The following is a 49,663-nucleotide window of genomic DNA, read 5'->3' on the forward strand; positions in this document are numbered from 1 at the left end:
TGAGTTCGAAGAACACCTTGACCATGCCCTTCTCGTCTATCTCGCCCTGGGTCTGGTTGAGAATGACCAGCGTCTTGCCTTTTTCAAGGTCGGCGAACAGCTCCTCGCCCGGCGCCATGCCGTAGAAATAGGCCGGCGTCGGCAGCACGCTGACGGGACCATAAGTCTCCGCCGCCAGCGCATAGTCGGTGAAGACCTTGGGATACATCAGATAGGACGCGAACTCGTAGTCGTTGACCTCGCGTTCCAGCTTCTCTTCGATCGTCTTGCGCTCGGCATCGAGATCGGCAGCTTCGAGCAGCGAGCCCGGGCGAACCACATAGGCCTTTTCGCCCTTCAGCGCCTTCTTCTGCAGGCCTTCCGGCCAGCCGCCCGGAGGCTGGCCGAGGTCGCCCTTCAGCATCGACACAACCGATTCCGGGAAGGCGATGTCCTTGGCCGGGTTCTCGACGTCGGCAACGGTCAGGTCCTGGCTGACCATCATCAGCGCCATGTCGCCGACGACCTTCGAGGACGGCGTCACCTTGACGATGTCGCCGAACATCTGGTTGGCGTCGGCATAGGCCTGCGCCACTTCGTGCCAGCGGGTTTCCAGACCGAGCGAGCGGGCCTGCTCCTTGAGGTTGGTGAACTGGCCGCCCGGCATTTCGTGCAGATAGACTTCCGATGCCGGTCCCTTGAGATCGCTTTCGAAGGCGGCGTACTGATGGCGCACCGCTTCCCAGTAGAACGAGATGCGGCGGATCCATTCCGGATCAAGGCCCGGGTCCCGTTCGGAGCCGCGCAAGGCTTCGACGATCGAGCCGAGGCAGGGCTGCGAGGTGTTGCCGGAGAGCGAATCCATCGCCGCATCGACGACATCGACGCCGGCATCGACGGCAGCCAGAACGGTCGCGGCGGCAATGCCCGACGTGTCGTGGGTGTGGAAGTGGATCGGCAGATCGGTCGCCTCACGCAGCGCCTTGAACAGCACGCGGGCTGCAGCCGGCTTCAACAGGCCAGCCATATCCTTGACCGCGATGATATGTGCACCGGCCTTTTCCAGTTCGGCGGCAAGCGCGGTGTAGTACTTGAGATCGTATTTCGGCCGGGCGGCATTGAGAATATCGCCGGTATAGCAGATCGCCGCTTCGCAGATCTTGTTCTCTTCGGCGATCGCCTCCATCGAGACGCGCATGTTGTCGACCCAGTTGAGGCAGTCGAACACGCGGAAGACGTCGATGCCGCCCCTTGCCGCCTGGCGGACGAAGTATTTGACGACGTTGTCAGGATAATTCTTGTAGCCGACGCCGTTGGCGCCGCGCAGAAGCATCTGCAGCAAGAGGTTCGGCGCATCCTCGCGGATGCGCGCCAGCCGGTCCCATGGATCTTCGGTGAGGAAGCGCATCGAGACGTCGAAGGTCGCCCCACCCCAGCATTCGAGCGAAAACAGATTCGGCAGAGCCCGCGCATAGGTGCCGGCGACACGGGCGATGTCGTAGGTGCGCATGCGAGTGGCGAGCAGCGACTGATGGCCGTCGCGCATGGTCGTGTCGGTGACGAGCACCTGCGGCTGCGCCCTGACCCATTCGGCAAATTTCTTCGGGCCGAGTTGGTCGAGCATCTGCTTGGTGCCCGGCTTGATCTCGCCGCCGATGAACGGCACGACGGGGGCGGCGATCTCATCCGACGGACGCGGACGGCCCTTGGCTTCCGGATGGCCGTTGACGGTAACGTCGGCGAGATAGGTCAGGAGCTTGGTCGCGCGGTCCTGGCGGCGCACCTGCTGGAAAAGCTCCGGCGTCGTGTCGATGAAGCGCGTGGTGTAGGTGTTGTCGTGGAATTTCGAGTGGCTAATGATCGCTTCGAGGAAGGTCAGGTTCGTGGCCACTCCGCGGATGCGGAATTCGCGCAGCGCGCGGATCATGCGCTGGATCGCCTCGTCGGGGTTCGGCGCCCAGGCCGTCACCTTTTCCAGCAGCGGATCGTAGTAGCGGGTGATGACCGCGCCCGAATAGGCGGTGCCGCCATCGAGCCGGATGCCGAAGCCGGTTGCGCCGCGATAGGCAGTGATGCGGCCATAGTCCGGAATGAAGTTCTGCTCGGGATCTTCCGTGGTGATGCGGCACTGCAGCGCGTGGCCGTTGAGGCGGATATTTTCCTGCGACGGCACGCCGGATTCCGGCGTGCCGATGGCATAACCGTCGAGGATGTGGATCTGCGCCTTGACGATATCGATGCCGGTGACCACCTCGGTCACCGTGTGCTCGACCTGGATGCGCGGATTGACTTCGATGAAGTAGAATTTGCCGCTGTCGGCATCCATCAGATACTCGACAGTACCGGCGCCGATGTAGTTAGTCGCCTCGGCAATGCGCTTGGAATAGGCGGCAAGCTCTTCGCGCTGGCTGGCGTTGAGGTAAGGCGCCGGCGCGCGCTCGACGACCTTCTGGTTGCGCCGCTGGATGGAGCAGTCGCGCTCGAACAGATGCACGACGTTGCCGTGGGTATCGCCGAGAACCTGGCTTTCGACGTGGCGGGCACGCTCGACCAGCTTTTCGAGGTAGACCTCGTCCTTGCCGAAGGCGGCCTTGGCCTCGCGCTTGGCTTCCGTCACCTCGCGGGCGAGATCCTTCGGGTCGCGGATCGCGCGCATGCCGCGCCCGCCGCCGCCCCAGGAAGCCTTCAGCATCACCGGATAGCCGATCGCCTCGGCCATCTTCGCCACTTCAGCCATGTCTTCGGGAAGCGGTTCCGTCGCCGGCACGACCGGTACACCGATCGAGATCGCCAGGTTGCGGGCGGCAACCTTGTTGCCGAGCTGGCGCATGGTTTCCGGCTTCGGGCCGATGAAGGTGATGCCGGCCTCGGCGCAGGCCTCGGCGAATTCGGGGCTTTCCGACAACAGGCCGTAGCCCGGATGAATGGCATCGGCGCCGGAAAGCTTGGCGACGCGGATCACTTCCTCGATCGACAGGTAACTCTCGATCGGCCCGAGGTCCCGCGACAGATGCGGGCCGCGGCCGACCTGATAACTTTCGTCCGCCTTGAAGCGGTGCAGCGCCAGTTTGTCCTCTTCAGCCCATATCGCGACCGTTTTCAGACCTAGTTCATTGGCCGCGCGAAACACGCGGATTGCAATTTCGGAACGGTTGGCAACAAGGATCTTCGAAATGGGCAAGTCGGACTCCTCAAGACTTGAAACGCGGGAAATGCTGCACCCGCGAAGTAAAGTATTAGCGGGTCGCGGAATGAAGCGCAATTTCAGAGTCGAGCGGAAATCCGAGAGAAATGGATCAGGAAATGAGCCCCAGCCGGAAGGCGATCGCCACGACGTGGTGACGGTTCTTGCCCTTCAGTTTCTCCTGGATGCCGTTCATGTACCAATCGACTGTGTGACTGGAAATATCGAGCACCTTGCTGATATCGTTCGAGGTCATGCCGTCGGCGAGATAGTTGAGCGCTTCCATTTCGCGCCGCGTCATCTGCACTTCGACACGCGATGCGAGTTCGGCTGAAATCTCCGGATCGGTCAGTTCCAGCAGTTTCCAGAACAGACGCTTGGCAATCTGGTCGAACAGGCTGATTTCAATAGGGCTCAAATCGACGACGCGGCCGCCGACCGTGAGATTGCCCAACAGGCCGCGGCGGCCGTGCACCGGAAAGATGTAACCGTCATAGAGGCCGTGGTTGCGGGCCTCGATCATCATGCTTTCCATGCGCTTGCGATGCGGGTCGGAACGGAAGGCAAACAGTGTGTCGCGCCAGCGGAAGCCGCGCTGGGCGTGACCGAGGTAGCGGATGGTCGGATCGATCACGACAAACTTCTTGCGGATGTAGATCTGCGGCCAGCCTTCCGGCCAGCGACCGGCGAGCAGCAGCCTCAACGGGTTTTCGTGAGGCTTCGGCTGCCTGACGACCCCGTAGAAGTCGAAGCCGCAGCGGTCGAGCAACCGTTCGAACTCCGGTACGATTTCTTCGCGCGTCTTCATCTCTTCGATCAGCGCAAGAAATTGCACAAGCAGCGTGATATTCATGGATCACCTTCCAGGTAGAACACGTGTGCGAGGGCCGGAAACCGGACATGAATGAACCGTTCAGGGGCCATTCATGTTGCACCCGCGATAATTCGACATACCACGCCCGGTCTTGTGCGAAAATCGCGAGAAATCGGAATTGGACGGAAAAGATAGCAGACTATGAATACTCTCGCCAAGCCCAACGACGGGCGAACGGAGTTTCGCTATCAAAACCGCCTCAAGCTCCTGTTTTTCCTAAAATATCGCAAATGACCGTCCCAGAGCGGCCTTGGCGGCCGGCAAATCGCGGCCTCGTGCCCGACGGCCGGAGGTGTTGAGGCGTGACGCATTTGCCGCACGAATGTTTGGTGCGGCGCAAAATCCGGTACCCGGAAGGGGTGAGACAGTGTCATTGTTCCAAGTGTATGCAAGAGCGCTTCAGTATCTTGCGGTTCACAAGTTCCGTGTCTCGGCGATCGTGCTCGCCAACGTCGTGCTCGCCGTCATCACGATTGCGGAGCCGATCCTGTTTGGTCGCATCATCGACGCCATTTCCTCCAAAGGCGCAGTAACGCCGATGCTGCTGATGTGGGCAGGCCTGGGTGTGTTCAACACCGTCGCCTTCGTCCTCGTCGCCCGCGAAGCGGATCGGCTGGCCCATGGCCGTCGCGCCACGCTGCTGACGGAAGCCTTCGGCCGCATCGTCTCGATGCCGCTCTCCTGGCACAGCCAGCGCGGTACGTCGAACGCGCTGCATACGCTGCTTCGCGCCTGTGAAACGCTGTTCGGTCTCTGGCTCGAATTCATGCGCCAGCATCTGGCAACGGCGGTAGCGCTCGTCCTGCTCATCCCGACCGCGTTTGCGATGGATGTACGCCTGTCGCTGGTGCTCGTCGTCCTCGGTGTCTCCTATGTGCTGGTCAGCAAGGCTGTCATGAACCGCACCAAGGAAGGCCAGGCCTCGGTCGAGAACCACTATCACACGGTTTTCTCCCACGTTTCCGACGCCATCAGCAACGTTTCGGTCGTTCACAGCTACAACCGCATCGAAGCCGAAACGCGCGAACTCAAGAAGTTCACCGAACGCCTGATCTCCGCCCAGTTCCCCGTGCTTGACTGGTGGGCGCTGGCAAGCGCGCTCAACCGCGTCGCTTCGACCATCTCGATGATGACGATCCTCGTCATCGGCACCGTGCTCGTCCAGCGCGGCGAACTCGGCGTCGGCGAAGTCATCGCCTTCATCGGCTTTGCCAACCTGCTGATCGGCCGTCTCGACCAGATGAAGGCTTTCGTTACGCAGATCTTCGAAGCCCGCGCCAAGCTTGAAGACTTCTTCCAGCTCGAAGATTCGGTGCGCGAACGCGAAGAGCCGGCCGGTGCGATGGACCTGGGCGCGGTCAAGGGCGAAGTGGAATTCCGCGACGTGTCCTTCGACTTCGCCAACACCACGCAGGGCGTGCGCAACGTGTCCTTCACGGCCAAGGCCGGCCAGACGATCGCGATCGTCGGCCCGACCGGCGCCGGTAAGACCACGCTCGTCAACCTGCTGCAGCGCGTTCACGAACCGCGTGACGGCCAGATCCTGATCGACGGCGTCCATATCGCCAAGGTCACGCGCAAGTCGCTGCGCCGCTCGATCGCCACCGTCTTCCAGGACGCCGGCCTGATGAACCGCTCGATCTGCGAAAACATCCGGCTTGGCCGCGACGACGCGTCGCTCGACGAAGTGATGGCTGCCGCCGAAGCGGCTGCCGCCAGCGACTTCATCGAAAGCCGCAACAATGGCTACGACACCGTCGTCGGCGAACGCGGCAACCGCCTGTCTGGCGGCGAGCGCCAGCGCGTTGCGATTGCCCGCGCCATCCTCAAGAACGCACCGATCCTGGTGCTCGACGAGGCGACCAGCGCGCTCGACGTCGAGACCGAGGCTCGGGTGAAGGATGCGATCGATGCGCTTCGCAAGGACCGCACCACCTTCATCATCGCCCACCGCCTGTCGACGGTGCGCGAGGCCGATCTGGTGATCTTCATGGATCAAGGTCGGATCGTCGAGATGGGCGGCTTCAACGAGCTCAGCCAGAGCAACGGCCGCTTCGCCGCCCTGCTTCGCGCCAGCGGCATCCTGACGGACGAAGACGTCCGCATGAGCCACACGGCGGCCTGAGCCGACGCCTTATAGATCACGCAATGCAAAAGGCCCCGGACCCTCCGGGGCTTTTTTCGTTCATGCCGCTCGCATTGACTTGGCTCTTGCAATCCCGTTCAAGTACTGCGCCGTCGTTTGCTGGACGGCACTGCATGCAGCCGCCATTGGCGTCATGGGTTCTCGGTCAGAACGGCCAGCGAATTCGGCGTTAGCGAAGGCCAGCGAACATCCTTCGGAAGGTAGGTCACGATTGACCGTTTTATTCGATGGTCGGGTCATGGCTGATTATCATCAGTTCTAGCTCGCAGACGCTTCCAACAACCTACATCTCCCATCGAACTGGACAGACGAAGACTTCAAGATCCGAATGCTTGCAGGCAACGATGCGCTGGTCGTCGTGACTGCTCGGAACAGGGATGTTGCGGTTATCGTGGAACTGCACGAACAGATGCCGAAGATCGACATCGAAAATGCGGATCATGTCGTCATCGGACGGCTCCACACGTCAGGCCAAATCGTCATAGCCGGGCTAACTGACTATCTTCAAGAGGTTCATGTTCGCGTTCCTGCGGGGCATCTGGACGCCATGGTCGTGTCGACCGGACTTCGCACCCTGAGTGACGTCGGCCTACGCCGGGCGTCTTTATTAGACGCGCAAAGGTCGCTGTAGCCCTTTGAATGGCTGCAGTTTTTGTCCTTCAATCGAATAAGATTAAAGGAAACATGCAGTAGATGGCGATGATCGGTACCGCGTGTATCTCTGGGCCCTGCGAAGCAGGCGGAATTACTGTCCTGCGCGCCAATGGCAAGACGATCGAACTCGAGGGTAGGGGCCCCCAAGTTCCGCGGCCGGCTGCCTACACATTTGAACCGGCGGCCGAGCCTTGATGCAAACCCTTGGTCGTCCTTATCGTTTCATCATGTCGCTCGCATCGGTTTCGCGCTGACGACGCCCCGCAACCATTCCAGATAGTAGCCGTAAACGAAGTGCAGGCCGATGCCGACGATCACGAAGAGCGTGCCGGCGATCGGGTTCCGGCCGGTCACGAACAACAGCACCTGACCGACCATCGCCAGGATAGTGCCGAAAATGAAGATCGGCAGGGAATGGCGGCCGACCATCGCCAGCGGGTGGTCGGCATCGAGCCGGGCGAGGCGATTGACGGCGGGAATGACGGCGACGAGATAGGCGATCGCGAGAACATGGCTTAGCCGCGTCAGTGACAGGAAGGTCTTGTCGAAACCGGTCAGCACCGCCGGAAGACCGAAGGACAGGTCGATGTTCCACCAGGAGAAGAGAACCCACAGCGCCGAAACGACGAGATAGATCGCGGCGATCGCGATCAGCAGCGGCCTGCGCGGCAGGACTGCGCCCTGGCGGATCGCGGTCATCGAGACGATGCCGATGACGAAGAGGAACTGCCAGGACCACGGATTGAGAAACCAGTAGCCCTCGTCGAGGAAGTTGGAGGGCACCAGCTTGAACACCCCGGCCACAAGCCAGAGCAGCGCGGAAAACACGAGGAGCAGCCGGCTGCTGATGCCGTTCAGCCAGAGGATGCCGGGCAGCATCAGGAACAGCACCGCATACATCGACAGGATGTTGTTATAGCCGAGTTGGTGCCCGAGCAGGACCATCGCGACGATGCCTTGCTCGGTCTGCTCGACGAAGGGTCGGATGTTTATCTCGCTGATCAGGTCCTGCCGGCCGAAATAGAGGGCGCCGCCGGCAAAGATCGCCAGTGTGACGATACTGGTCATGATATGGGCGACGTAGAGCGCCAGCGCCCGCCGCCAGATCTTGAGCGTCAGCGCCAGGCATGCGCCGGACACGAACTTGCCGCCATAGGCAAGCCCGACGGAGAGGCCAGAGATGAGCACGAAGGCCTCGGCCGAATCCGAGAAGCCGAAGTTCTTGTGGGTCAGATATTCGAGATATTGCCCGGGCACGTGGTTGACGAAGATCGTCAGAAGGCAGAGCGCCCTCAACACGTCGAGGCGCGTGTCGCGCTCCTTGGGAACCATGCGGGCGGATATCGTCGGGTTCGAGCCGCCCCCAAATGTGTTTTGCAGCATGCGGTCTAGTATCCGGGATCTGGCGCCCCTGCCCCACCCCTGTTGAAACGGGCACCGGACATGCGCTTAGCCCCAGGGGCAAGCGCATGTTCGATGCCGTCGATCGATGCACGAGCCCGTCAGGGTTCGTGCCGCCGGCAAATCAGCAAGAAAAAACCGGCCTTGCCCGTTCGGGTGCAAAGCCGGTTCCAACGTTCATTCAATACCGGCAGTTACAGCAAAATGCCTTCATGCGCGTTTTTTGTGACACTATTATTGATGCTGACGATCGGCTCGCGACTTTTTGCATCGCGCTTGACCGAAATCTTGTGCTTCGTGCCGTTCAGCGTCACTTCCGCCGAGTAGCCGTCCCAGGCCTCCGGCAACACCGGTCGGATGACCAGCTTGTCGCCATGTCGGCGGATGCCGAGAATACCCTCGACGCCGGCGCGGTAGAGCCAGCCGGCCGACCCGGTATACCAGGTCCAGCCGCCGCGTCCGGCGAGCGCGCCTTCGCCATAGATATCGGCGGCGACCACATAGGGCTCGACCCGATAGTGGTCCGCGTCTTCGCGGCTGAGGGCATGCGAGACAGGGTTCAGCATCTGGAAGACACGCCAGGCTTCCTCGGCCCTTCCCTGCTCGGCAAAGGCCAGCGCCACCCAGGTCGCCGCATGGGTATATTGGCCGCCGTTCTCCCGTACGCCAGGCGGATAGGCCTTGATATAGCCCGGGTCCTGCCTGGTTCTTTCAAGCGGCGGCGTGAACAGCCGGACAATGCGGCGATCCGGATCGACGAGTTCGGCCATGACCGCATCCATCGCATTCTGCGATCGCTGCTCGTCACCCTCGCCTGAAAGCACGCTCCAAGACTGGCCGATCGAATCGATCCGGCATTCGTCGCTTTCGCTCGATCCGAGCGGCGCGCCATCGTCGTAGTAGCCGCGACGATAGTAGTCACCATCCCAGCCGGCTTCGTCGAGCACCTTTTTCAAGGTGGCGAGATGCGCTTCCCAATGGCTGACGCGCGCCTTGTCCTTGCGCTCGCGGGCAAAGGGCAGGAAGCCGCGCAGCGTGCCCGCCAGGAACCAGCCGAGCCAGACGCTGGTGCCGCGGCCGGCAATGCCGACGCGGTTCATGCCGTCGTTCCAGTCGCCGCCGAGAATGAGCGGCAGGCCATTTTCGCCGCTGCGCTTGATCGCGAGATCGAGTGCGCGGGCGCAATGCTCGTAGACGTCGGCGATCTCGTCCGAGATCTCCGGCTTGTAGAAGCTGTCGTGCTGCCCTTCCTCGAGCGCCGGTCCGGTGATGAAGGCGATCTTCTCACCGAGAATGTCGGCGTTCCCCGTCACTTCGCAGTAGTGCGTGACGGCATGGGCAAGCCAGACGACATCGTCCGAGATCATTGTTCGCACGCCGGCGCCGGTGCCCGGCAGCCACCAATGCTGCACGTCACCCTCGACGAACTGCCGCGCGGCCGCGTTGAGGATCTGTGCCCGTGCCAGTTCCGGCCGATGGATCAGGAACGCCAGCGTATCCTGCAGCTGGTCGCGGAAGCCGAAGGCGCCGCTCGCCTGGTAGAAGGCCGAGCGTGCCATGATCCGGCAACCAAGGCTCTGATAGGGCAGCCAGTTGTTGATCATGGTGTTGAAGGCCGCATCCGGCGTTTCCACCTTCACGATGTCGGTGAACTCGGTCCAGAAGGACTTGGCGGCGTCCATGACGGTGTCGAACGCAGTCTGGCGCAACTCGCCGAGAACCGAGCGCATCTGCTCGTCGTTGTCGGCGTCGCCGAGGATGAAGGTGAGCTGCTTTTCGGCACCGGGCTCGATCACCAGATCGGTCGCCAACGCCGCACAGGCGTCGCCATCCACATCGATCGAGCCGGAAAGCTCGGCGCCAGCGAAAACGGCCTGCGGCACCAGAATGCCGCCGACCCGCCCGAGGAACTCGCGACGGCTTGCCGTATGGCTCACACCTTCACCGCCATCGACAGCAAAGAAGGCCGAACGACCGGCATAGTCGATGCTGTAGGGGTTGGTTGCAACCAGCGCATCGGAGGCTTCGTCCCAGGTCGACAGAACGAAGGGCGCCATGCGGGCCCGGTTGTTGCCGAGCACCCATTCGGCAAAGCCGTAGACCTTCAGCTGGCGGGCAGCCGTGGAGCGGTTGCGGATCGAGATGCGGACCAGCTTGGCCGGCAAGGTCCGGTGCACCGTGTGGGCTGCCTCGATATCGAGATCGTCCTGTGTGCTGCGGAATGTCGAATAGCCAAGTCCGTGGCGCGTCTCGAAGACGACCGACCGGCTGCGCGACAGGGCAGCGTATGGCGTCAGCACTGCGCCGCTCGCCATGTCGCGGATGAAGACCGCTTCGCCCGGCCGGTTGACGACCACATCGTTGGCCCACGGCGTCAGCTGGTAGTCGCGCGAGTTGCGGCTCCAGGTGAAGGCGGCCCCTTCGGCCGAAACGTGGAAGCCGAACTGCTCGTTGGAGATGACGTTGATCCACGGCTGCGGTGTCGCCTCGCCGCCGCGCAGGCGCACGACATATTCGCGCCCACCTTCGGCAAAGCCGCCGTAGCCGTTCCAGAAATCGAGACCGTCACCGACAATCTCCGCATCGACGGCGTCGGCCGGCTGCTGCGGGGCGGCGAGCAGAGCGAAGTTGCTTTCGCTGCCCTTCACCGGTGGCGTCGAATAGAGCGAATTGGCGCGGGCGATCTGGTCGGAGATCGTGCCGTTGCGGGCATGGAAGACGGCGCGGGAAGCCGACAAGAGCGTCGACCAGGTCTCCGCCTCCATCAGGTCGCGGCGCACCGAGAAGATGTGCTGGCGCGGACCGTCGGAGAGGCCGCGAAGCCTCAGGTTCTCGCACATCGAATCGAGCGCGTGCTGCATGTCCTGGGCATAGGACGAGGCCCGCTCGTTGATGATCACCAGATCGGCGGTAATGCCGCGCGCGCGCAGATATTCCTGTGCCCTGAGGGCCTCACGAGCGATGCCGAGGTCACCGTCATCGTTGATGCGCAGGCAGAAGATCGGGAAGTCGCCCGAGATTGCCAGCGGCCAGAGCGTTGACTGCGACGCGAGCCCCGCCTGAACCGTTGCGGTATCGGCGCGCAGGTGCATGTCGGGGTAGACGAGGTAGCGTCCGAGCATCTGGAAGCTTGCGGCCTCCTGCGAGGTGACGCCGACATGGCGCATCTGCACCTGACTGCGCGTCCAGGCATGGATCAGCTCGTGATTGAAGGTTTCCGTGTGCCTGTAGCGATCGATGGCGCGGTCGACGGCCTCGCGGTTCGGGGCCGCGATCGTCCAGAAGACGACGCTGACCTTCTTGCCGGCCGGAACCCGAACGACACGTCGAAGCGACATGATCGGGTCGAGCGTAAAGCCATCGGTTCCCGAAAGCACCGCGTCGGTGTCGAAGGCGGCGGCCTCGGCAAGGGTGCGCCCCTGGCCGATGAAGCGGCGACGGTCGGTCTCCGCCTCGGTCGGACGGTCGCTGCCGGCATTATCGGTGACGAGATGCGCCACTTCCATATCCGGATCGCCTGAGCTGCGCTTGTTGCGGCTGACATGGATGACGTCGCCGCGCCGGCTGATCTCCGTGCGCAGGAACATCTTGGAGAAGGCGGGATGCGCGCTGTCGGCCTCGTCGGTCGACAGCACCGGTTCGGCATAGGACGTCACCTCGATGAAGCGGTCCTGCGTTCCGGTGTTGAGCAGGATGACGCGGCGGCCTTCGGCATCGTGCTCGGTGGCAACGATGCACTCGACTTCGCTGGTGAGGTCGCCGACGGTCTTGACGAATTCGGCCTTGTCGTCACCGAACCGCGTCAGGAGCTTTTCGCCGACGGCGCGCCGGGGCTCGGCGGTGGCCGACCACCAGTCGCCCGTCGTCGTGTCGCGCAGGAAAATGAAGGTGCCCGTGCGGTCCTCGACCGGGTCCGGCTTCCAGCGGGTGACCGACTGGCCGTTCCAGCGGGCATAACCGGCACCGGTTGCCGTCAGCATGACGGCGTAGTGGCCGTTGGACAGGAACACGGTTTCGCGGTCCTGGGCGAGCGGGTTTTCGATGACCCGAACCTCCGGACGCAACAGATCGTCCTGGCCCTTGCCGAGCGATTCCGGCTCGCGCTTGGCGTTCATGATCGGAATATCGCGCGGCGCCTTTTCCTGCAGCAGCAGTTCGGCCGCCTCGATTACCGGATCGGCGTGGAACCATTCGCGCAGCCTGCCGGTGAATACGACGTTGGCGACAGCGGCGATCGACATGCCATGGTGGTGGGCATAGTAGTTGCGCACGACGGCGCATTTCTGCCCCTCGGGCACGCGCGTCGGCGTGAAGTCGACGGCATCGTGGAAGCCGTAAACGCCGAGCGCCCCGACTTCGCGCAGTCGACCGAGATTGGCGAGCGCCGCCTTCGGATCGTACATGCAGGCGAGAATGGAGGCGTAGGGCGCGATGACGGCGTTCTGCCCGAGGCCACGCTTGAGGCCAAGCGTCGGCACACCGAAGTTGGTGTACTGGTAGGTCAGCTCGTGGTCGCGCGCATTGAAGGCCGCTTCGGAGATGCCCCACGGCGTGCCGAGACGGCGGCCGTGATTGATCTGCTCCTTGACCACCAGATTGTTGGTCTGGTTGAGGATACCGCCCTGCCGCTCCTGCATCACCAGCGGCGGCATCAGATATTCGAACATCGAACCGGACCAGGAGATCAGCGCGCCACGCGCGCCGATCGGCACGATCGGACGGCCGAGCTTGTACCAGTGCTCGGTCGGCAGGTCGCCCTTGGCGATCGCGAACAGGCTGGTCAGACGGGCCTCGGACGCCAGAAGATCGTAGCAGGCCTCGTCGAGCTCATTGGCGTTGACGCGGAAGCCGATTGACAGCAGGCGACGCTCGGGCCGGAACAGGAAGCCGAAATCCATCGAGAAGGCGATGTCGCGAGCACGATCCTTTAGAACCGCCAAGCGCTGGCGCAGCGCTTCGATGGCGCCAAGATCGAACACGCCGTCGGCAATATGCGCTTCGCAGGTGGTGACCAGCGCGTTCGCCCACTTCGTCACTTCGCTGCTCTGGGCCGTGCGAACCTCATGGTCGAGGTTGACGGTCAGCTTGTGCATGTCGCGCGCCAGAACGGCGAGATTGATCACGCGGATCGATGCGAATTCATGCTCGCGCTTGACGGCAGCCAGAGCATTCTGGAAGCCGACGATGCGCTCCTCGATCAGGCGGCGCAGCGGGCGAACGGTCTTGCGGTCGTCAGGCAGGTCGTTCAGCACCTCGGCAAGAATGGCGACGACGTCGCCAATGCCGTCAAGGCTGCCCTGGACATGCGCCGACGGCGCTTCCGCCCATTCCCGACACATGGACGACACGGCGATCAGGTGGCCGGCAAGATTGCCGCTGTCGACCGACGAGATGTAGCGCGGCTCCATCGTTTCGAGCGTGTTGGTGCGGTACCAGTTGAACAGGTGGCCGCGATATTTCGGCATCCGGTCGATGGTCGCAATCGTCTGCTCCAGGCGGTTGATCGTTTCTTCGAAGCCGATCCAGCCGAAGTCGCGTGCCGACATGACCGAGAGTAGGTAGACGCCGATATTGGTCGGCGAGGTGCGCTCGGCCAGCACCGGCTGCGGCGTTTCCTGGAAGTTGTCCGGCGGCAGAAAATTCTGCTCGGCGGTCACGAAGGTCTCGAAATAGCGCCAGGTGCGCCGCGCGATCAGGCGCATTTCCTCGATCGCCTCGTCGGAAACGACCAGCTGGTCCTCGGTTTCGGCCGATTGGCTGACGAACCACGCGACAGCGGGAGAAAGCGCCCAGAGCAGGGCAAAGGGAATGCCGATGAAGGGCAGGCCGGTATCGGAAATCGCCGCAAGCGCCAGCGACAGAACCGACAGCGCCGGTGCGATCCACATCGCCTTGTAATAATCACCGATGCTTCCATGCCCGGCACTTTGCACCTGGGCAGCGGTGCGCCATTCCAGCATCAGCTTGCGGCTGACGAAGGTGCGGTAGAGCGAACGCACGATCGCGTCGCCCATCATCGCCGCGCCATGGGCGATGAAGACGATGCGAAGGGCGACCTGGGCATTGGCGGCACGAACTTCGGTCAGCACAGCATGGAGGTGGGCACGGGCGACGATGTCGTTGCGGCGCGGCAGGAGGCCATTGATCAGCGACAGCGTCGGGGCGACGAACAAGCTGAAGATCAGCACGATCTGCCAGATCAGCGCCTCGGTCGGCTGCATGTAGTACCAGCCCATGACAGAGGCGACGAGCCAGGCGCAGGGGATCAGCGAACGGCGCAAATTGTCGTACATCTTCCACCGGCCGAGCATCGACAGGCCGTTCGACGGGTTGAAGATATAGGGCAGCAGCTGCCAGTCGCCGCGGGCCCAGCGATGCTGGCGCGACATCTCTACCTCGTAGCGGGTCGGGAAATCCTCGACGAGTTCGACGTCCGTCACCAGCGCGCAGCGCACAAACGAGCCTTCGAGCAGGTCGTGGCTGAGAACGGCATTTTCCTCGATCCGCCCCTTGAGCGCGGCCTCGAAAGCATCGACGTGATAGAGGCCCTTGCCGGTGAAGCTGCCTTCGCCAGCGATGTCCTGGTAGACGTCGGAAACGGTGAAGACATAGGGGTCGATGCCACGATTGGCCGAGAAGATGCGCTGGAAGGCCGAGGCTTCGCTTCCAGTCGTCAGCGACGGCGTCACGCGCGGCTGTAGCAGGCTGTAGCCGGCAATCACCTTCTGTGTTTCCGGGTCGACGATCGGGCGGTTGATCGGGTGGTACATCTTGCCGACGAGCTTCGTCACCGCGTCGCGCATCAGGCGCGTATCGGCGTCGAGCGTCATGACATATTGAACGTTCTCCGGCACGGTATTGGCGCCCTGGAGGAACGAGGTGTCGCGATCGCCGCGCAGCAGCATGTTCAGCTCATGCAGCTTGCCGCGCTTGCGCTCCCAACCCATCCATACGCCTTCCGCCTCGTTGAAGAGGCGGCGGCGGTGCAGCAGGAAGAAACGCGTCCTGCCGTCATAGGCATAACGCGCCGAAAGCTCGGCAACCTCGCGCCGGGCATAGTCGAGAACATCGGTATCGGCCGGGGTTTCCTCGAACTTGCTGTCGATCCAGTCGCTGAGCAGCGCGAAAGAGATCTCGCCGCGCGGATTGGCGAGGTAGTGAACCTCGAGATTGCGCACGAGTTCGTCGACATGGTCGCGCTTGGAGATCAGGCAGGGCACGACGACGAGCGTGCGGGCATATTCCGGAACGCCATCGAGGAACTCATAGCCGACCAGGCGCGACGGTTTGACGAACAGCGTGACGAGCGTGTTGAACAGACCCATCGCACCTTCGGACGCCGGCAGCGCAAACAGCAGAAGCATGATCAGCTTCGCGCCGTTCGGAATATCCATCGGGCTGACGAAGGCATAGACGGCGACCATCGCCAGGATCGTCAGGAGAATGTTCGGTCCGGCGATCGCAAACCAGTCGAGCTTGCGGCTGAGGCGAATGATGCTCTGCAGCACCGACGGCCGGTAGCCGATCTTCTGCTCGAGCGCCTTGCGCTGCTTGCCGACAAGGAAGGAGCCAACGTTCGGCTCATGAAGCTGCGGCTCGACTGCAGCCACCGCTTCCGCTTCCTTCACCATCTCGATGGCGATCTGGGTGACTTCGTATTCGCTGTGGCCGGAGCGGCGCGCCAGCTTTTCGATCGTATCGCGGTATTTGTTGCGCGAGCCGAATTCGAGCGCGGCGTAATCGGAACCATCGCGCAGCGCCGCATCGATCTTGCTGACGCTTTCGAACCAGACGGCCCAGTCGGTATCGTCGATCTCGCGCAGGCTGCGGATGATGTTGCTCATCGTCGCATTGCCTGACGACAGGCGGTTCTGCTCGGCGACCAGCGCGTCCTCGACGTCGCTGCCGCGCTTCTCGAGCTGTTCCTCGATCCAGGCGATCACCGAGCCGGAGGTCTGCGAGCCATCGCGCATGCGGTAGAGCAGCTGGGCGACGAAGGTATTGTCCGCCGCAAGCGCCTCGGATTCGGCCAGCAGCGCTCGCAACTTTTCCGGGTCGTTGTGACGGATGATCTGGTCGGCGATGTCGTTGGCCTTGCGCCGCATGCCGCGCGAACGCTCGACGCGGATGGCGATGCGCCGCAGGTTCTCGATGAGAACGAAGCGCAGGATCGAGGGCAAGGCCCACAATTCGCCGATCTTGAACGTGTCGTGCTTCTGGAAGCCCTCGACCATCGCGGTAATGCTTTCCCGCGAGACCGTGCTGTGCGTATGGGCGACATAGAGCCAGGCGAGCGCCATCGTGCGCGGAATGACTGTTCCGGAGACGGACAGCGTGGGCAGCTGGCGATAGAACTTGCGCGGGAAGTCGCGGCGGACTTCCTGGATCGCTTCCTCGACCACGTGGTGGTTGTCGAGCAGCCATTCGGCGGCCGGCGTGATCGACGCCCCCGCTTCGACATCAGCCGCTGTTGCCCGATACACCCTCAGGATTTCGTTTTCATTCTCGCGGTGGCGCGGGCGGAATTCGAACGGGAAGAAGCCCGGCAGGGACGGTGCGCCCTTGAGCGCAAGGGTCTCGCCGCTTTGCCGCAGATCCTCCATCGAGAAAAAGGTCGAGCGGATCGAATCGTTGTAATCGATCTGTTTCGCTTCCGGTTCGCGAGAAGAGGAGGTCGGCGTGTTGTGAAGGGGCATGGGTGCTGGTTCTGAATCCAACCGGGGTTGATCGGCCCGGCTCTCGTTGTTCTGCCGGGTTGGCTGCGGTCCTGAAGTTCCAGGCTTGGCCGGCACGTTGCTAGACACGGTCATGTGTCCTCCCATCCGCCGTCATTTTCCGGCAAACCGGAAACTGGCGGAAACTGGCGCCGCCCTTGAACTGGGCATCAGAGAAAGCAAAGCCGGCGGCGCATTGGTTTTCAAGGCCGCGTGATGCATGAAAGTGGCATTTTTTAGCCGTGGTGCCAACAGCTTGCAAGGATCGGCGGCGCAAGTTTGGACGAATTGCGCACACTCTCATCGGGCGAAAACGCAATAGTCCGCGCTCGCCTATGGCAACCTCAAATCTATGTATCAATTTTGCCCCTTCCCGGCGCATCTCTGGGTAGCAGTCCGTCGCGAAACGCCGACGGCGTCAGGAAGGTTCCGGCCATCGGTCGAAACATGTTCGAGGATGGGAAACCTACCCGACCTGTTCAGTGATCCATTCGCGGAAGGCGAGACTGATCGGGTTTTCGAGTTTGCCTTCCGGAACCGCGAGATAATAACTGTTCTCCGTCTGCATCGGCCGGTCGAGAACGATGCGCAATGTTCCCGCTGCCAGCTCCTGTTCGATCAGATAGCGGGGCAGCAAGGCGAAACCGAGACCGGCCGTGGCCGCCTCGATCACCATCGAGAACTGATCGAAGCGGTTACCGCGATAGGCACCCCTTCCATCCATGCCGTTGGCCTCGAACCATTGCGCCCAGAGTTTGGGTCGCGTCGCCAGGTGCAGCAGCGGACCGCCGACGATATCCTCCAGCGTCGCCACCGGATTGGCCGCAAGCAGGGTCGGGCTTGCCGCCGGCACGATGATCTCGCTGCAGAGATAGCTGCAGGTGGCATGCGCCCAAACCGGCTGGCCGTAGTGGATGGCGATGTCGAAGTTCTGCTCGTCGAAATCGAAGGGTGCCGACCGCGACGCGATATTGACCACGGTATCGGGGTGCTGGCGAAGAAAATCCGGCAGCCGCGGCACCAGCCAACGGCTGCCGAAGGTCGGCAGCGACGCGATCGACAATGTCGAGTCGGCGCGCGCCGAGGCCATTGCCCGCACCATCAGCTCTTCGGTCTGGTTGAGCAGGCGGCGAACCTCGGGCAGGAACTTCTGCCCGGCCTCGGAGAGAATGACGCGCTGGCGCACCCGCTCAAACAGGAGAACGCCGAGCTGGTTCTCCAGATCCTTGATCTGACGGCTGACGGCACTCTGGGTCAGATTGAGTTCGGCGGCTGCCTGCGTGAAGCTGCCGTGCCGTGCCGCGCATTCGAAAGCCTGCAGCGTCGTAACATCAGGAACCAGTCTGCGGCTTAACTTCATTCCAGCCTCGCATCAACATAGTCACAAGCAGCGCGATCAATGGCCGCTTCCTTTGGATATGATCCGAAATGAGAATGACCTTGTCCTTCACCCATAGCGCGAGGCGAGCCCCAGTGAAAGAGAATAGTTTCGTATCCGCCGATGATATCCGTTCGGCCTTTTCCGCAGCCATGTCGGTCATGTACCGCGAGGAAGTGCCTGCTTACGGCACGCTGATGGAACTGGTTGCCAAGGTCAACGACGATACGCTCAATGCCGACCCGGCGCTGAAAGAGCGCCTCGATGCGACGGATTCGCTTGATCGCATTTCCGAGGAGCGCCACGGCGCAATCCGTCTCGGCACGCCTGCTGAACTCTCGATGATGCGTCGCGTCTTTGCTGTCATGGGCATGTACCCGGTCGGCTACTACGATCTTTCGACCGCCGGCGTACCGGTGCACTCGACCGCCTTCCGCCCGGTTGGCGAAACCGCTCTGAAGCGCAATCCCTTCCGTGTCTTCACCTCGCTTCTTCGCCTTGACCTGATTGCGGACGAGAGTCTGCGCGCCGCATCCGAGGCGATCCTGGCCGAGCGTCGGATCTTTACGCCTGTTGCCATCGAACTCGCCGAAAAGGCCGAGCGTGATGGCGGCCTCGACAAGGCCGACGCCGAGCGTTTCGTCTCCGAAGTGCTGGAGACCTTCCGCTGGCACGACAGGGCCAATGTCAGCGCCGACATGTACAAGCGCCTGCATGACGCCCACCGGCTGATCGCCGACGTCGTGTCGTTCAAGGGCCCGCATATCAACCACCTGACGCCGCGCACGCTGGATATCGACCAGGTCCAGGCGCTGATGCCCGAATTCGGCATCGCGCCGAAGGCCGTCGTCGAAGGTCCGCCGACCCGCAAATGCCCAATCCTGCTTCGCCAGACCTCGTTCAAGGCGCTGGAAGAGGCCGTTTCCTTCCGTGATGGCGGCGGCGACTGGAAAGCCGGCTCGCACACCGCCCGCTTCGGCGAGATCGAGCAGCGCGGCATTGCGCTCACTCCCAAGGGCCGTGCGCTCTACGACGAGCTTCTGGAAGCCTCGCGCAAGATCGTGCGCCCGGCAGCCGACGGCTCCAACGCCCGCGACTATGAAGCCGCGCTTGCCAAAGCCTTCGAAAGCTTCCCCGACACCTGGGCAGGCATTCGCGAAGCCGGCCTTGGCTATTTCAGCTATTCACTGACCGAGAAGGGCTTGAAGACCCGGATTTCCGACCGCCGCGATATCAACACGCTGATCGCCGACGGCCTCGTGCAGTTCGACGCCATCGTCTACGAAGACTTCCTGCCGGTCAGCGCCGCAGGCATCTTCCAGTCCAATCTCGGCGACGGCGCGCAGCAGGCTTTTGTCGCAAGCCCGAACCAGAAGCGCTTCGAGATTGACCTCGGCGCCACAGTGCTCAACGAGTTCGATCACTATGCCGGCATCGAAGAGGCATCGATCGAAAGCTGCCTGCGGGCCTTGACCGCAGCCATGGCTGCGGAATGATGCGTTCACGATGATTGAACAGGTACACATAGACGCGCTGACCGGCATCCTTGGCGACAAGGGTGTGGTCACGCGTGCTGAAGACATGGAAGCCTACGAGACCGGCGCGCGCTACGATCGTGGCCGGGCTTCGGTCGTTCTGCGGCCGGCGACAACAGTGGAAACCTCGGCAACCGTTGCCTATTGCGTGCGTCATGGCATCGCCCTGATCCCGCAATCGGGCAATACCGGACTGGTCTCGGGCTCGACCCCTGATAGTTCCGGCAACGAAGCGATCCTCAGCCTCGACCGCCTCACCAAAGCGTTCGAACTCGATCTCGACAATCGTTCGGTGCGCGTCGATGCCGGGTTCAGGCTTTCCGATCTCAACCGCCGGCTGGAAGAACATGGCCTGTTTTTCCCGATCGATCTCGGCGCCGATCCGCGCATCGGCGGCATGATCGCCACCAACACCGGCGGCTCGCGTTTCCTGAAATACGGCGACGTGCGCCGCAACACGCTGGGCCTCACCGTGGTTCTCGCCGATGAAGACGGCACCGTGCTCGATCTTCAATGCGACCTGCGCAAGAACAACACCGGCGTCGACTGGAAGCAGGTCTTCGTCGGCACGTCGGGCGCCTTCGGCATCATCACGGAATGCGTGCTCAATCTGGAGCGCCTGCCGCAGCAGACGGCGACCGCATTGCTGGTGCCGGCAAGCGGCGCCCATGTGCTGCCGCTGCTGCGCGCCATGGAAGAGCGGCTCGGCGCCTACCTCTCGGCCTTCGAGGGCATGTCGAGCAACGCCGTCAAGGCGGCGTTCGCGCATGTGCCTTCGCTGAAGAACCCGTTCCAGGGCGGACACGTCCCTGAATACGTCATTCTCGCGGAAATCAGCCGCACCTGGGCCCCACGCGAAGGCGAGCAATCGCTCGACGCCGTGCTTGAAACGGTGCTGGCCGAGATCTGGGAGATGGAGACGGCACCGCTCGCCGACGCGTTCGTCGGCCCGCCGCATGAGGTCTGGGCGCTGCGCCACGCACTTTCGGAAGGTGTGAAACACCTGGGCAAGCTGATCGCCTTCGACGTCTCCTTCCGCAGGGGTGACATCATGGCCTTCTGCGACCATATGAAGGCCGAAATGCCGACGAGGTTTCCTGATGTCACCGTCTGCGACTTCGGCCATATCGGCGATGGTGGTGTACACTTCAATCTCGTGGTGCCGAAGGACAGCGCGCTGCTCAGCGATCCGACATTCGAGCAGCGTTTGAGAGAATGGGTTTTCGCCGTGGCGGTCGAGGAGTATCACGGCAGTTTCAGCGCGGAACATGCGATAGGCCGCCGCAACCAGGCCTACTACGACGTTTATACAACCGACAAACTCAAGGACATGGCCGCGGGCCTGAAGACGCTCACCTCGCCGGGGAAACTCGGCAGCGTGCGCTTCGGATAGGCCAGGGCAGGAAAACGGGAGTCAGACCAGATGAACATTGCAACGAAGAAGATCGACGTCACCAAGGAGGCAGCAGCCCTCCTCGAGAAGATGGGCGTCGCCAAGGAACTCTACACCGGCGGCGACATGCCGTCGTTCAGCCCGGTCACGGGCGAACAGATCGCCAGCCTGAAGACGGTTTCGGCCACGGAGGCTGCCGCCAAGATCGACAAGGCGCATGAAGCCTTCAAGGCCTGGCGCCTCGTTCCGGCACCGAAGCGCGGCGAATTGATCCGCCTGCTCGGCGAAGAGCTACGCGCCTTCAAGGCCGACCTCGGCCGCCTCGTTTCGATCGAAGCCGGCAAGATCACCTCCGAGGGCCTCGGCGAAGTTCAGGAAATGATCGACATCTGCGATTTCGCAGTCGGCCTTTCCCGCCAGCTCTACGGTCTGACGATCGCCACGGAGCGTCCCGGCCACCGCATGATGGAAACCTGGCATCCGCTCGGCGTCGTCGGCGTCATCTCCGCCTTCAACTTCCCGGTCGCCGTCTGGTCGTGGAACACGGCGCTGGCGCTCGTCTGCGGCAACTCCGTCGTCTGGAAGCCGTCGGAAAAGACCCCGCTCACGGCGCTTGCATCGCAGGCTATCTTCGAACGCGCGCTTGCCCGCTTCGGCGACGCCCCGGAAGGCCTGTCGCAGGTTCTGATCGGCGACCGCGCCGTCGGTGAAGTCCTCGTCGACAACCCGAAGGTTCCGTTGGTCTCGGCCACCGGCTCGACCCGCATGGGCCGCGACGTCGGCCCGCGTCTTGCCAAGCGCTTCGCCCGCGCCATCCTCGAACTCGGCGGCAACAATGCCGGTATCGTCTGCCCATCGGCCGATCTCGACATGGCGCTGCGCGCCATCGCCTTCGGCGCCATGGGCACCGCCGGCCAGCGCTGCACGACCATGCGCCGCCTGTTCGTGCATGAAAGCGTCTACGACCAGCTCGTTCCCCGCCTGAAGAAGGCCTATGGCTCGGTCTCGGTCGGCAATCCGCTGGAAACCACCGCACTCGTCGGCCCGCTGGTCGACAAGGCCGCTTTCGACGGCATGCAGAAGGCAATCGACGAAGCCAAGGCCCATGGCGGCGCCGTCACCGGCGGCGAACGCGTCGAGCTCGGTTATGCCAACGGCTACTACGCCAAGCCCGCCCTGGTCGAAATGCCTGAGCAGGCAGGCCCGGTCCTCGAAGAAACCTTCGCGCCGATCCTCTACGTCATGAAGTACAGCGACTTCGACGCAGTCGTTGCCGACCACAATGCGGTTGCAGCCGGCCTGTCCTCGTCGATCTTCACCCGCGACATGCAGGAATCCGAACGGTTCCTGGCCGTCGACGGCTCGGATTGCGGCATCGCCAACGTCAACATCGGCACCTCAGGTGCGGAAATCGGCGGCGCCTTCGGCGGTGAAAAGGAAACCGGCGGCGGCCGCGAATCGGGCTCCGATTCGTGGAAGGCCTACATGCGTCGCGCCACCAACACGGTGAACTACTCGAAGGCCCTGCCACTGGCACAGGGCGTCTCCTTCGATATCGAGTAGGACCAAGCGATGACCATCAACGCAACGGTCAAGGAGGCGGGCTTCAAGCCCGCCTCGCGGATCTCTTCGATCGGAGTATCCGAAATCCTCAAGATCGGCGCGCGCGCGCAAGCGATGAAGCGCGAGGGCAAGCCGGTCATTATTCTCGGCGCAGGCGAGCCGGATTTCGACACGCCTGACTACGTCAAGCAGGCCGCCTGCGAGGCGATCCAGCGCGGCGAAACCAAATACACCGCACTCGACGGCACGCCGGAACTGAAGAAGGCGATCCGTGAAAAGTTCCAGCGCGAGAACGGCCTCGCCTACGAACAGGACGAGATCACCATTGCCACCGGCGCCAAGCAGATCCTGTTCAACGCCATGATGGCGACGATCGACGCCGGCGACGAAGTTGTCATTCCGACGCCGTACTGGACCTCCTATTCGGATATCGTCCAGATCTGCGAAGGCAAGCCGGTGCTGATCCCCTGCGACGCGGCCTCCGGTTTCCGGCTCACCGCCGACAAGCTCGAAGCGGCGATCACGCCGAAGACGCGCTGGGTGCTTCTCAACTCACCCTCCAACCCTTCGGGTGCCGCCTACAGCGCTGACGACTACCGGCCGCTGCTCGACGTGCTCTTGAGGCATCCGCATGTGTGGCTGCTGGTCGACGACATGTACGAGCACATCGTCTATGACGGCTTCCGCTTCGTCACCCCGGCCCAACTGGAGCCTCGGCTCAAGGACCGCACCCTGACGGTCAACGGTGTCTCCAAGGCCTATGCCATGACCGGCTGGCGCATCGGCTATGCCGGTGGTCCGCGCGAGCTGATCAAGGCGATGGCTGTCGTCCAGAGCCAGGCGACCTCCTGCCCGTCTTCGGTCAGCCAGGCCGCTTCGGTGGCAGCCCTGACCGGCCCGCAGGATTTCCTGAAGGAACGCACGGCCAGCTTCCAGCACCGCCGCAATCTCGTCGTCAACGGCCTCAACGCCATCGACGGTCTCGACTGCCGCGTTCCGGAAGGCGCCTTCTACACCTTCTCCGGCTGCGCCGGCATGCTCGGCAAGGTGACGCCTTCGGGCAAGACGATCGAGACGGACACGGACTTCTGCGCCTACCTGCTCGACGACGCCCATGTCGCCGTTGTCCCCGGCTCGGCCTTCGGCCTGTCGCCGTTCTTCCGCATCTCCTATGCGACGTCGGAAGCGGAACTGAAGGAAGCGCTCATGCGCATCGCCGACGCCTGCGCTCGGCTTTCGTAACTCGGAAGTAGCCCCTCACCCTAGCCCTCTCCCCGCTTGCGGGGAGAGGGGACGGTCGCGCAAACAGCTGCCTCTCTACTCCTGTTCGCAAAGAGAGTATGAGGCGCTGGCGGCATATCCCTTCTCCCCGCAGGCGGGGAGAAGGTCGCGGCAGCGGGATGAGGGGCGCCCGCTCCCTTCCTTCAAAACGTCGGCGGCGTGCAGGCGCTGATCACCTCGCAAGGTACCGGCCCGACGCAACGAAATCGGTGCGGTCGCCGGCTTTCGAAATAGTACGCATCCCCAGGCCCGAGAATCCGCCGCTCGTCGTCGACGGTGACCTCAATGCGCCCCGACAGCACGATGCCGCCCTCCTCGCCTTCATGCACCAGCGGCACTTTTCCAGTGTCCGCGCCCGGCTGATAACATTCCTTCAGGATCTGCAGGCTGCGGCCAAAGAGATTGTCGCCGATCTGGCGATAGGAGATCGGCCCTTTGCCGATCTCGACCAGTTCCTCTGCGGCGTAGAATGCCTTGCGCGGCCGTTCAGGCTCGAACGAAAAGAACTCCGCAAGTCCGATCGGTATGCCGTCGAGGATGCGCTTCAGTGCGCCGACCGACGGATTGGACGCATTCGACTCGATCAGCGAGATCGTCGAGTTGGTCACGCCCGCTCGCTTGGCAAGTTCGCGCTGCGAAAGATTGTGCATCAGCCGGAGGTGGCGAAGCCGGTTTCCAATGTCGACGCTCATGGGTGTCCATCTCGGTGTTCAGGTTGTTCGAAATATCGCAATTTCGCAAACCTCGTTGTATAAAATTCAATGGCTTGAACGACAACAGAAAAGGACTTGTTTGGCAATTCAAATCATGGCGTCAATCCCCTGATCTTCAGGAGGATGCCATGAACCAGCACACCAAACCCAACGCCCCCGTACTCGACAGCTACTGGATGCCCTTTACCGCCAACCGGCAGTTCAAGGCGGCACCGCGCTTGCTCGCCTCCGCCGAGGGCATGCACTACACCAGCACCGATGGCCGCACGATCCTCGACGGCACCGCCGGTCTCTGGTGCGTCAACGCCGGCCACGGCCGCCGCCAGATCGCGTCAGCCGTCGAACGCCAGCTGTCGACGATGGATTTCGCCCCCTCCTTCCAGATGGGCCACCCGATCGCCTTCGATTTTGCCGAACGCCTTGCCGAAATCGCGCCGGGGCCGGAAGGCCAGAAGCTCGACCGCGTGTTCTTCACCGGCTCGGGCTCGGAATCGGTTGACACGGCGCTGAAGATGGCCATCGCCTATCAGCGCGCGATCGGCCAGGGCACTCGCACGCGGCTGATCGGGCGCGAGCGCGGCTACCACGGCGTCGGCTTCGGCGGCATTTCGGTGGGCGGCATCCTCAACAACCGCCGCGTCTTCCCGCAGCTTCCCGGTTCCGACCATCTGCGCCACACCCACGACCTTGCCAAGAATGCCTTCGTCAAGGGCCAGCCCGAGCACGGCGCCGAACTTGCCGACGATCTCGAACGGCTGGTGGCGCTACACGGCGCCGAAACCATCGCCGCCTGCATCGTCGAGCCGGTTGCCGGTTCGACGGGCGTGCTCATCCCGCCGAAGGGCTATCTCGAGCGGCTGCGCGCGATCTGCGACAAACACGGCATCCTGTTGATCTTCGACGAAGTCATCACCGGCTTCGGTCGCCTTGGCGCTGCGTTCGCCACCGACTTCTTCGGCGTCACCCCGGACCTGGTGACGGCGGCGAAGGGGCTCACCAACGGCGCCATCCCAATGGGCGCGGTCTTTGCCAGCCGCAAGGTGCACGACGCATTGATGCACGGCCCGGAAAACCAGATCGAGCTCTTCCACGGCTACACCTATTCCGGCCACCCGGCCGCCTGCGCCGCGGGTATCGCCACGCTCGACATCTATCGCGATGAGGGCCTGATGACCCGCGCCACCGAGCTGCAGGACGCCTGGCATGATGCCATGCATTCGCTGAACGGCCTGCCGCATGTCATCGACATCCGCACCATCGGCCTCATCGCCGGCATCGAGCTGCAGTCACGCGAGGGTGCTGTCGGCGCCCGCGCCTATGAGGTCTTCGTCGATTGCTTCGAAAAGGGGCTGCTGATCCGCGTGACCGGCGACATCATCGCCTTCTCGCCGCCGCTGATCGCCGACGAAAATCACTTCGGCGAAATCGTCTCGATCCTCGGCGATGCCTTGAAGCGCGCCAAGTAAAAACAAGAGATCATGGTCGCCGCCGAAACGTTTGGCGGCGACCATGACACGCAGATTTTCTGTTCTGCCTTGAGCCGGAGAATCCGGCTAACGGATTAGCATCGCCCTGAAGTCATTGACATTGGTTCCAGTCGGACCGGGCGCGAAAAGATCGCCACTCACTGAGAATGCCGACCAGGCATCGTGGCGCGCCAGATGCGCCCGCGGATCAGCACCGGCAGTACGCATGCGACTGACGCTGCCGCCATCGGCAAAGGCGCCGGCATTGTCCTCAGACCCGTCGATGCCGTCCGTATCCGCCGCCAGGGCATCGATCCCGTCGAGCCCCTCGATGTCGAGCGCCAGCGACAGCAACAGCTCGCTGTTGCGGCCGCCTTTGCCGTAATCCTTGCCCGATATCGTCACAGTCGTTTCGCCGCCGGAAAGCAGCACGACCGGCTTTTCGAAAGGTTGATTGCGCTGGGCGACTTCACGCGCCAGCGCCGCATGCATGCGGCCGATATCGCGCGCCTCGCCTTCAATCGCATCAGAAAGAATGCGCGCCTCTACACCCAATTCCTGCGCCGTCCTTGCTGCAGCCTCCAGCGAGACACGCGCCGACGCAATCACGTGGCATTCGTGCCGACGGAAAACCGGTTCGGACGGATCAGGTGCCCGCGCGGCACCGGATCGCAAGTGGGCCACCACGCCATCGGGAAGAGCCATGCGATAGCGGCCGACGATCTCCAGCGCCTCCTCCACCGTCGACCCGTCAGGCACTGTCGGGCCCGAGGCAACGAAAGCGGGGTTGTCGCCGGGAACGTCGGAAACGACGAGGCTGACGACACGCGCCGGCCCAGCGGCCGCCGCAAGACGGCCTCCCTTGATGCGCGACACATGTTTGCGCACGACGTTCATCGCGGAAATCGGTGCGCCGGAGGCAAGCAGCGCCCGGTTGACGGCGATCTCGTCGGCAAGCATCAAACCCTCCGGCGGCGCCGGCAGCAAGGACGATCCACCACCCGAAATCAGAGCGACAACCAGATCGTCAGCGGTCAGGCCTTCCACCAGCTTCAGCAGCTCTTCCGACGCCCGAAGGCCAGCCTCATCCGGCACCGGATGGGCGGATTGCAACACGCGAATGCGCTCGCAGCGTTCAATCGGCCCGTGGCGCGCAACGACGGCGCCGGTCAGCGGGTGATCCCACAGCTTTTCGAAAGCTGCGGCCATCTGGCTTGCGGCCTTGCCCGCGCCGACAACGATCGTTCGTCCCTTCGGCTTTTCCGGCAGATGCGCGCGGATCGCCTCATAGGGATCGGCGGCGCGGACGGCCGCGTCGAAAAGGGCGGTGAGAAAGGGACGCGCTTCGAAGGCCGCCATCGTCTTCAGCCCGCGATTTCGAGATCGTAGACGAAAATGCCGTCGATGCCGCCTTGCGCCGCCGCGACGATCTTTGCACCGGTCTGCCGATGCTCCGGATCGTCGAGATAGGCGTCACGCGCGGCTGCGTCGGAGAAATCGACGATGAAACCCTCGGCATACCCTTTGTCCATGCCCACTTCCGGGCTGACATTGGCGCCGGCATAGGTCGCGAGAAGGCCGGGAAGCCGGCTTTTTAGCGCCGCGATCTCGGCGAAGATCGACGCTTTCTCATCCGCCGAAACGTCTGGACGAAAGCGAATGAAGACACAGTGGCGGATCATGGTTTTCCTCAACGGATATCGGCGCGGGCACGTGGCCGGGCATCGTTTCGTTCATGGGCGAAGATCTCCGGCGGCAAGGGCTGGCGCTCGCGAATGATGTCGGCGCCCTTTTCGCCCATCATGATCGTCGGCCCGTTGGTGTTGCAAGAGGGAACGCGCGGCATGACCGAACTGTCGCAGACGCGAAGGCCCTCCAGCCCACGCACTTTCAGATCGAGTCCGACCACGGCCATGGCGTCGGTGCCCATCTTGCAGGTGCCGACCGGGTGGTGGTCGGTCTTGGCATTGGCGCAGCCATAGTCGAAGAACTGCTCGTCGGAGACGACAGTGTTGCCCGGCAAACGTTCCGCCAGCACGAAAGGCTTGAGGGCGGCCTGCTGCATGATCTCGCGGGCTATCTTCAGCCCCTCGATCGACATCTTGCGGTCGTGCGGATCTTCCCAGTAATTCGGATCGATCAGCGGCGCTGCGGCCGGATCAGCGTCGGAAAGCCTGACGGTGCCGCGTGAGCGCGGATGCAGATAGGCGGAATTGAGCGTCACGCCGGCGTTCTTCAGTCGCGCGACGCCAGCCTCGATGCCGGAGCCGAGGCCGAGGTGGAACTGGATATCCGGCGAGCGGGCATCCGGGTCGGCGTACCAGAAGCCGCCGGTCTCAAACAGGCTCGATGCCACCGGGCCGGAGCGGAAAAGCACGTATTGCAGGCCGGCCCAGAGCGTCCGGTGCAGCTTCGCGACGTTGTCATAGGTGTGATCGCCGGTGCATTCGGAAATGACGAACAGATCGAGGTGGTCCTGCAGATTGCCACCGACGCCGGGTAGGTCGTGCTTTACCGGCACGCCCACCGACTTCAGGTGATCCGCCGGGCCGATACCGGATTGAAGGAGCAGCTTCGGCGAACCGATGGCGCCCGACGTGACCAGAACTTCCCGCTCCGCCCGGATCGTCTCGCTTCCCTTCGCCGTCACCACCTCGACGCCGACGGCGCGCGTACCCTCGAGCACGATCCGGGCGACGCGCGTTCCGGTGCGAACGGTAAGGTTCCGGCGGTCCTTGATCGGTGAGAGATAGGCAAGCGACGCGCTCGAACGCCGGCGATTGCGCTGCGTCAGTTGGTAGAAGCCGACGCCGGCCTGCTGACGGCCGTTGAAATCGTGATTGTAGGGAATGCCGAGTTCCTGGCCGGCGCGGATGTAGGCATCGCAGATCGGCAAGGTAGAAACCGGCATCGAGACGCCGAGCGGACCGCCATAGGCATGATAGTCGTCGGCGAAGCGCTGGTTGTCTTCGGCGCGCTTGAAATAGGGAAGAACGCTGCGATAGTCCCAGCCGGCACAGCCGTCCTCGGACGCCCAGAGGTCATAGTCGGCCGCATTGCCGCGGGTGTAGAGCTGGGCATTGATCGACGAACCGCCGCCGATGACCTTGGCCTGGGTGTAGCGCAGCACCCTGCCCTTCATGTGTTTCTGTGGCACGGTCTCCCAGCCCCAACTTGCAACTCCCTTGGTCATCTTGGCAAAACCGGCCGGCATGTGAAACAGCGGGTTCCAGTCGCCGCCACCCGCCTCCAGCAACAGGACGCGGACCGACGGATCCTCAGAGAGACGGTTGGCGAGAACGCAGCCGGCAGGGCCGGCACCGGTGATGATATAGTCGTATGTCATTGCCTGTCTTCCTCCACGGCACGGCATTTGGAACGTTCCAAATTTCCGACGTGTTAAACTCGAAACCTGCTCGCCGTTGCGAGCCCCGGACTGCCCTGCACTATTTTCTAGAGTCGACCGATCGACAGGCCGCCATCGGCCTGGATGACTGAGCCGGTCGCAAAGCCGAATTTGCCGCTGGCAAGCCCTGCGGCGATGTTGCCGATGTCTTCTGGCTCGCCCCAGCGTTTCATCGGCACCAGTCCGCCGTCGATCAGGGCGTCGTATTTCGCCGAGACGCCAGCGGTCATGTCAGACCGGATGACCCCGGGCCGGATTTCGAAGACGGAGATGCCTGTGTCGGCCAGCCGCAAGGCGAGCCCCTGGCTGAAGGCGGCAAGGCCGGCCTTGGTCATGCAATAGTCGAGCCGCTCGGGCGAACTCATGGTCGCGGAAACCGATGTGATGTTGATGATTGAACGTGGTGCCGCACCTGGCGGCTCGGTGAGCATCGAGAGCAACACGGCCTGGGTGAAGAACACTGTGCCGCGCAAGTTGGTGGCGACGATCGTGTCGAAATTCTCCGGCAGAAGGTCGAGAAAGTCGCCGCGCACGACGGAGGCGATGCCGGCGTTGTTGACGAGGCAGCGGATCGGGCCCAGTTCCTGGCGGATGCAGGCGACGGTGGCGGCATGCGCGCCGATATCGGCGAGATTGGCCTCGAGGTAGATGGCGCGACCGCCTTGCGCCGATAGCTCGGAGAGCGTGGCTTGCGTCGCTTGATCCGCCGCACCGAGCCCCGTCAGCGCTATGTCGAAGCCGTCGCGCGCCAGTGCCCGGGCCACGCCGAGTCCGATTCCGCGCCGGCCACCGGTGACAACAGCCACGGGACGCGTCGATGTCGTCATGCTCTCAGCTCCTTCGCAACGATATGGTCGGCAACGCGCAGCGCCTGTGCCGCCACCGTCAGCGCCGGGTTGACCGCAGCGGACGTTGGCAGGAAGCCGGCATCGACGACAAAGAGGTTCGGATGATCGAAGGCGCGGCAATAAACGTCGAGCGGCGCCTGACCGGGATCGGTGCCCATCCGGATCGTGCCGCACTGGTGCGACGGCGTGCGCTTGTCGAAGGCCTGGGAGAGCACGATCGGATAGCCTGCAGCTTTGAAGTGGGCGCGCATCTTCGCTTCGAGCCCGGAAAGCGCCTCCATGTTCGAGCGCCGCCACTGCATGATGATGCCCTTGCCGTCGACCATGATGCGGCTTTCCGGGTTCGGCAGGTCCTCCGTCATCATGTACCAGTCGACCGCATGACCGGCCATGAAATCCAATGCGAAGCGCGGCGCCCAGACCGGCGCATTGGCCTTGAGGATGTCACCGTTGATCTTGCCGAGCAGCTGGACATTGCCGAGTGGCAAACCGTCCCTGCCGCCGGTCAGGTAATAATCGTTCAGCATCAGCGTCTTCTGGTAGATGCTGTCATTGCGCCTGAACGGATTGATCGCCAGCATGGCGCTGCAATTGTGGTTCATGAAGTTGCGGCCGACCTGGCCGGAGGCGTTGGCGAGCCCCTTGCCATCGCCGGAGCGCAGCAAGATGGCGGCCGAGTTGATCGCGCCCGCCGACAGGATCACCAACTTGGGCGACAGGCGCTTCTTCTCGCCCCTATGGGTGTAATGGACCGCCTCGATCCGGCCGCCCCGACCTTTCTCCAGCGTGTCGACATGCGCGGAGGTGATCAGCTCGATGTTGGGGTCATTCAGCGCGGAGGCGAGCGATGCGGTCTCGGCATCCTTCTTGCCCTTGCCGGTGTTGGGAAACCCGTCCCATGGCGTGCGCCCGCCTGCCAGCCACGTCTCGATGTCGACGCCAAGCGGCAGCGTCGCCGGATTGAGCCCCTGCGCCTTCAACTCGGCGCGCGCGCGAGCAATTGCCGGCTCGTCCGGTACCGGGCCATAAGGGTAGGGCGAGGCGTGGAACGGCTCCGTAGGGTCCTGACCCAATTCGCCACGCACCTCGAACAGTTGCTCGGCTTTGCCGTACCACGGCTCCAGCTCTTCATAGAGAAAGGGCCATGCCGGCGAAACGCCGCCAAGATGCTGCATCTCGGTGAAATCCTCTGCACGGTAGCGCAAGAGCACCGCACCGAAGAGTTTGGAATTGCCGCCAACGAAATAGAAATTGCCCGGATTGAACTCCGTGCCGTCGGCTTCGCGCCACATCTCCTTGGGCCGGAAATGGCCCTTGACGAAGATCGAACTATAGCTGCGCGCTTCCGGTGTGTCGGGCAGGCGCTCGCCGCGCTCGAGTATGGCTATGCGCGCCCCGGAGCCGGCAAGCCCCGCCGCAACGGTGGAGCCGCCGATGCCCGACCCGATGATGACGATATCCGGCTGCTGCTCCATCGGCCGTTACGCGATCCGTTGCTGCGTCTGAGGATCGAAGAACACCGCCTTGTCGAGATTGAAGGCGAGCTGCGACGTCTGGCCGGGTGCGATGCGCGCATCGGCACGCAGGCGGGCGACGACCTCCTTGCCGCCAAGGCGGGTCACCGCAAAGGTGTCCGAACCGGCGGGCTCGACCACCTCGATCAGGCATTCGCCTTCGACGATCGCCTTGGCATTGCGGTCGGCACCGTCAGGGTCGGTCAGTGCTTCCGGGCGGATGCCGAAGACGACGTCCTTGCCGGCATAGGTAGAGAGTGCGCCGCTGGCATGCGGAACGGTGAGCTTCATCGGCTCGGCGTTCGGGCGCGCGAGCGTGACGGCAACATCGGCGCCGTTCCTTTCGATCCGGGCCGTCAGCAGGTTCATGGCCGGCGAACCCATGAAGTCGGCGACGAACATGTTGGCCGGATTGTTGTAGATTTCGGCCGGCGTCCCGAATTGCTGCAGCACGCCATCCTTCAATACCGCGATCTTGGTCGCCAGCGTCATCGCCTCGATCTGGTCGTGGGTGACGTAGACGATGGTTGTCTTCATCCGGTGGTGGAGACGCTTGATCTCGGTGCGCATGTCGACGCGCAGCTTGGCGTCCAGGTTCGACAGCGGTTCGTCGAAGAGAAAGACCTGCGGCTTGCGCACAAGGGCGCGGCCCATGGCGACACGCTGGCGCTGGCCGCCGGAAAGCTGGCTCGGCTTGCGATCGAGCAGATGGCCGATCTGCAGCATGTCGGCGACCTGCTTGATCGCCTTCTCGCGTTCGTCCTTCGGCACGCCGCGGATTTCCATGCCGAAGGCGATGTTGCCCGCAACCGTCATGTTCGGATAGAGCGCGTAGGACTGGAACACCATGGCGATGTCGCGCTTGGACGGGTGCAGATCGGCGACCGACCGGCCGTTGATGGCGATCTCGCCCGAGGTGATTGGCTCCAGCCCGGCAATGGTGTTGAGCAGGGTGGACTTGCCGCAGCCGGACGGGCCGACGAGCACGAGGAAGCCGCCTTCGTCGATCTCCAGATTGATGTCCTTCAGGATCTCGAGCGAGCCGTAGGATTTGCGCAGGTTGCTGATTTTGAGGAACGACATGAGCTTATCCTTTCACGGCGCCGGACATCAGCCCGCGCACGAAGTAGCGGCCGGACACGATGTAGACGATGAGCGTTGGCAGGGCGGCGAGGATCGCGCCCGCGAAATGAACGTTGTATTCCTTGACCCCGGTCGACGAGCTGACGAGGTTGTTGAGCGCCACCGTCATCGGCGTCGAAGAGGCGCCGGAGAAGGATGCCCCGAACAGGAAGTCGTTCCAGATATTGGTGAACTGCCAGATGACCGAGACGACGATGATCGGACCGGACGACGGCAGCAGGATCCGCCAGAAGATCTGGAAGAAGCTGGCGCCATCGATCTGCGCCGCACGCACGAGTTCCGTCGGGAAGGCTTCGTAGTAGTTGCGGAAATAGAGCGTGGTGAAGCCGAGGCCGTAGATCACGTGGACGAAGATCAGGCCCCAGATCGATCCGGCAAGGCCGATGATGCCAAGCACGCGCGCCATCGGGATCAGCACGATCTGGAACGGGATGAAGCACGACAGGAGCAGCATGCCGAAGAAGATGTTGGCACCGGGAAAGCGCCACTTGGTCAGGACGTAGCCATTGAGCGCGCCGATCATCGTCGAGATCGCGACGGCCGGCACCACCATCAGGATCGAGTTGATGAAGAACGGCTTCAGGCCTGTCGGCTGAACTCCGATCTGCGCCGTCGACCAGGCCGAAAGCCAGGGTTCCAGTGTCAGGGTCTGCGGTAGGTTGAGCATGCCGCCCTGGCGGATCTCGTCGAGCGGTTTCAGCGAGTTGACCAGCATGACATAGAGCGGCAGCAGCGAATAGAGCGCAAAGACGATGAGTACCGTGTAGATCAGGGCACGCGTCAGGCGGTTGTGCGAGATGACATTGTCTGGGCTGGGGGCGCTCATGGGCGTTTTCCTCCGCGGATTTCGGAGTAGAGATAGGGAACGATGATCGAGAAGATCATCACCAGCATGATGATGGCCGACGAGGCGCCGATGCCCATCTGGTTGCGGGTGAAGGTGTAGGAATACATGAAAGTCGCCGGCAATTCGGTCGCCTGGCCCGGCCCGCCGCCGGTGAGCGCGATGATCAGGTCGTAGGCCTTGATCGCCAGATGGGCGAGAACGACGAAGGCGGAGAGGAAGACCGGCCGCATCAAGGGAATGATGATCCGCCGGTAGATCGTCGATGTCGGTGCGCCATCGATCTGCGCCGCCTTGATGATCTCGTTGTCGACGCCGCGCAGACCGGCAAGGAACATCGCCATGATGAAGCCGGTCGATTGCCAGACGGCGGCGATCACCACGCAATAGATCGCGTAGTTGCGGTCCTTGATCCAGTTGAACGAAAAGCTCTCCCAGCCCCAGAGGTGCATGGTGTTTTCAAGCCCGATGCCGGGATCGAGGAACCACTTCCAGGCCGTGCCGGTCACGATGAACGACAGCGCCATCGGATAGAGGTAGATCGGCCGTAGGAAGCCTTCCGCCCGGATCTTCTGGTCGAGCAGGATCGCAAGTCCAAGCCCCAGCACCGAGCAGATGGCGATATAGAGCGAAGCGAAGATCGCCAGATTGCTCACCGCCCGCCACCAGTGCGGCAGGGCCCAGAGCTTCTGATAATTGCTGAAACCGACGAAATTGTAGGACGGCAGCATCTTGCTGTCCGTCATCGACAGGAAGCCGGTATAGGCGATGAAGCCATAAACAAAGATCAGGACGATAACGAAGCTCGGGGCAAGGACCAGCTTCGGTATCAGGTCCTGCAGTCGACTGCGGTTATCCATGAACGTTCACCACTTCTGGCGCTCTGCCGTCGGGAAACTCCCTGGTATCGGCATCCGCGCAGGTTCTTTGTATCAAACCGCTCCCCTGCGTCCGCGATGGACGCGACGCTTCGAAGACGCTTGCATGTCAGAATGAGTGTCCGGGACGCTTGCTCGCGTCCCGGACCGGGCCTCGCCCGTTACTTCGCAGCCGCGACGGCGGCGACGAGTTCCTTGACCGCCTCATCGGAGGTCAATTCACCGTTGAACTCGCGCGTCACGACGTCGTAGATCGCGTTCTTGACGGCAGCTGGGTTGGCATGGCCATGGGCCATGGAACCGAACAGCGTGCCGTTGGTGTTGGCTTCGGCGAGATCCTTGATGCCCTTCTTGCCGCAAGCGTCGAAGTCCGTATCCGGAACGTCGGTGCGTGCAGGAACCGAACCCTTGACGACGTTGAAGGCCGACTGGAAGGTCGGGCTTTCGATCGCCGAGGCCATCTGCAGCTGTGCCGGGATCTTGTCGTCAGCAACCTTGAACATCGCGAACTGGTCGGAGTTGAAGGTGACGGACCCTTGCGTACCCGGGAAGCGCATGCAGACGAAATCGGTGCCTGGCACCTTCTTCGCCTTCAGGAACTCGCCCTTGGCCCAGTCGCCCATGAACTGCAGGCCGGCCTTGTTCTCGATCACCATTGCCGAAGCGAGGTTCCAGTCGCGGCCGGAGAAGTTGTCGTCGACATAGGAGCGCAGCTTCGTCATGCGGTCGAAGGCTTCCTTCATCTTGTCGCCACCGAGCGCTGCCGGATCGAGATCGATGAAGGCCTGCTTGTAGAAATCATTGCCGAGCGAGAGCACGACGGCGTCGAAGATCGTCGCGTCCTGCCACGGCTGGCCGCCATGGGCGATCGGCGTGATGCCCTGAGCCTTGAAGTTGTCGAGAAGGACGATGAGCTCGTCCCAGTTCGCCGGCTCCTTGCCGCCGGCCTTGTCGAGGGCAGCCTTGTTGATCCAGACCCAGTTGGTCGAGTGGACGTTGACCGGAGCGGCGATCCAGTGGCCGTCATACTTCGAGAACTGCTGCAGGGCCGTCGGGATGACCTTGTCCCAGCCTTCCTTGGAAGCGGTATCGTCAAGGTTGCCGAGTGCGCCTTCCTTGGCCCAGTCGAGAATATCGAAACCGAGCATCTGCACTGCGGTCGGAGCGTTGCCCGAGGTGACGCGGGCGCGAAGCACGGTCATGGCTTCCGTGCCGCCGCCGCCGGCGACCGGCATATCGGTCCAGGAAATACCCTTGCTTTCGAGGTCCTTCTTCAGAACGTCGAGCGCAGCAGCCTCACCGCCGGAAGTCCACCAGTGCAGCACTTCCACGTTTTCTGCTGCGCGCGCGGCGGTGGCCGCCATCATCAGCGCCACAACAGCCGTCGTCGTCATCAACTTGCGCATCGTTATCCTCCCGTTTGCAAGTTATCGAAGCGGAACCTCCTCCCGCCTCGGATATCGCACCGCCTAAGGCAGCGGCTGGCCAATTTAAAACGTTATAAATTCAGCAAGTCAAGCATTCCGCACGCGTGCACTTCCTCACCTCACGAAGCAATTGAATTTGCTGAATTATATACAACAGTTTGCGTTTCGCAGTGCAGCAATTCATGCCGCGTCGCGAGATTTAAAACGTTTTCATGATTCGATTGCCTAAGCGTTCGTGCCACGTTACAAAAGCCGCTCTTGACCGCCTTGAGGATGACTAGCATTGGCCGATTCCCCCAAGCCCGCCCGTTCCGAAGACATTGGTTCGCCCGCCAGACGGGGCAAGCCGACCCTTCGCACGATCGCCGAGATCACCGGGCTTGCGGTCACCACCGTTTCGCGCGCCCTCGCCGAAGCGCCGCAAATCTCCGCCGACACCCGCAAGCGGGTTCGCGAGGTGGCGATCGAAATCGGCTATTCGCCCGATCGCGCCGCCCAGCGCCTGAAGACCGGCCGCACCAACGTCATCGCCGTCCTGCTCGACCCACACGAGGAAATCCTCGGCTATGGCACCTCGATCATGAGCGGCATCGCCAAGGCGCTGCAGGGCACGTCCTATCACCTGATCGTCATGCCGAACTTCCTCAACACGACCAATGTCGAGGCGGTGAACTACATCACCCGCAACAGCATGGCTGATGGTCTGATCTTCTCGCGCACCGAACCGCTCGATCCGCGCGTCATGTTGCTTTCGGAGATCGGCTTTCCGTTCGTCACCCACGGACGCACCGAGCTTTCGACCCCGCACGCCTATGTCGACTACGACAACTTCACCTTCTCCTACCAGGCCACCCGCCGGCTGATCGCCAAGGGGCGCCGCAAGCCGGCACTGATCAGCGGCCCAACCGACTTCACCTTCGGCGGCCACCTGCAGCACGGCTTCATGACCGCCGTGCGCGAGGCGGGCTGCGCCTACGAAATTCTCTCCGGTATCGATCTCGACAGCCCGGCCGGCGACATCCGCGACCGTGTTCGCCAGCGTTACGCCGAGCCCGACCCGCCTGATAGTTTCATGTGCGGTGGCGAAGTCTGTGCTCTCGCCACCATTACCGGCATGAGCGATTGCGGCCTGACGCTCGGCAACGAATACGACATTGTCGCCAAGCAGACGTCGCACCTCCTGGGCGCGATCCAGCCCCAGGTGGAAACGATCTATGAGGATCTGACGGCTACGGGCGAGGACATGGGCCGCGTGCTGCTCCAGCGCATCGGCGGCGAAACCGACGTCAACAAACTGCAGCTTCTGCTCTCTCCGCAGATCCCCGCCAACTGGTCGGCATCGAACTGAACCGCGCGACAACGACAGGCCGGCGGCGTGCCATGACGCCCCTGCCCGTTTCGTTGCTGCGATCCCTGCCGACATCATCCGTCTCCCCTTGTCCCCTAGAGCGTTTCCGGTTTAAACGGAGTCACGGCGACGCTCTATCTCTTTGTTTTTACGTATTTCCTGACGGAAAACCGCTTCGCACTTTTCCTGGAAATGCTCTAAGTTAGCGCGGCATCCACCAGCCGGTGCGGGCGCCGATATGCATGTTGAGCGTTTTGGTTTCGGTATAATCCTCGACCGCATGCCGACCGAGTTCGCGGCCGAGGCCGGACTGGCGATAACCGCCGAACGGCAGCTCGGAAGCCCCATCCATGAAGGTGTTCATCCAGACCGTGCCGGCGCGCACGCGGCGGCCGATCGTCAGGCAGGTGTCGAAATCGCGGCTCCAGACACCGGCCGACAGACCGTAGTCGATGGAGTTGGCGATGCGGATTGCCTCGTCGGTGGTCTCGAAGGTCAGCACCGACAGCACCGGCCCGAAAACCTCCTCGCGGGCAACAGCCATGTCGGGTCGCACCTGTGAAAGAATGGTTGGCGCCATGAACTGTCCCATGCCGAGATCGAGTGCAGCGCCGCCATGAGCGACAGCGGCACCATCCTTCGATGCGGCAGAAACATAGCCGGCAATCTTTTCCAGATGCTGCGGCGTGATGATCGCGCCGACCTGGGTTTCCGGATCGAGCGGATCGCCGACCTTGACCTTGGCCGCGAGTGCGGCGATGCGCGCCGTCACCTCCTCGGCAATGTCGCGGTGAAGGATCAGCCGCGAGCCGGCATTGCAGCATTCGCCGGCGTTGAAGTAGGCGCCGAACACGGCCGCATCGATGAACTCGTCGAGGTTGGCGTCGGGGAAGACAATCTGCGGGTTCTTGCCGCCGAGTTCGAGCGATACCTTCTTCAACGTCTGCGCCGCATTGGCCATCGTCAGACGGCCGACGCCGGTGGAGCCGGTGAAGGAGATCATGTCGACATCCGCGTGCGTCGTCATCGGCGCGCCGACCTCGGGACCCGTGCCGGTGAGAATGTTGACGACACCGGCCGGTACGCCGGCCGCTTCGAGAATTTCGCCAAGCACGAGCGTCGAGGCTGAGGTCAGTTCGGAAGGCTTGACCACTGTCGTGCAGCCGGCGGCAAGCGCAAAAGGCAGCTTCTGGCTGACGATCAGGAACGGGAAGTTCCACGGCGTGATGATCGAAACGACGCCGATCGCTTCGCGCAGAACCACGCCGAGCGTGCCGTCTCCCAGCGTATTGTAGCTTTCGCCGTGAAGATCACGGGCAAGAGCAGCAGCATAACGCCAGATATCGGCAGCGCCACCCAGTTCGCCCTTGGCCTGGCTGATCGGCTTTCCCGATTCGATGGCGTCGAGGAAAGCAAGCTCGTCGGCGCGCGCGGCAATCATGTCGGCGGCCTTGAGCAGGATCAGAGACCGCTCGGACGCCGTCATGCGCGGCCAGGGGCCATCGTCGAAGGCGCGACGGGCAGCAGAGATCGCCCGCTCGGCATCGCCGCTCGCTGCTGCCTGATAGCGGCTGACGACGACGCCGTGGCCGGGGGCGACGCGCTCGATCGTGCGTCCGTCGGCGCTGTCGACCCATTTGCCGTCGATCAGCATCTGGAACGTGCGCACCTTGTGATCGCTAAGTGCCTTGGGCCTCACCAGAACCGTCATTACCATTCTCCCTTGAACTGGGCTTCGCGCTTTTCGGAAAAGGCAGCGACCCCTTCCCTGAGGTCGCCTGTCTTGGCGACGAGGATGGACCCCAGCGCTTCGACCGCGGCACCATTGTCCTCGCCGTTCGCCGAGGCGATCATCAGTTTTGAAATCTCGAGCGCGGCCGGGCCGCGCTTTGCCACGCGGGCTGCGTAGTCGCGCGCCGCCTGCATCACTGTTCCGGTCTCGACGACCCCATCGACAAGGCCTTCGGCCTTCGCCGTCTCTGCCGTAAACATCTCACCGCCGAGTACCATGCGCCGCACGATCTGCGCGCCGAAACGGACGACGAGACGTTGCGTGCCCGACCAGCCGGGAACCATGCCGAGGCTCGTTTCCGGCAGGCCGATCTTGATCTGGCTTTCGGCGATCCGGATGTCAGCCGCCGCGGCTAGTTCCAGGCCGCCGCCGAGGGCATGGCCGTTGAGCGCTGCGATGACGGGCATTCTCAACGTCGCCAGCCGCTCGAAGACGCGATGGCCAAAGCGCACCCAATCATGACCGAAGGCTGCGGCATCCATGCCGCCCCAGGCCTTGATGTCGCCACCGGCGGAGAAGGCCTTGCCCTCACCCGTCAGGATCAGCACGCGCACGTCGCGCATCACTTCCACCGTATCGCAGGCGGCAGCGAGCGCCTTCAGCATGTCGATGTCGAAGGCATTGAGCTTGTCCGGACGCGCGACAGTCATCGTCGCGATCGGGCCGTCGACTGCGATCTGGATGCGCTCCTCAGACACGGGCGCCTCCCGCAAGCGTACGGGCAGCCTTGACCGGCAGTTTCAGGCCGATCGGCGCCTCGTGGAAAAGTGCCGCATCCATGGTCTTCAATCGATCGGATACAAGGAGCGGAAATTCGGACTGGTCGAGAATATGTGCCTGCAGGTCGACACCCGGCGCGATCTCGGTCAGCATCACGCCTTCGGGCGTCAGCTTCATCACGCAGCGCTCGGTGACATAGGTGATGTCCTGCCCCTGCTCGACGCCGCGGCGGCCCGAGAAGGTGACGTGTTCGACCTCGTTGACGAGCTTCTTCAGCTTGCCTTCCTTCTCGATCACCAGCTTGCCATCGGCGACGGCAAGCTTCGCGCCGGCGTTGAACATGCCGGAAAAGACGATCTTCTTGGCTCGAGCAGTAATGTCGACGAAGCCGCCGGCGCCGGCCGTCACATGCGGCCGGAAGGAGAGCTTCGAGACATTAACCGAACCGTTGCGGTCGATTTCGAGGAAGGAGAGCAGCGAGGCATCGAAGCCCGCGCCCTGGAAATAGGTGAACTGGTAGGGCGAAGGCATGAAGGCGTCAGCGTTCGACGCGCAGCCGAAGGCGAAATCCAGGAGCGGTACGCCGCCGACAGCCCCCTGTTCGATCACCCAGGTGACGGCGCCATGCAGGCCCTCCTCGAGCAGGATGCGCGGCACGTTGGCCGAAATGCCGAAGCCGAGGTTGACGGCGCTGCCCGTTTGCAACTCCTGCGCCACCCGGCGGGCAATCACCTTCTGGATGTTGAATTCCGGCACGCGGAAACTGTCGAGCGGACGGAAGATCTCGCCGGAGATGGCCGGATCGTAGAGCGTCTGCGTCGTCTGCTTCTGGTCGGGATCGACGACGACATAGTCGACGAGCACGCCCGGCACACGCACGTCGTGCGGCTTCAACGAGCCTTCCTTGGTGATGCGCTTGACCTGGGCAATGACGATGCCGCCATTGTTGCGGGCGGCCAGCGCCTGATCGAGACCACCGAGATAGGCACCCTCGTGCTCATAGGTAAGATTGCCGCGCTCGTCCGCAGTCGTCGCGCGAATAATCGCCACCTGCGGTGCGATCGCCTTGAAATAGAGCCAGTCCTCGCCCTCAAAGGCGACCTTTTTGACCACCGGCTCGACTGACGCCGAGGCATTCATGGCGCAGCCTTCGCGCGACGGATCGACGAAGGTGTCGAGCCCGACCTTGGTCATAACGCCAGGGCGCTTGGCGGCGGCCTCGCGGTGCATGTCGAAGAGAACGCCGGAGGGGATATTGTAGGCTGCAACCTCGTCGGCGCCGATCATCTGCCAGATCAGGGGCGGTTCGGCACTCGACGGACCCGAGGGATAGGAGCCGCCGATGATCCTCTTCAAAAGTCCCTTCTTGGCGATGTAATCGACACCCTTGATGCCGCTCATGTCGCCGGCGGCGATCGGGTGCAGCGTCGTCAGGTCGCGAGGATGGCCGGTTGCGTCAAAACGCTCGCCGATCGCCTTTAGCATCAGATCGGGGCAGCCAAGACCACTCGACGACGAGACCGAAACGACGGCACCATCCGGGATCAGCGCGGCGGCCTCAGTGGGTGAAATATGCTTGTTCATCGACATCAACTCAAAGTCCCGTTTCGATCGCAGCCGCCTGACCGGTCGCTGCCGCCTTGACGACCGCAAGGCCGGTTGCCAGCGACCAGACACCGTCCTCGCCGGTTGCCGAGGGCTGGCCATGGCCTTCGATCGCTGAATGAAACGCCGCAAGGGCGGTTTCATAGAGATTGGCCGGATCGAGCGGCAGTTGGCTTTCGCCCTCGGCATTACGCAAGGTGACGGTGCCGACCGGCTTCTGCGTCATGACGTTGCGGCCAATCAGCGACCCCTCCGTGCCGTGGACTTCGAACCCGGTCTCGGCAAACTTGGTGGTGAAAGCATCGTGGAACTGGGCGATGACGCCCGACTGGAAGCGCAGCACCCCCATGACGCCGTCCTCCACCCCCTCCTTGCCCATGCCGGCGCTATGGCTGATGGCAACGGCTTCGGCCGGATCGTCGTTAAGGACGAAGCGCAAGGTGTCGGCATCGTGCACGGTAATGTCGAGAATGACGCCGCCACCGGCTTCCGGCCGCTCCAGCCGCCAGCCCTGCAGATGCGGCGGCAGATAGACCGCATGGAAGACCCGTGCCGCGATCGGCCGGCCGATCCGCCCTTCGGCGATGGCATCCCGCATCGCCCGGTGGGCAGCGGCGTTGCGCAGGTGATGGTTGGTGCCAAGCACCACGCCGGCTTCGCGTGCGGCGACAACCATTTCGCGCGCATCCTCCAGCGTCATCGCCAAGGGCTTTTCACATAGCACGTGCTTGCCGGCCCGAATTGCCGCCAGCGTCTGCTCGCGGTGCAGCTCGTTGGTGGTCGAGACGTAGACGGCATCAACATCGGGATCACCGACCAGTTCCTCGACCGACGTCACCGACTTGCCGATGCCATTTTCCGTGGCATAGGCAGCACCGCGCTCAGCGCTGGTGCTCATCACCGAAACCACTTCGCCACCGGTGGCGCGAATTGCGCCAATGACCCATTCGCGCGCGATCGTGCTCGCGCCGATCAGACCCCATCTGTTCATGACAATGCCTCCCTCGTTCTGCGCTCGATCGCAGCACCGCAGCTCTGGCGAACGACGAGACGCACCGAACCGATAATCGCTTCGGCCTCCGCCTTGCCCGCATTGATCTGCTTCAGCAGCAATTCCGCCGCCCTCTGCCCCATGCCTTGCGGATCGACGGACACGGTCGTCAGTGCCGGCACCGCCGTCTTCGCCTCGATCACATCGTCGAAGCCGATCACAGCAAAGTCGGCGCCCGGCTCCAGCCGCCGCGCCCGCAGGCCGTCGCAGACACCGAATGCGACCGCGTCGTTGAAGCAGAGCGCGGCCGTTGGCCGGTCGGAAAGCATCATCGCCTGCTCGATGGCCGTGACACCGCCGGCGCGCGATGGCGCCGAGCCGATGACAAGCGCCTCGGCCGCATCAAGTCCCGCCTCGAGCAAAGCTTCGCGGTAGCCGCGCATGCGCGCCTCGAATACGGCGGTGTCGTGGAAACCACCGAGGAACGCGATGCGCCGATGACCCCGCTCGATCAGGTGGCGCACCGCCGCCATGGCGCCGGCATGATTGTCAGACGTCAGCGATGAAACGCCCGCGTCGGCGATATCGCGAACGACGAGCACGACGGGGATGCCGCTATCGACCAGAGGCGCCAGATCGGCAGCCTCGGTGCCGCGCGCCGGGGAGATGATCAGCCCGGAGACCCCATGCTCGCGCATGGACGCCACGACCTCGCGTTGCCGCTCGATCTTTTCATTCGTGTTGGCGAGAAACTGGACGAAGCCGGCTGACTGCACCACGGTATCGACGCCAACCGCCAGTTCGGCAAAGAAGCTGTTGGTCAGGTCGTTGACGACGATGCCGATGATCTTCGACTTCGATTGGCGCAGGTTGGCAGCGCTGCGATTGTAGACGTAACCAAGCTCGCGAATGGTCGCGTTGACCTTGGCGCGCGTCACCTCGTTGACCAGCGAGCTGCCCTGAAGGACGAGCGACACGGTCGACTTCGACACGCCGGCTGCGTGTGCGATATCCACCACCGTTACCCGTTCCTTGACCAAAGCACCCTCCCAAACCCGCCTTATTTTTCACATTCATAATTGGAACGTTCCAAATTCGTCAAGAGGTGGAGGATCACTTTTTTGGTTTCCGTACTATTCTATGGCCATCTCAGTCCCAGCGATACAGGTAATAGATCCACGGCATCACCGTTGTAATTGTTTATAAATATCCTTGTTTACAATGGCTTATGCCATATTTTTCTTTTCATTCCGGAGCCTTGGCACCTCGATTGGCATCGGATGCCAGATTTCCCACTTGAAATTTGGAACGATCTAAATTATTCGAATGCAACGATCCGAGGAGGAGAAGAAAGCCGATGACAAGCCTGACGCTGCCACGCCATGACGGTTCACTTGAGCGATACAGTCTGGCGGGCATCCCGATCGAGCGGCCAAGCGCCGCCCCAACCTTCAATCGCATTGCCTATGCCGCCGCTCATGTTGTGTCGGATCCGTTTCGCGATGCCGATCCCTGGGGCAATGCCGCCATCGACTGGGAGCGGACGATGGCCTTCCGCCATCATCTCTGGGGCCTGGGCTTCAAGATCGCCGAGGCGATGGACACCGCCCAGCGCGGCATGGGCCTCGCCTGGCCGGGCGCGCAGGAACTGATCCGCCGCTCCCTCACCGAGGCGCGAAGCGTGCCGGGCGCTGACCTTGCCTGCGGTGCGGGCACCGATCACCTGGCGCCCACTGAGGCACGCTCGCTCGACGACGTGATTGCCGCCTACGAGGAACAAATCGGATTCGTCGAGGGTGAGGGCGGCCGCGCCATCATGATGGCAAGCCGCGCGCTTGCCCGCGTCGCCCGCTCGCCCGACGATTATCGCCACGTCTACGGTCACATTCTGCGCCAGACAAAAAACAAGGTCGTGCTGCATTGGCTCGGCGACATGTTCGATCCGCAGCTCAAGGGTTACTGGGGCTCTGACGATTTCAATGAGGCACTCGACGCGGTGCTGTCGATCATCCAGGCCAACCGCGACAAGGTTGAAGGCATCAAGATCTCCCTGCTCGACAACGCCAAAGAAGTCGCCTTGCGCAACCGACTGCCGGAGGGCGTACTTTGCTTCACCGGCGATGACTTCAACTATGCGGAGCTCATCGAGGGCGACGGCGCGAAATACAGTCACGCACTTCTCGGCATTTTCGATGCGGTGGCACCTTCCGCCTCCAAGGCGCTTGCGGCATTGGCCAAGGGCGATGTGGCCACTTTCCGTGGCGTCATCGAGCCGACCGTGCCGCTGTCGCGCAAGATCTTCGAGACGCCGACACAGTACTACAAGGCCGGCGTCGTTTTCCTCGCCTGGCTGAACGGCCACCAGGGCCATTTCACCATGCCGGCAGGCATGCAGTCGGCGCGTGGCCTGCTGCACTACTCCGACATCTTCCGGCTTGCCGACAAGGCCAACGTGCTTGATCGACCCGAGTTGGCGGCAAAGCGGATGCAGAGCTTTGTTACGACCCTCGGCGTCGAACAGGCCGGCTGACAACGAAAAACGGCGCCCGCAACGGGCGCCGTCGATGACCGGGGCAGCGACCCCGGCGGATGGCCTCAGAACGTTGTCGTCAGGCTCATCCAGAAACGGCGGCCCTCCATCACCGTGTTGAAATCCGTCTGCTCGACCTTCTTGTCCAGGAGATTGTAGACGGCGGCACTGAGGGTCAGGCCTTCGCCGAGCAGTCTCGGCAACGCCTCCGACTTCGAGGCGGCGCGCAACACGGCGCGCGCACTGTGGTCGGGCCGATCGCGCCAGATGGCGCGGTAGGACCGACAATCATGCCTCAGGCCGCCAGGCCCTTCTTGGCCAACATGGCATCGGGGCTCGGCAGCTTGCCGCGGAACCCCTTGTAGGCGTCTTCCGGATCGATGGAGCCGCCGACCGAATAGACGTTGTCCCTGAGCTTGCGCGCCATGACGGGATCGAAAGGATTGCCCGTCTCTTCGAAGGCGGCAAACGCATCCGCATCGAGCACTTCCGACCACATGTAGGAATAGTACCCCGCAGAGTAGCCGTCCCCGGAGAAGACATGCAGGAAATGCGGGCTGCGATGCCGCATGACGATCGACTTCGGCATGCCGATCTTTTCCAGTGTCGCCGTTTCGAGCGCCATCGGCTCACCCTGCGTTTCCGCCGTGTGATAGGCCATGTCGACCAAGGCGGACGAGGTGAACTCGACCGTGGCGAAGCCGGAGTTGAAGGTGCGTGCGGCCAGCACCTTGTCGAGCAGCGCCTCGGGCATCGGCTCGCCGGTCTGGTAGTGCACCGCATAGCGCTTGAGGATATCCGGCACCGTCAGCCAGTGTTCGTAGAGCTGCGAAGGCAGTTCGACGAAATCTCGCGACACGCCCGTACCGGATACGGAGGGGTAGGTGACGTTGGATAGCATGCCATGCAACGCATGCCCGAACTCGTGGAAGAGGGTGCGCGCGTCGTCGAGCGACAGGAGCGCCGGCTTGCCTTCAGCGGGTTTGGCAAAGTTGCAGACGTTGTAGATGATCGGCAGTTCGCCGACGGTGCCGTTCTTGAGCGTCAGCTTGTGCTGAGACTGGAACGAACTCATCCAGGCGCCGGAGCGCTTCGACGAACGCGCGAAGTAATCGCCGAGGAACAGCGCCACAAGCTTGCCGGCGGCGTCGCGGATCTCGAAGACGCGCACATCCGGATGATAGCCGGCCATGCCCTTCTTTTCCGTCGCGGTGATGCCGAACAGGCGCTGGGCGACATCGAAGCAGGCGTAGATGATCTTTTCGAGCTGCAGATAGGGCTTCAGCTCGCCTTCCGAGAAATTGAACTTTTCGGCACGCAGCTTTTCCGCATAGTGGCGCCAGTCCCACGGCATGACGTCGTGATTGCGGCCTTCGGCTGCGATCAGCTTGGCAAGATCGGCCTCTTCCTCGCGGGCACGGGAGACCGCCTTTTCCCAGACCTGCATCAACAGGCCGTTCACGGCTGCCGGTGTCTTGGCCATGGTGTTGTCGAGCTTCAGCGCCGCGTAATTGGCATAGCCGAGCAGCCTGGCCTTCTCGGCCCGCAGAGCCAGCGTTTCGGCGATGAGGCCGCGATTGTCGGTCTCGCCGCCATTCTCACCGCGGGCGATCCAGGCCCGGAAGGCCTGCTCCCTCAGCTCGCGATTGTCGGAGAAGGTCAGAAACGGCTCGATGATCGAACGCGACAGCGTCACCGCATATTTGCTCTTTTCGCCGCGGTCGCTGGCGGCAGCCGCCATGGCGTCGCGCAGGAAGTCCGGCACCCCGGCCAGATCCTCGTCGCTCTCAAGGAAGAGGGCCCAGTTCTTTTCGTCGGCAAGCACGTTCTGACCGAACTTGGCGCCGAGGCCGGCAAGCGTCTCGTTGATCGCCGCCAGCCGCTCCTGCTCATCCTTCGCCAGCTTCGCGCCGGATTTGACGAAACCCTTCCAGTGCCGCTCCAGGACCCGCGTCGCCTCAAGGTCGAGACCGAGGGTTTCGCGGTTTTCCCACAGCGTGTCGATCCGCTTGAACAGCGCTGCATTCGTGCCGATCCTGGAATAGTGCCGGGACATTTTCGGCGCGATGTCGCGTTCCAGCGCCTGGATGGTTTCGTTGGTGTCGGCGCCGGCCTTGTTCCAGAAGAGCGAGGAGATGCGCGACAGCTCATCGCCGGCAATCTCAAGCGCGATCACGGTGTTGTCGAAGGTCGGCGCATCAGTGCTTCCGGCGATTTCGTCGATCTCCGCTTCATGCACCTTGAAGGCCGCCTCGAAGGCGGGCGCGAAATCCGTGTCCTTCACCAGGTCGAAGCGGGGCAAGCCCTCATGTCCGGTCCAGGTCGTCAGGGCAGGATTGAGCGGGGTGCTGGCGGTCATGAAGGATCCTTTCGCATGCGGATGCCGGCTAATGGCCGGGGAGGGGAGCGCCCACGCAGCTGGAGACAACGTCGGGCGGAAGAGCTTGAGGTGGTTGCTGGCGGCCCCAGCGTCAAGACTTGGGCTTGGGTTTCAGGGCTTGCGCAGACCGAGAAGGCCGGGGGCGGCGTGCCACACGGCCTGGACGGCAAAGCCGATGAACAGCAGCCCTGAGAGCCGAACGATCGCCAGCTCATGGTGGCGATAGAAACGCCGAACGACCGACGCGCCGATGATTACGATCAGGATCAGGTCGGCAACGAGAAAGCCGATAAGCGAGACGCCGAGCAGCATCGGCAGGGCGTCGAATTCAAGCGCGTTGGCGGAGCCGGCGAGCAGGGCGGTGAAGGTCGCGAGCGCCACCGGATACCCCTTCGGGTTTGTCAGGCCGAAGATAAGCCCGCGCCGGAGCGGTCGCTCCACCGTGATCAGCGCCCTGTTTTCGCCCGTCGGCCGGGCGCGCAGCGCGGTCCAGCCGATCCAGCCGAGATAGAGGCCACAGAAGAGGCCGAGAATGTCGAAGATCGTCGTGCCGACCGAACGCGCGCCGACGATCGCAACCAGCGCCAAGCCCGACCAGAGGATATCGCCGGCGAGATGGCCGCCCATGAACAGGGCGCCTGCCTTGCGGCCCTGGCCGGCACCGATGCCGAGCAAGGCCAGAAAAGCCGGCCCGGGAATGAGCGTATAGGAAAGGGCGGCGAGAAAGGCACCGATCAGCAGCGTCTCGGACATGGCGGGTCCCCGGTTGTGTCAGCGACCATTCGATCCCCAGCCAACGATTCCGTCAAGCGGAAAGGCTGCTCCGAGAGAATGTCGAAACGGGAACTGCAAAAACGCTCCAGGATTTCAAGGCGCACGGTCGCTTCGCGAAAATCGGTAGGCGCGAACGGCAAGACAGACCTCCACCGAAGAGTGGCGGCATGCAGTGACACGAAGAACTGTGTTCTAGCGACGGGAACCGCTGGCTCGACGGTTGCCGAAGACAAGGGCATTGACGCTGGCGCCGAGAAGCGTCGTGATCTCGTGAGTGAAATTGCGCATGATCTCGATCCTTTTCCGTGTGTGTGCGGGCGTTGCGGCTTCGGGCCGCGGATGTGAGAATTCCACCCTTTCGGCGTGCACGCTGTTTCTCCGGTAACCGGCGCGGGGCCGGGATGTTGGCGCACAATTCTTTCGTCGCGATCATTTCCCTCGATACGAAGTTGCGCTAAGACGCGCGCGAGTTTTCCCCGCGAGAAGGACTTTCCATGACAGTGCGCAATCTCTTCCTTCTGCCCGGCGACGGCATCGGCCCGGAAGCCATGGCGGAAGTCCGCAAAATCATCGCCTACATGAATGCCGAGCTTGGCGCCGGCTTCGTGACGGACGAAGGCCTCGTCGGCGGTTCTGCCTATGACGCCCACGGCCAGGCGATTTCGGAAGGGGACATGGCCAAGGCGCTTGCAGCCGACGCCGTGCTGTTTGGTGCCGTCGGCGGTCCGAAGTGGGATGCCGTGCCTTACGAGGTCCGTCCCGAAGCCGGTCTCTTACGCCTGCGCAAGGACCTGCAGCTGTTTGCCAACCTGCGCCCGGCCATCTGCTATCCGGCGCTTTCCGCCGCATCGTCGCTGAAGCCGGAACTGGTCGAAGGCCTCGACATCCTGATCGTGCGCGAGTTGACCGGCGGTGTCTATTTCGGCGAGCCGAAGGAAATCATCGATCTCGGCAACGGCCAGAAGCGCGGCATCGACACCCAGGTCTACGACACCTACGAGATCGAGCGCATCGCCGGCGTTGCCTTCGAACTGGCCCGCACCCGCAACAACCGCGTCTGCTCGATGGAAAAGCGCAACGTCATGAAGTCGGGCGTGTTGTGGAACCAGGTGGTGACCGAAACCCACAAGGCGAAATATTCCGATGTCCAGCTCGAGCATATGCTGGCCGATGCCGGCGGCA

Annotated in this window: 33 protein-coding genes (1 of these 33 running past the window's edge); 10 read left to right on the plus strand and 23 right to left on the minus strand. The window is 62.9% G+C overall.

Annotated features, from left to right (window positions below):
• On the minus strand, positions 1–3,160 hold the 5' portion of the coding sequence (pyc, locus tag IB264_RS18145; protein WP_025425238.1) for a pyruvate carboxylase. Its footprint begins 299 nt before the window's first position; only the first 3,160 of its 3,459 coding nucleotides appear in the window; the start codon lies at positions 3,158–3,160; its stop codon lies beyond the left edge, outside the window.
• Positions 3,161–3,275: 115 nt separating this feature from the next.
• Positions 3,276–4,016 carry an autoinducer binding domain-containing protein gene (locus IB264_RS18150; RefSeq protein ID WP_057210879.1) on the minus strand — a complete coding sequence of 247 codons (741 nt, stop codon included), beginning with the start codon at positions 4,014–4,016 and terminating at the stop codon, positions 3,276–3,278.
• A 388-nt stretch (positions 4,017–4,404) separates the two neighbouring features.
• On the opposite strand from IB264_RS18150, the gene IB264_RS18155 reads away from it, so the two are divergent.
• Both IB264_RS18155 and IB264_RS18160 read left to right on the plus strand, forming a co-directional pair.
• Complete coding sequence (locus IB264_RS18155; RefSeq protein WP_025425240.1) at positions 4,405–6,162, plus strand: glucan ABC transporter ATP-binding protein/ permease; 1,758 nt, start codon at positions 4,405–4,407, stop codon at positions 6,160–6,162.
• 349 nt (positions 6,163–6,511) lie between these two features.
• Complete coding sequence (locus tag IB264_RS18160) at positions 6,512–6,814, plus strand: hypothetical protein (protein WP_025425241.1); 303 nt, start codon at positions 6,512–6,514, stop codon at positions 6,812–6,814.
• Between the two features lie 248 nt (positions 6,815–7,062).
• Here the strand turns inward: IB264_RS18160 and IB264_RS18165 are convergent, their stop codons facing one another.
• The 3 genes from IB264_RS18165 to IB264_RS18175 all read right to left on the minus strand — a co-directional run bounded on the left by IB264_RS18165 (position 7,063) and on the right by IB264_RS18175 (position 18,312).
• A complete protein-coding gene (locus tag IB264_RS18165) occupies positions 7,063–8,220 on the minus strand; it encodes an OpgC family protein (RefSeq protein ID WP_025425242.1) in 1,158 nt (385 codons plus the stop codon).
• 212 nt (positions 8,221–8,432) lie between these two features.
• Entirely contained in the window at positions 8,433–17,048 is an 8,616-nt protein-coding gene (gene ndvB, locus IB264_RS18170) for a cyclic beta-(1,2)-glucan synthase (protein ID WP_025425243.1), read from the minus strand.
• A 370-nt stretch (positions 17,049–17,418) separates the two neighbouring features.
• The gene (locus IB264_RS18175) at positions 17,419–18,312 is read right to left on the minus strand and encodes a LysR family transcriptional regulator (RefSeq protein WP_025425244.1); all 894 of its coding nucleotides are present in this window, start codon (positions 18,310–18,312) and stop codon (positions 17,419–17,421) included.
• A gap of 113 nt (positions 18,313–18,425) precedes the next feature.
• Between IB264_RS18175 and IB264_RS18180 the strand changes: the two genes are divergently transcribed.
• From IB264_RS18180 to IB264_RS18195, 4 genes are read left to right on the plus strand one after another with little or no spacing between them, the layout of a single operon-like run.
• Positions 18,426–19,826, plus strand: coding sequence for a VOC family protein (locus IB264_RS18180; protein WP_025425245.1), 1,401 nt, complete (start codon positions 18,426–18,428; stop codon positions 19,824–19,826).
• A 10-nt stretch (positions 19,827–19,836) separates the two neighbouring features.
• Positions 19,837–21,258, plus strand: coding sequence for an FAD-binding oxidoreductase (locus IB264_RS18185; RefSeq protein ID WP_025425246.1), 1,422 nt, complete (start codon positions 19,837–19,839; stop codon positions 21,256–21,258).
• A gap of 30 nt (positions 21,259–21,288) precedes the next feature.
• Complete coding sequence (locus tag IB264_RS18190) at positions 21,289–22,821, plus strand: aldehyde dehydrogenase family protein (RefSeq protein ID WP_025425247.1); 1,533 nt, start codon at positions 21,289–21,291, stop codon at positions 22,819–22,821.
• 9 nt (positions 22,822–22,830) lie between these two features.
• The gene (locus IB264_RS18195) at positions 22,831–24,063 is read left to right on the plus strand and encodes a pyridoxal phosphate-dependent aminotransferase (protein WP_057210881.1); all 1,233 of its coding nucleotides are present in this window, start codon (positions 22,831–22,833) and stop codon (positions 24,061–24,063) included.
• 182 nt (positions 24,064–24,245) lie between these two features.
• On the opposite strand, the gene IB264_RS18200 is transcribed toward IB264_RS18195, so the two are convergent.
• The gene (locus IB264_RS18200; protein WP_025425249.1) at positions 24,246–24,794 is read right to left on the minus strand and encodes a cupin domain-containing protein; all 549 of its coding nucleotides are present in this window, start codon (positions 24,792–24,794) and stop codon (positions 24,246–24,248) included.
• 149 nt (positions 24,795–24,943) lie between these two features.
• On the opposite strand from IB264_RS18200, the gene IB264_RS18205 reads away from it, so the two are divergent.
• On the plus strand, positions 24,944–26,281 hold the full coding sequence (locus IB264_RS18205; RefSeq protein ID WP_025425250.1) for an aspartate aminotransferase family protein: 1,338 nt from the start codon (positions 24,944–24,946) through the stop codon (positions 26,279–26,281).
• 87 nt (positions 26,282–26,368) lie between these two features.
• Here the strand turns inward: IB264_RS18205 and IB264_RS18210 are convergent, their stop codons facing one another.
• The 9 genes from IB264_RS18210 to IB264_RS18250 form a co-directional block, all read right to left on the minus strand.
• Positions 26,369–27,640: a glycerate kinase gene (locus tag IB264_RS18210; protein ID WP_025425251.1), complete on the minus strand. Its 1,272-nt coding sequence runs from the start codon at positions 27,638–27,640 to the stop codon at positions 26,369–26,371.
• Positions 27,641–27,645: 5 nt separating this feature from the next.
• Complete coding sequence (locus tag IB264_RS18215; protein WP_025425252.1) at positions 27,646–27,963, minus strand: Dabb family protein; 318 nt, start codon at positions 27,961–27,963, stop codon at positions 27,646–27,648.
• Between the two features lie 8 nt (positions 27,964–27,971).
• Positions 27,972–29,627 (minus strand): GMC family oxidoreductase, encoded by a 1,656-nt coding sequence (locus IB264_RS18220; protein ID WP_025425253.1) that lies wholly within the window; start codon positions 29,625–29,627, stop codon positions 27,972–27,974.
• 107 nt (positions 29,628–29,734) lie between these two features.
• Positions 29,735–30,514: a 3-ketoacyl-ACP reductase gene (locus IB264_RS18225; RefSeq protein ID WP_025425254.1), complete on the minus strand. Its 780-nt coding sequence runs from the start codon at positions 30,512–30,514 to the stop codon at positions 29,735–29,737.
• Complete coding sequence (locus tag IB264_RS18230) at positions 30,511–32,010, minus strand: FAD-dependent oxidoreductase (RefSeq protein WP_025425255.1); 1,500 nt, start codon at positions 32,008–32,010, stop codon at positions 30,511–30,513. The genes IB264_RS18225 and IB264_RS18230 overlap by 4 nt, the downstream gene beginning before the upstream one ends.
• 6 nt (positions 32,011–32,016) lie before the next feature.
• Entirely contained in the window at positions 32,017–33,132 is a 1,116-nt protein-coding gene (locus IB264_RS18235) for an ABC transporter ATP-binding protein (protein ID WP_025425256.1), read from the minus strand.
• A gap of 4 nt (positions 33,133–33,136) precedes the next feature.
• Positions 33,137–34,018 (minus strand): carbohydrate ABC transporter permease, encoded by an 882-nt coding sequence (locus tag IB264_RS18240; RefSeq protein ID WP_025425257.1) that lies wholly within the window; start codon positions 34,016–34,018, stop codon positions 33,137–33,139.
• Complete coding sequence (locus IB264_RS18245; protein ID WP_025425258.1) at positions 34,015–34,896, minus strand: carbohydrate ABC transporter permease; 882 nt, start codon at positions 34,894–34,896, stop codon at positions 34,015–34,017. The genes IB264_RS18240 and IB264_RS18245 overlap by 4 nt, the downstream gene beginning before the upstream one ends.
• A gap of 179 nt (positions 34,897–35,075) precedes the next feature.
• Positions 35,076–36,308 carry an ABC transporter substrate-binding protein gene (locus IB264_RS18250; protein WP_371412274.1) on the minus strand — a complete coding sequence of 411 codons (1,233 nt, stop codon included), beginning with the start codon at positions 36,306–36,308 and terminating at the stop codon, positions 35,076–35,078.
• A gap of 316 nt (positions 36,309–36,624) precedes the next feature.
• Here IB264_RS18250 and IB264_RS18255 point away from each other — a divergent pair, with 316 nt between their 5' ends.
• A complete protein-coding gene (locus IB264_RS18255; RefSeq protein ID WP_025425260.1) occupies positions 36,625–37,689 on the plus strand; it encodes a LacI family transcriptional regulator in 1,065 nt (354 codons plus the stop codon).
• A 202-nt stretch (positions 37,690–37,891) separates the two neighbouring features.
• On the opposite strand, the gene IB264_RS18260 is transcribed toward IB264_RS18255, so the two are convergent.
• Genes IB264_RS18260 through IB264_RS18280 form a run of 5 tightly spaced genes read right to left on the minus strand, consistent with a single transcriptional unit; the run spans position 37,892 to position 43,837 of the window.
• A complete protein-coding gene (locus IB264_RS18260; RefSeq protein WP_025425261.1) occupies positions 37,892–39,400 on the minus strand; it encodes an aldehyde dehydrogenase family protein in 1,509 nt (502 codons plus the stop codon).
• On the minus strand, positions 39,400–40,179 hold the full coding sequence (locus IB264_RS18265; protein ID WP_025425262.1) for an enoyl-CoA hydratase/isomerase family protein: 780 nt from the start codon (positions 40,177–40,179) through the stop codon (positions 39,400–39,402). Before IB264_RS18265 ends, IB264_RS18260 begins: the two co-directional genes overlap by 1 nt.
• Positions 40,172–41,791: an acyl CoA:acetate/3-ketoacid CoA transferase gene (locus tag IB264_RS18270; protein WP_025425263.1), complete on the minus strand. Its 1,620-nt coding sequence runs from the start codon at positions 41,789–41,791 to the stop codon at positions 40,172–40,174. Before IB264_RS18270 ends, IB264_RS18265 begins: the two co-directional genes overlap by 8 nt.
• A gap of 4 nt (positions 41,792–41,795) precedes the next feature.
• The gene (locus tag IB264_RS18275) at positions 41,796–42,797 is read right to left on the minus strand and encodes a Gfo/Idh/MocA family protein (protein ID WP_025425264.1); all 1,002 of its coding nucleotides are present in this window, start codon (positions 42,795–42,797) and stop codon (positions 41,796–41,798) included.
• Complete coding sequence (locus tag IB264_RS18280) at positions 42,794–43,837, minus strand: LacI family DNA-binding transcriptional regulator (protein WP_025425265.1); 1,044 nt, start codon at positions 43,835–43,837, stop codon at positions 42,794–42,796. Before IB264_RS18280 ends, IB264_RS18275 begins: the two co-directional genes overlap by 4 nt.
• Before the next feature lie 317 nt (positions 43,838–44,154).
• Here IB264_RS18280 and IB264_RS18285 point away from each other — a divergent pair, with 317 nt between their 5' ends.
• Positions 44,155–45,327 carry a dihydrodipicolinate synthase family protein gene (locus IB264_RS18285; RefSeq protein ID WP_025425266.1) on the plus strand — a complete coding sequence of 391 codons (1,173 nt, stop codon included), beginning with the start codon at positions 44,155–44,157 and terminating at the stop codon, positions 45,325–45,327.
• Between the two features lie 65 nt (positions 45,328–45,392).
• On the opposite strand, the gene IB264_RS18290 is transcribed toward IB264_RS18285, so the two are convergent.
• The 3 genes from IB264_RS18290 to IB264_RS18300 form a co-directional block, all read right to left on the minus strand.
• On the minus strand, positions 45,393–45,530 hold the full coding sequence (locus IB264_RS18290; RefSeq protein WP_156408076.1) for a hypothetical protein: 138 nt from the start codon (positions 45,528–45,530) through the stop codon (positions 45,393–45,395).
• Between the two features lie 92 nt (positions 45,531–45,622).
• The gene (locus IB264_RS18295; protein WP_025425267.1) at positions 45,623–47,686 is read right to left on the minus strand and encodes a M3 family metallopeptidase; all 2,064 of its coding nucleotides are present in this window, start codon (positions 47,684–47,686) and stop codon (positions 45,623–45,625) included.
• Positions 47,687–47,818: 132 nt separating this feature from the next.
• Complete coding sequence (locus tag IB264_RS18300; RefSeq protein ID WP_025425268.1) at positions 47,819–48,460, minus strand: LysE family translocator; 642 nt, start codon at positions 48,458–48,460, stop codon at positions 47,819–47,821.
• Positions 48,461–48,975: 515 nt separating this feature from the next.
• Between IB264_RS18300 and IB264_RS18305 the strand changes: the two genes are divergently transcribed.
• Positions 48,976–49,663 (plus strand): isocitrate/isopropylmalate family dehydrogenase (locus tag IB264_RS18305; protein WP_246811783.1); only part of this gene is annotated, 688 nt, incomplete at its 3' end.

The sequence above is a fragment of the Ensifer sp. ENS11 genome (genome assembly GCF_014851895.1).
Lineage (GTDB): Bacteria > Pseudomonadota > Alphaproteobacteria > Rhizobiales > Rhizobiaceae > Ensifer > Ensifer canadensis.

Bases quoted from the DNA above. Each gene is read 5' to 3' on its own strand.
- IB264_RS18225 (WP_025425254.1), bottom strand. From the start codon at position 30,514: ATGACGACATCGACGCGTCCCGTGGCTGTTGTCACCGGTGGCCGGCGC.
- ndvB (WP_025425243.1), bottom strand. From the start codon at position 17,048: ATGACCGTGTCTAGCAACGTGCCGGCCAAGCCTGGAACTTCAGGACCG.
- IB264_RS18230 (WP_025425255.1), bottom strand. From the start codon at position 32,010: ATGGAGCAGCAGCCGGATATCGTCATCATCGGGTCGGGCATCGGCGGC.
- IB264_RS18285 (WP_025425266.1), top strand. From the start codon at position 44,155: ATGACAAGCCTGACGCTGCCACGCCATGACGGTTCACTTGAGCGATAC.
- IB264_RS18240 (WP_025425257.1), bottom strand. From the start codon at position 34,018: ATGAGCGCCCCCAGCCCAGACAATGTCATCTCGCACAACCGCCTGACG.
- IB264_RS18200 (WP_025425249.1), bottom strand. From the start codon at position 24,794: ATGAGCGTCGACATTGGAAACCGGCTTCGCCACCTCCGGCTGATGCAC.
- IB264_RS18275 (WP_025425264.1), bottom strand. From the start codon at position 42,797: ATGAACAGATGGGGTCTGATCGGCGCGAGCACGATCGCGCGCGAATGG.
- IB264_RS18175 (WP_025425244.1), bottom strand. From the start codon at position 18,312: ATGAAGTTAAGCCGCAGACTGGTTCCTGATGTTACGACGCTGCAGGCT.
- IB264_RS18160 (WP_025425241.1), top strand. From the start codon at position 6,512: ATGCTTGCAGGCAACGATGCGCTGGTCGTCGTGACTGCTCGGAACAGG.
- IB264_RS18220 (WP_025425253.1), bottom strand. From the start codon at position 29,627: ATGACATACGACTATATCATCACCGGTGCCGGCCCTGCCGGCTGCGTT.
- IB264_RS18235 (WP_025425256.1), bottom strand. From the start codon at position 33,132: ATGTCGTTCCTCAAAATCAGCAACCTGCGCAAATCCTACGGCTCGCTC.
- IB264_RS18250 (WP_371412274.1), bottom strand. From the start codon at position 36,308: ATGACGACGACGGCTGTTGTGGCGCTGATGATGGCGGCCACCGCCGCG.
- IB264_RS18205 (WP_025425250.1), top strand. From the start codon at position 24,944: ATGAACCAGCACACCAAACCCAACGCCCCCGTACTCGACAGCTACTGG.
- IB264_RS18165 (WP_025425242.1), bottom strand. From the start codon at position 8,220: ATGCTGCAAAACACATTTGGGGGCGGCTCGAACCCGACGATATCCGCC.
- IB264_RS18300 (WP_025425268.1), bottom strand. From the start codon at position 48,460: ATGTCCGAGACGCTGCTGATCGGTGCCTTTCTCGCCGCCCTTTCCTAT.
- IB264_RS18150 (WP_057210879.1), bottom strand. From the start codon at position 4,016: ATGAATATCACGCTGCTTGTGCAATTTCTTGCGCTGATCGAAGAGATG.
- IB264_RS18270 (WP_025425263.1), bottom strand. From the start codon at position 41,791: ATGTCGATGAACAAGCATATTTCACCCACTGAGGCCGCCGCGCTGATC.
- IB264_RS18215 (WP_025425252.1), bottom strand. From the start codon at position 27,963: ATGATCCGCCACTGTGTCTTCATTCGCTTTCGTCCAGACGTTTCGGCG.
- IB264_RS18210 (WP_025425251.1), bottom strand. From the start codon at position 27,640: ATGGCGGCCTTCGAAGCGCGTCCCTTTCTCACCGCCCTTTTCGACGCG.
- IB264_RS18190 (WP_025425247.1), top strand. From the start codon at position 21,289: ATGAACATTGCAACGAAGAAGATCGACGTCACCAAGGAGGCAGCAGCC.
- IB264_RS18195 (WP_057210881.1), top strand. From the start codon at position 22,831: ATGACCATCAACGCAACGGTCAAGGAGGCGGGCTTCAAGCCCGCCTCG.
- IB264_RS18295 (WP_025425267.1), bottom strand. From the start codon at position 47,686: ATGACCGCCAGCACCCCGCTCAATCCTGCCCTGACGACCTGGACCGGA.
- IB264_RS18185 (WP_025425246.1), top strand. From the start codon at position 19,837: ATGATTGAACAGGTACACATAGACGCGCTGACCGGCATCCTTGGCGAC.
- IB264_RS18245 (WP_025425258.1), bottom strand. From the start codon at position 34,896: ATGGATAACCGCAGTCGACTGCAGGACCTGATACCGAAGCTGGTCCTT.
- IB264_RS18260 (WP_025425261.1), bottom strand. From the start codon at position 39,400: ATGACGGTTCTGGTGAGGCCCAAGGCACTTAGCGATCACAAGGTGCGC.